The organism is Nitrospirota bacterium, assembly GCA_016214845.1.
Classification (GTDB): domain Bacteria; phylum Nitrospirota; class Thermodesulfovibrionia; order UBA6902; family UBA6902; genus SURF-23.
In genome coordinates this window covers 1-55,713 of record JACRMS010000039.1, presented here as the reverse complement: position 1 = coordinate 55,713, position 55,713 = coordinate 1, and the positions used below count along the sequence as shown (strand labels likewise).

The following is a 55,713-nucleotide window of genomic DNA, read 5'->3' as shown; positions in this document are numbered from 1 at the left end:
AGGCGGCAAGCCCCTGTTCGCAGGCAACGGCTATGCAGGTTTGAGCGAGATGGCCCTCTTCTACATTGGAGGTGTACTGAAACACGCGAAGTCGCTTGCGGCGCTTACCAATCCTACAACAAATTCCTACAAGAGATTGACTCCGGGATTTGAGGCCCCTGTTAATCTCGCATACTCTGCGAGAAACCGCTCCGCATCCGTAAGGATACCGACTTATTCGGCAAGCCCGAAGGCGAAGAGGGTCGAGGTGAGATTCCCTGATCCTTCATGCAATACCTATCTCGCATTCTCTGCTATGTTGATGGCCGGACTGGACGGCATTGAAAACAAGATCCATCCGGGAGAGCCTCTTGATAAGGACATTTACGATCTCGGACCTGAGGAACTGGCAAATGTGCCTACAATGCCCGGAAGCCTCGATGAAGCCCTTGATCATCTGGAAAAAGACCATGAGTACCTGTTGAAGGGCAATGTCTTCACAAAGGACGCCATCGAAAAATGGATAAGCTACAAGAGGACAAATGAGGTTGACGCGCTGAGGTTAAGGCCGCATCCGTACGAGTTTTTCCTGTACTATGATATTTAAGAATCAGAAGGGGGGCGCTGCCCCCCCTTTATTTATTGGGTAAGAGTCCCGATCACTACCTGATCATCGGTCAAAGGAGTGAATCTGTTATTCTCAATACACTTTTTCAGGATATTCCCCGTGCAGCAAGGGTCGCATTCTATGCATTTGACGCATATTTTTTTGATTTCTTCTTTGAGTTCTTGTAAGTTCATAGCCGATTCTCCTGTTAAGATCGCCTGAAGATCCTGGGATCCCCGGGGCTTCAGAAAATAGTGTTTATATAAGTGCAACTATTGTGCCAATGACAGCGCGCCTGATAACTCCTTGAAATTGAACAAACGCTGTGAAAGGCAGCTCAAATTGCGTCATATGAAAACTGAAATGGTGTATGATTTTCCCTGCATATCACGGAAAAATTTTCCTGATATCTCACGCCTGTTAATTGCAGGCAATGGAATTAAGCATTGTCCGCAATTCATTAAAGTTCAACGGCTTAACAAAATAACCGACAGGATCAGCAAGTCTTGCGGCTTCTTTTGTTTCATTGTCTGAATAAGCAGTCGTGAAAATAATGGGGATGCCAAAACGCACTCTTATCTTTGTGGCCGCCTCGATGCCGTCTATCTCCCCGTCCAGATTTATGTCCATTAATACAATGTCCGGTTTTTCTTTTTCAGCTCTTGCGATTGCTTCCTCCCCCGAGGTCACCTGTTCGCATATCTCATAACCCCAGAGCTCCAGTAATTGCCGAAATACCACAGCAGTAAAAAAATCGTCTTCAACAACCAAAATCTTTGCGCTTGCCATTGCAGTAGGTCCTCCTCTCGGACATCCCGTGTAACTTCAAGGGAAGTTATGTGAGTAGATGCACTGCCCTTTTTAATTGCAACTAATATGCCAACGAAGGCAATCTTAATAACTCTTTGAAAGTGTACGCTTGTTATGAGGGGGGGCACTGATTAGTGCATTTAAAAGCAGACAAAGGTGTATGGATTTTCCTGCAAAACAGAATATTATATGGCACCGTCGCCGCTCTCTCCGGTCCTTATCCTGAGCACATCACTGAGATTATAAATAAATATCTTGCCGTCTCCGATCTCTCCCGTCCTTGCGCTTTCGGAAATTGTCTTTATTATCTCATCAGCCCTTTCATCTGAGACCGCGACTTCTATCTTTATCTTCGGCAGAAAATTTACTTCATAAGTTGTTCCCCTGTAGAGCTCCACGTGACCTTTCTGCCTGCCGAAGCCTTTGACATCCGTTACGGTCATGCCCTGAATCCCCGCGTCTGCAAGGGCCTTTTTTACGTCGTCGAGTTTAAACGGCTTAATAACAGCGGCTATCATCTTCATGAATAAGTCCCTCCCTTTAAGTTTATTAACCACAGAGGACACAGAGAAAAAATATATTAGCCGCGGATTACACAGATTTTCACAGATTCTCTGAAAAGGTTTTTACTTCATCTGCGCAATCTGTGAAATCTGCGGATTGTTCTCATAGAAATTTCCCTGTGCTCTCTTTTATATAGTAATTTTACATATAATATCTTAAGTTTATATCATGAGAACACAGAGAAGCAAAAAAATTATTATCTCTGCGCCCTCTGTGGTTTAAATAAATATGATGCCTTCTGAAAAAGAAATACATAAAAATATAACAGATGCCTGCCGGTCCGCTTCCGATCCGAAGAGGGCCGGGACAAACCTGCACAGGCTTATGGAAGCGTCATCGGGGAGAGAACGCTTTCTGCCTTATCTGAAGGATGTCGCGAAACTCTTTGCCGCAAGCCAGTTCCTTTCGAATTACTGCATATCAAATCCTGACGAACTTTTTGCCGCGTTAAAAGAGCTGAAGACGCCTGTTACAAAAAAGTTTCTAAGCGTAAAGGGCAAGACCGGACTCGCATTGGCTGAAGAGCTGGACTTAAGCGATATATTAAAGAGGCTCAGGCTGTTTAAGAAAAGTCAGCTGCTTAGAATTACCTTAAGAGATATCACGGGCGAGACGGACACTCTTTCCTCGATGGATGAGCTTACCTGCCTTGCCGAGTTTGTCATTGATTTCGCGCTTGACTGTTCTTTGAAAATTAATTCCCGGCATTTCGGAGGGCCGTCTGACGATGGGCTTGCGCTTATTGCCCTCGGTAAACTTGGAGGCGAGGAGCTTAATTACAGCTCCGACGTTGATCTTATCGCCGTCTATGCCGGAGAAGAAGGCCAGACTTCAGGCACAGTGAGTCCTTCAGGCGTTCTGATGAACAGGATAAGCAGCAGCGAATTTTATTTTAAGGTCATGGAACTCTTTAACAAGATACTCTCAAGGAATACCGAGGACGGGATCGTTTACAGGGTTGATCTGAGGCTGAGGCCCCAGGGAGAAAAAGGCGAGGTGGCGCTCCCGCTCAGTTCATACAAAACATACTATGAAGCATGGGGGCGCACGTGGGAGCGCATGGCGCTTATAAGGGCGCGTCCCGTGGCGGGAAATATGCGGCTCGGCAAGGCGTTTATGGAAACAATAGGACCGTTCGTCTGGAAGAAGACAATGGATTATTCCGGGATAGAAGAGATAAAGGCCCTTAAGAAAAAAATAGATTCCTCCTTTTCAAGGGATGACATAAAGCGCGGCTACGGGGGGATTAGAGAGGCGGAATTTTTTATTCAGACCTTTCAGCTTATCTATGGCCCTGAACACGGCGGCCTCAGGACGCACAGGTTTTTAAACGCGATACAATCGCTGAGATGGCTTGGGATGGTGCCTGAAGAAGAACTTGTCACGCTCCGTGAAAACTATCTACACCTCAGGCGCGTTGAGCATCTCCTTCAGATGAAAGACGACCTGCAAACGCATTCCCTACCGTCATCAGAAGATGATTTAAAATCCCTCGCGATAAAATCAGGTTTCACCTCCACTGACAGATTTCTTTCTGACTTGCGGATGAGGAGAATGAAGATCAGGAATATGTACAACTCCCTGCTTGGCACGGAGGAAGACGTTCATGCCGAGGCGCTTTCATTGCTTGAAGGAGACCTCAGCGACGATGAGCTTTCGGAATATCTCTCTTTCAGGGGCATTAAAAACCCTCCAGCCGGTTTGATGAATCTCAAGGGAATGCGGGAGCAGTTTGAATTCTTCAAGACACAGCGTGAACGCACGGTGATGAGAAAGGTCATCCCGCTGCTCATTGAAAAGGCGCTGAATTCTGAAAGCCCGGACAGGGCGCTGAAAGGGCTTGTCAGCTTTTTTACGGTAATGGGTATCAAAGAGACGTATCTTACAGGCTTTACCGAGAGGAAGGAATTGCAGGACGGCATCATTAAAATATTTTCCCTGAGCACGAACCTCACGCGAATATTTTTAAGCAACACGCGCTACCTTGACCTGCTCCTTGAGGGGAACATCATAAGAAAGACGCTCAGCAAAACAAGGGAGGAACTGAAAAAAAGCATACCCGGCGAAAATTTCGAGACAGGCATTGCCGAATACAAAAATGTCGAAGAAATCCGCCTCGGCAGTTTCTTCCTCATGCACGTCATGAAGGTTAATCATCTTGTAAGATGCCTGTCTCATCTCGCGGAGGCGGTAATCGGAATTATCGTGGAGAATTGTCAGAAGACAGAAAACAGAAGACAGAAGTCAGAAGGCAGAAGTCAGAAGGCAGGCTTCGCAGTGCTCGGCATGGGAAAGCTCGGCAGCAGGGAGATGACGTTCGGTTCCGACCTCGATATCATTTTTCTCTCTGAAAGCCCCGATGAATTAAAAACAGCTGAAAAGATATTGAAGACTTTAACTGCGTACACGGACAAGGGCATTATCTACAACGTGGACATGAGGCTGAGGCCCGACGGCATCAAAGGCGCGCTTATAAACAACCTGGAAGGTTACAGGAATTACTATCTCAAAAACGCTCACCCGTGGGAGATCCAGGCTCTTCTTAAAGTGAGGCCGATAGCCGGAGACATGGATATTGCAAGATCGTTTGCTGAAATGGCGAAGGAAGTTATTTTGAAAAGAGGAGTGGAGTTGAAGAGAGAAGATATAAAGTCGATGCGCGAGAGGATAATGAAAGAGCTGTCGCACGAGCCGCAGGGAGTGGATGTTAAACTCGGGCCGGGCGGAATAGAGGAGATAGAATTTTTTGTCCAGTGGCTGCAACTCAATAATGCGACTGGGTCTCCGGAAATACTTGTGCAGGATACGGCATCCGCAATAAGACGTCTTGCGAAGAAGGGTATCCTTCGTCCTGAAAACGGTAGGGCCCTCTTAGACGCCTATGAATACCTGAGGACGCTTGAGACCCTTATGAGATTAAATGAAGAACACGTGATTGTCAAAGATTCTGATTTCACGGAACTGGCTGGAATTTTTATGGGGCATAAAAACAAGGAAGAGTTTGTAAAATATCTAAAGGGATTGAGGTCGAATGTTTTGGAGGTAGTAGGGGCGGGGTAGCTTTGCTTCACCATTTTCAAACACTCCTCATGAAAAACTTTCAGTCCTTGAAAAGTTCCTTAATCACCTGCTGTTTTTCTTTTTTAAGATATTCTGCAACAGAAGTGATGATAGAATTCAGAGTGCCAACCTTAAGAGGATTATGCTTCGGAATGGTAACGTGATGTTCTGTGCCTTTGAGTGATGATGTTAGCCGTGCATGACTGCCTGTTTGGCGGGTCTGTTTATAGCCGTATTCAGCCAACCGTTTGATTAACTCATCTCCCCCGATGTTTCGTGGTAGCTTCATACAGTGAGGAGTTCATCTTTGACCATATGCAACCTGATGATTTTCGGCCTCTCGGCTTCTTCAAAGTGACAGATTACTGCGTCCTGGACCATTCGTTTCAGTTCTTCGTAAGTATCTCCTTCCGTGAAAATCGAATGCCCAAGTGCCCTTGCCTCGAATCCGCCTTCAGGCGATTCCTCTACAATAAAGATAATCTCTTTTTCCATCGTCACCTCCTCGATGTGATTTAGATTATTCTATCAAAACAGGAGAATTACTGAAAGCCGGGAATGACGTGATCTTCTGAACTTCTGATTATGGCGCCTAAAAATCTGTTGTGCTTTTGCACCATCGTGGCGTATGATATTTTTTAATTATGACGAGAGAGAGTGGGGTAGTCGGAAAGCAGCGGATGATTGAGTAACAATAAATGAATCCCAATGAATACTCTCAAATAAGTCTTACCCATTAAGTAAGAGAAGATAATATTAAATAAACTGTAAAGAATCATTTAAGGCAAATGACATTATCTGAAATATGGAAAATCATTGCGGAATCACAGTTAAGTACGATTATTACTTTAATAGGAATTGTATCAAGTGTTCTTGTAACTACATTCTATATCGGATTTAGGTTAGCTAAATTTTTCCAAGCTCATTATTTAATTGATTTAAAAACACACATTGCAAAATTGGAACGGGAGAATCACGATCTCAAACTATCGCCAAAAGTGGCTTTGAGTTTAAACGCATCTGAGGAGCCAATTAATCGAATTACTCCCTTTCTTCGAACCTCTTTTAATGCTGAGCCTTTTATTCACCCAAAGATTATAGAACAACTTTCAGGATGGTTGTCAGATTCAGCTTCTGATATCGTTGCTATAGATATCAGTGCAGCAATGAAAAGTAACAAATATAAAGATCCCGTAACAACAAAGATCTTGAATAATGAAAAATGGGTCATTTCAAAAAATGTGGAAGACATGATGATGTTCGGTTATAAATATATTGGTGCTTCTCCTTCTGGAATACAGTCTTTACTAACTATTGAAAATGGTGGTGGAACGGGCACATTCTACAATGTTGTTTTCGTTGTTTTTCAAATCGATTCTTTTGTAGATTTCTCAAATATTTCCGAAAGAAGAGATAGAATTCTTATAAAAGGTATAGGCCAGGTGTCATTAGGTGATAGATATGATGGAGAAATAAGTTTTAAAGATGGAATATTAATTGTAGGTGGTAGAAAAGAATGGTTTCCAGAATACTTCCCTGAAACGAAAGTAATTATTTTAGAGTAACAGTATTGGAAAATAGGGATCCCAATGAATCTCTTTAAACTCTTACCCGTGATACTAAGCTTACTTCTACTTGGCGCGCATTTCTTCAGGGCGCAGAACATTATATTGATCTTGCTTGTCGCGGCGTTTCTTTTTATTTTATTTATACGCCGCTCATGGGTCCCGCGATTAATTCAGACAGCGCTTGTCCTCGGAGGCATCGAGTGGGTCAGGACTCTTATCGCTCTTGTAAATATGCGTCAGGCAGAAGGCGCGCCGTGGATCAGGCTCTCGCTCATTCTCGGAGGGGTGGCGGCATTTACGATCTGTTCAGGGCTTGTGTTCAGATTCAGGTCCTTGCGTGAGCGCTATCTAAATCACAGATAGAGAATGATGCTCTTTAGAGGTTGCCCTTTTGCTTTACCGTGGCGTATGATATTTTATATTTCGATTTAAAAAGGATGATGACATGATACACCTAAGACGGCAGTTGCCTTACAGGCCCACGGAAAGAATGAACGTTGTTAGTTACCCCATAAGAGACATAGTTATGGAGGCCAAGCGCGAAGAGGCAAAGGGCAAGAAGATGATCTACCTCAACATCGGAGATCCGCCTCAGTACGGCTTTCAGCCGTTCAAGGTCATAGCTGACCGTGTGAAAAGCGCGTTAGATGAAAACTGGAAAGGCTACGCGCCTTCCGAAGGTGACGAGGAGTTCAGAAAGACCGTGGCGAAGATCGAGAAGTGCAGGCCTGAGGACGTGTTTGCAGTAGCAGGCCTCACCGAGGGCATAGACTTCTTCTTCCATTCGTTCATAGGGTTCGGGGAGAAGGTGCTCCTGCCCAACCCGGTATACCCGCTCTACTTAAGCAAGGCAAAACAGTTCGAGGGCGACAGCGTCTTCTACAGGCATGACGCGGACGGCCAGATAGACGTAGTAAACCTCGCAAAGAAGATCGAAGGCGCAAAAGCCATGGTGATTATAAATCCTAATAATCCGCTGGGCTCTGTCTATTCCGAAAAGAACCTCGCGGAGGTTGTGAAGCTCTGCGCCGAGTACGACGTCCCCATATTCTATGACGGCTCATATGATCAGCTCATATTAGAGGGCAAACTGATAGACTTCAGAAAGATAGCGAGGGACAAGATACCGTTTATATACGGAAGCTCGCTTTCCAAGGACTTCAGCTATACAGGAGCAAGGATAGGATGGGTAGCCTTCCACGGCGAAAAGTGGTCAGAGGTCAAGAATGCCTTTTTCCTGTTGTGCAACCAGCGCCTCTCCGTGAACTGGGAATACCAGAAGGCTGCTGCCGCGGCAATAGCGGACCCCTCATACCCTCAGTATATCGCTGACATAAAGAAGAAGCTCCTTGAAAGGAGAGACACGTTCGTGAAGATGGCCGGGAAACTGCCGCTCTCATTCCCTGTTCCCAAAGGCGCGTTCTACGCGTTCATAAAAATAGAAACGAAGAAATGGAAGAAGGACATAGAATTCGTGCGCGCCGCGCTTAAAGAAGGAGTCGTCTTCGTCCCCGGTTCAGGCTTCGGCAGGCAGGAGGATGGAGTGTACTTCAGGACCACGTTCCTGCCCGAGCCGGAGATCATAGAAGAGGCCTTCGCCAGGATCAAACGGATACTGTGAACGTTGCTTCCGGATAATCCATAATGACCAACAACGACATATTACGAAGGCTCCGGTATGCTCTGGATATTAACGATTCAGAGATGATCGGGATATTCAAACTGGCCGGGCTTGAAATTGATCAATCCGGTTTGACCGCTCTTCTTAAAAAGGAATTCGACGCAGGTTATGTTGATTGCAGTGATAAGGTCATGGAAAATTTTTTAGACGGGCTGATTATTCATAGAAGAGGCAGGAAAGAAACCGCGCCGGTCCAGGCGAAGAAACCGGACTCACCTTTAACAAACAATGCCATCCTGAAAAAACTGAGGATAGCGCTGGAATTGAAAGAGGACGATATGATCGGGATATTGAAACTGGCCGGGGTCAATATTTCAGGACATGAACTGACCGCGCTGTTCAGGAAGCAGGGGCACAGGAATTACAAGGAATGCGGGGACCAGTTTCTCAGGAATTTTTTAAAAGGCATTACTGTCCGTTATGGAAATTAACAACCCGTCACACACCCGCCTGTAAAACTTATTGAGGCATCATGTCTTATGATGTATAATTACCAACTACAGGGAATGCATAACATCTAATTTTATTATCAACCAAAGGAGCCAAACATGGACAAGCCCAGGGACAAAAAAGATGTGCTGGATATGGTAGAGCAAAATAATGTCAAATTTATCAGGCTGTGGTTTACGGACATTCTCGGACAACTGAAGAGTTTCGCCATTACCAGCGAGGAACTGGAAGGGGCGTTTGATGAGGGGATGGGTTTTGACGGATCATCCATCAAGGGTTACGCGAGGATCGACGAAAGCGACATGATCGCAAAGCCTGACCCTACTACTTTTCAGATCGTCCCGTGGAGGCCGAAGGAACAGGCGGTGGCAAGGATGTTCTGCGATATCCTCAATCCCGACGGGACCCCGTATGACGGAGATCCGCGTTACGCGTTAAAGAGGAATCTTGAAAGACTGAACGAGAACGGTTACACGCTTTACCTCGGGCCGGAGCTTGAGTTCTTCTATTTTAAAAATGATAAAGGCACGGAGGTGCTGGACAATGGCGGATACTTCGACCTCACCACACTTGACGCTGGAAGCGATCTGAGGAGAGAAACGGTCCTCACGCTTGAGGCAATGGGGATAAAGGTTGAGTACTCTCATCATGAGGTGGCCCCTTCACAGCATGAGATCGACCTTAAATACACGGACGCCCTGACAATGGCTGACAATGTGATGACCTACCGGGTAGTGGTAAAGGAAGTGGCGTCAAAATACGGCTGCTACGCTTCATTCATGCCCAAGCCGATCTTCGGACAGAACGGCAGCGGGATGCACACGCACCAGTCGCTTTTTAACGGCGACAAAAATGCGTTCTTTGACGCCAAGGACAAGTATTACCTCTCTGACATTGCCAAAAAATATATCGCTGGACTGTTAAAACACGCCCCTGAGATCACGGCGGTAGCCAACCAGTGGGTCAATTCATACAAGAGGCTCGTCCCCGGATATGAAGCGCCTGTTTATATCGCGTGGGCCAGGAGAAACCGTTCATCGCTTGTTAGAGTGCCGTTGTATAAACCAGGCAAGGAAAAGGCGACAAGGATAGAGCTTCGCTCGCCGGACCCAGCGTGTAATCCGTATCTTGCATTCTCGGTAATGCTTGCATCAGGACTGGAAGGTATTGAGAAAGGCTATGAACTTCCGGAGCCTGTTGAAAAAGATATTTATCATTTAAGCGTGGAGGAAAAGCAGGAATTAGGGATCAACTCGCTGCCGGGTAGTTTGATCGAGGCGATCGAGATAGTTGAAAAGAGCGAGGTGGTGCGCAAGGCCCTCGGCGATCATATATTCAATAATTTCATTGAGAGCAAAAAGATAGAGTGGGACGACTACCGCACAAGGATACATCCCTACGAATTAGAGCGGTACCTGCCGATACTATAATCACAAAGTACGAGTGACCGTAATGAGTAACGGGAAGAGACAATGCTGACCCTTCAGCAAAAATAATTATGATGAGAATTGTCGTTCCATTACTGATAACCCTTTTTTTATTTTCCAACCTGTATGCCGCACAGTCCGTCATCATTGAAGTTGAAGGTAATGCCTGCATGGGCAGGAAGAAGTCCTCGAAGCTGACCAAAAGGGAGGCGCTTGAGGACGCGAAGAAGAAGGCAGTGGAGCAGGCTGCTTCATATATCAGTGATGGGTTAAAAATAAAATATCTGGATTATAAAAAAGATATCACAGGTGCTTTCTCACACTCTGATGTAAATGTTTTAGGCTCAAAAGAACTCGGCTGGCATAGGGAAGGGAGGTCCGGTAAATGCTTAAAAGTTTTGATGAAGGCCGAGGTCGTTCCCGATATCAGGGCAATGATGAGTATCGGCAGAGACAGGCAGTTTGCGGAAGACCCTTCGTCGCCCCTTCAGGTTGAGGCCTGGACAGACAAGCATGATTATAAAAGCGGTGAGAAGATAAAGGTGCTCTTCAAGGGCAACAAACCTTTTTACGCGCGGGTCCATTATAGGGACGTCAAAGGCGGACTGGTGCAATTACTGCCGAACCCCTTCAGGGAAAACAACTATTTCAGCGGCGGCGTGCAATATGAAATACCTTCCGGCAGTGACAGTTACCAGATCGAGATAACGCCTCCGTTAGGCGAGGAAAATATAAGCGTGTACGCGAGCACGTCTCCGCTCGGAGAGATTGATGTTACAGCGCGCGGCGCTTTTTATCTGATAAAGACAAAGACACATGAGATAGGAATCAAGACAAGAGGGGTCAAATTGAAGACAATGTCCGGGGGGGATGAGATCTCAGCGGCGGAATTTTTTGAAGACAGGGTGGCTGTAACTACGGGGAAGTGAGTAAGAGTTGAAGCGGAAACAAATAGCGGCTGAAACTTGAGGGGAAAGGTGATACAATACTCTCAAGAATCTGAGGGCGCGCGAGTTTCAGCAGTTAAGCAACTTGCCGGATTAGAAAGACGTTAGAAACCGGATAATTGACGGCAAGGTCAGAAACAGATATTTTCGGATACCGGAAATTTTTTTAATTCAAAAAGGGCTTTTTGCAAAAACAACAAAAGAAACCATACTGTTTTTATAGAGGGCCGTCTAATCTTAAAATAAATATAAGAGGAGGTGAGAGATCTATATTTCAAACGGCGGCAGGAGCGGATTATTTCCTCAAACAGCAGTCTCCTGATTGTGAATTTTAAAAATGATATGTTTTGTCCGTCAAAATAAAATTACTAAAAGCTAATAGCTGATAGCTGTCAGCTGTCAGCTGATTTAACAAGGAGGAAAGCGAAATGAAAAGATTAATTGCTCCCGGCTTTATCTTATTGGCAGGACTTATTTTAATTGCAGGCTGCGCGGGTAAGGAGAAGGTAACGTCAACAACTCCCCTGCAGGACCTTAAAGCGCCTGAATGGGTAATGAAAGGAAGCGGCGCATTCGGCGGAGACATGGGCAAGGTTTTTTACGGTGTTGCCTCAGCCTCTCAAATGCAGAACACATCTCTTCTCCGTGCTGCTGCCGATAACCGCGCGAGAAACGAAGTGGCAAAGGTTTTCCAGTTTTACACAGCGTCTTTAATGAAGGATTACGCTGCGTCTACAACAGCGGGAGACCCGAATGCAATCTCTGAAGAGCAGCATGTGGAGCAGGCGATAAAGACGGTAACCGCAATGACCCTCTCCGGCGTGGAGATCGTTGACCACTGGCAGAACCCTGCGACAGGAGAGTTTTTTGCGCTTGCAAGACTCGACCTCAACGCGTTTAAAGACAGTCTCGATAAATCAAAGGAGCTTGATTCAAAAGTTAAAGACTATATAAGGCAGAATGCCGAGAAGATGCACGAGCAGCTCGAAAAAGAAGAAGCGAAAATGCAGGCGAAGTAAGGAAGAAGATTGGAAGGTGAGAGGTTGAGAAGACAGGAAACCTCAACTTCTCACCTTCTAAATTTCACAACTTCTTTTTCAAGAAGGGAGTGGTCGATATGAAGAAAGTTCTGTTTATACCAATACTGATAAGTCTGTTTATGCTCAGTAATGCCTTTGCCGGACCGGATACATTGATGCTTGTTACAAAGGAAGAAGGTTCGCTCAGGGAAGCCCCTGCCGGGCTTTATGAAGTGGGCAGGCCTGTAAATAACGGCCCCGACATCAAGGTCGTTTCGCCTGAGCTCAATGATAAGAACAAACCTCCTGTTAAGTTAGCGGTACTCTTTGTTCCGGTGGAGGGCAAGGATGTGGATCTTTCAAAGCTCAAAGTCGAGTATCTCAAGTTTGTCACTATTGATCTTACAAACAGGGTGCTGCCGTACACAACCAAGGAAGGCATAAGGATAGAAAAGGCCGACCTTCCAAGCGGCAAGCACACAATTAAAATAACCGTCGGCGACGTATCAGGCGGAGTGACCGAGCAGATCTTTACGATGAGACTGGAGTGAGTTTAACCACAGAGGACACAGAGACACGGAGTAGAACAAAACAGAACCGGTCCACAGATTACACAGATATAAGCAGATTTTTAGAATTTTTTTATCTGTGCCATCTGCGGAATCTGTGGCTGAAATCTTATTCTTAACGTCTCTGTGGTTTTTGATTAAGGAGCAATTTTTTATGGATAGAAAAACTCTTGCAGGTTGTCTTTTGTTTTTTCTGGTCCTTACAGGCACCGCTGTTTACGCTGAATCACCTTATGCCGGGATTTACAGCGAGTACCCGAAAAATAATTATGTTGTCGGGATAGGGGAGGTGAATAAAAGCGGCAATCCCATGAATGACAACAGAAAGGCCGAGGTGCTTGCAAGGCTTGAAATTGCGAAGCAGATAAAGGTACGGCTCAAGGAAGAGACTATCGATATAATGTGTGAAGCCGGGAAATCTAAACTCTTTAAAGACATGCAGGATTGCAGGAATGAATTTGTAATGGTTGTCGAGGTCACTGTGGATGAGTTTCTGAGCGGATCGAGTATTGCGGACCGCGGACAGAGAGGCGACATTGTTTACGCGGTGGCTGTCCTGCCGAGGGCTGAGACGGCAAATGAACTTGAGAAGAACATGAACGACGCCCTCAGTAAAACCAAAGAAGAGATAGAAAAGGCCAAAAAAGGAGACGCGGATTCAGCTGCAAAGGCTAAAGAAGAATACGTGAAGGCCGTTACATATAATCAAGAGCGGGCGCTGATTGAAAATACAAGAGCACATGCTTCTGAGGCGTTTGATGAGTTGGAAAAGGAATTAGTAAAGTTGAAGGCGCGGGAATAAAAGCGAATGGCTGCGTGATATTGATTAAAGAATTTTTTTATAGATTGAAGGAGAACAACATGAAAGCCTCAATGATATTCATTCTGATTCTAACATTGATCATACCGTCTTATGCCTATTCAGCAAGAGATAATAAAGAAGCTGCGCCTGATGCTCCTGCCGGGGAGCAGACAAAATCCAAGACTCTTAAGGGGCATTCGGAAGAAGTTTTGACAGTAGCATTAAGCCCGGACGGTCAAACATTAGCGTCAGGCGGCGAGGACGAAATTGTAATACTCTGGGGTCTCTCTGCAGGAGAGAAGCTCAAGACCCTCAAGGGACATTCAGATCATGTCACATCCCTTTCCTTCAGTCCCGACGGGCAAACGCTGGCGTCAGGCAGCAAGGATAAGACCATTATTCTCTGGAACGTTGCTTCCGGCGAGAAGGTCAAGACCCTCAAAGGCCACAGGGACAATGTCATGTCTTTGGCATTCAGCCCTGACGGTCAAACACTTGCTTCAGGCAGCGCGGACGAAAAGATAATCTTCTGGAGTCCCGAATCAGGTGAGAAGCTAAAGACACTCAAGGGGCATTCAGATGAAGTTTTTTCCATAGCATTCAGCCCTGACGGTCAAATGCTGGCGTCAGGCAGCAGCGATGAAAACATTATTCTCTGGAATGTTTCCACCGGGGAAAATATCAGGACTCTCAAAGGGCATAAGGACCCTGTTATCACGTTGGCCTTCAGTCCCGACGGCCAAACGCTTGCTTCCGGCAGCTCTGACAAGACGATTGCCCTTTGGAACATTTTTAGCGGGGAGAAGATCAAGACGCTGACCGATGATAAAAATATTGCAGGCTCGGTGGCCTTCAGCCCTGACGGTGAGGTCCTCTTCTCAGGCAGCAATGATAAAACAGTTGCCGTCTGGGATGTACAAACAGGTAAGAAACTTAAAACTCTTACAGGCCATACCGACGTTGTCACGTCTGTTGTGTTAAGCGGCGACGGCAGATTTCTTGTTTCCGGCAGTGAAGACAGGAACATCATTGTCTGGGACATCAGCGGTAAGGGATTCGCAGCTTCGCACGCAGTTGAAGCCAGGCCCGCGCAGCGGCCTTCCGTGAAGGGCCCCGAAATCAAGGCCCCCGTGACCGTGGCCCCGGAGCTTGTTTACGATGTCAAGGTGGAAGACACAAACGGGAACGGGATACTTGAGGGCGGAGAAATAATTTCGGTCAATGTGAATATTGAAAACAAAGGCAAAGGCGCCGCCCAGGGCGTTGAAGTGTTATTGTCCGGCAATAATACTTTGACTTCCTGTCTCGGGAATAAAAATATCGCCGGCAGCATCGAGCCGAACGGCAAAAAGAAAGTCACATTTAAGTGCGCCCTCCCGACACGCATAAAGCATGAGACCGCCCAGTTTTCGGTAGAGCTGGACGAGGAAAGAGGTTATGCCCCTGTTGAGCTGAAGTCGTTTACAGTCGCTGTGAGGCCGGCAGAGATTAAAGAGACGACCCAGGAGCTTTCCAGGTTCATCGACGTGGACATGGTCCCCTCAAAGCTCAGCAGTTATAAAAAGGAGAACTCTTACGCCGTAATAATCGGAATAAGCCGTTACCGTGAGGACATGATCCCGCAGGTAAAGTACGCCGAGTCGGATGCCCAGACAGTGGCAAAATACATTGAAAATATAGGCGGCGTGCCAAAGCAGAACATAAAGGTGCTCACCAATGAGAAAGGCACGCTTGGGGACCTGACAAGTTATTTTGAGGAATGGCTCCCGAGAAGGGTGAACAAGAATTCCGAGATATTCATCTACTACGCGGGTCACGGCGCACCCGACCCTGACAATAACAAGGAGGCGTATATAGTTCCGTATGATGGGCATCCTGATTATAAATCAAAGATGTATCCTCTCAAGAGGATGTACGATGCCTTAAACAAGCTTCCGTCAGAAAAGATAATAGTGATGCTTGATTCATGTTTCTCCGGCGCAGGCGAGAGAAGTGTTGCAAGGGAAGGTTCAAGGCCGATAAGCATCTCCGTTGAGAACCCGGTGCTTGCCGGAGGAAAAGTGGCAGTGCTTGCAGCGGCAAGCGGCACCCAGATAAGTTCGGATTACGACAAAGTAAAGCACGGCCTGTTTACATATTATCTGCTGAAGGGAATGAGGGGGGACGCGGACAGTGATAAAGACGGCAAGGTCTCGCTTGCTGAACTTTACGATTACATAAAAGAGAATGTGTCCAGGACCGCATCTATTGAGTTGAACAGGGACCAGACGCCTGTACTTCTGCCGGAGCAGGACGGGCACAGAAAGATGGATGTTACAAGAGTGAAATGAAAATAGCTTTTGCCACCAAAAAAGGTAGAGACGCCATTAATGACGTCTCTACGCTGATATTGGTCCTTTCATTTTTATCAAGCTGCCAGACGACTCAGGAAACCAGACCTCCGGGTCCTCCCCCTGACTGGGTGGTCAGGACGCCGAATATTGAAGGCATGATCTGCGCGGTCGGGGCAAGCGAGCCGACCTATTTCAGGGAAGACGCGAAAAAATACGCGGCTGAAGGCGCAAGGAAAGAGCTTGCAAGAACGATCAACATCAGCATCAGGACAATAATGGTCGACACGGCAACTGTAAAGGGAAGCCGCGTTGATGAAGCGACCGTAAGCGAGGTCTCATCATGGGCGACATCTGCCGTTGTTGAGAACTCAAAGATAATTGAATACTGGTTTGACGCGGAGGGCCAGGCAGGCAAAAGGGACATAACTTACGCGCTGGGCTGCATGCCCCGGAAGTTTGACAAAAACTCCCTTGAGAAAAAACTGACACGTCCTGACCAGGCAGGCAGGGGCAATCCTGAAGATATAAGCCGCACAGCCGAAGAGATAATAAAATTTCTGGAAGAGGAGAAGCAAAGAGAGAAGATGTGAAGATGAGAAGTTAAGAAGATGAAAAAAAGCCAACTTCTTAGCTTCTCAATTTCTTAACTTCTAAAAGGGGGTAATAATGAAAAAGATATTTATAGCTCTAACATCATTAATCATCCTGACGGGCGTGTCGTTTGCCGAATTCCCCGCGGTTGAGGTGTATAAGAAGACTTCAAAGTCCGTTGTATTGATCATTTCACGAGGTGATGAAAGCGCCAGCATGGTAGGGGCCGGTTCTATTGTATTAAGCCCCGGCATCATAGCTACCAATGCCCATGTGGTAATTGATAAGGCAAAAGCAAAACCGTTTCCGGATATCTTTGTGTATCTGAAGCCTGATAAGGTGACAGGCAATTTCAGGAAAGACCTTGTCGACAGGCATAAGGCAAAAATTATCGCGTATGATACTGACCTTGATCTTGCAGTGTTGAAAATCGAATCTCCGCCAAAGGATGCTGGAACGATCGAGCTTGCAGACCCTGAGGAGATCAAGATTGGAGAAGAAGCTGTTGCAATCGGTCATCCCGAACAGGGCGGACTCTGGACGCTTACGTACGGAAGGATCAGCGGGGAGATCGCAAATCAGAACAATGTAGATGGCAAGGATGTGTTTCAAACCGATGCGAGCGTCAACAGGGGCAACTCAGGCGGCCCGCTGATTGACAAGAGAGGATACATGATTGCGATAAACACAAACATTGCGCGCCTGGGCGCAGGTGATCTGCCGATAACAGGCGTTAACTTTGCCATCAAAGCATCTGTTCTTAAAAAGTGGCTTGACAGGCAGGGGATCATGCTCGCCTACGGCACACGGCCTTTGACTGAGGACAAGAGCGGAGCTGCCGCTGTTTCCTCAACAATTCAGCAGGAGACCCCTCTCAGTCCCCCCTTGCGTATACCTTCAGACAAAAAAATAGAGGAACAAAAGACAGTCCCTTCTGAAATGCAAAAGGCAGAGCCTGCAAAAGAAGAAAAAACTGGACCCGTTGAAGAAGAAAAGAAGGCGCTTCCAGAGAAGGAACAAAAAGCAGTAACCGAAGAAAAGAAAGACGAGGGCGAAAAGGCAAGCCCTGACAAAGAGCCGACAAAGAAAGCTGAAGAAAAGGTCCTGCCGCCGAAAAGGCCGTATGATTACGACGCGCTTCTTAAGTCAGTGGAGGAAGACCTTCAGGACATGATGGAGGATATGAAGAGCAGGATCAGGAGGTGAAATATTTTGTTGAATCTGTTTTGTTGTAAAATATCTGCATGTATATTTGCATTTTCTGGAGGTTAAATTGGCAAAGTCAACGGTAATGCAGTTGAGTAAAAAAATAGATATGGAAGCAGCCGGAAAACTTACACCTTCAAAAAAACTTGAGATTGCTGCTGAACTTTCTGAGCTTTGTTGTGAGCTTAAAAAATCCGCGGAGAAAGCAGGATTGCATGGGATTAGCAGGAAGTCTTAAAGAGATTGCTGTAACGATGAACAGGTTAACCGGGGGCGGGACTATCAAGGGATACGTCCTTATCGGAGGTCTTTCCGTTTCTGTCTGGGGCTTACCGAGAGGGACAAGAGATGTAGATTTGTTAGTATCTCTTGAATCGACAAACAAGATAACCGCTTTTTGCAGGGCCCTGAATGCAGAAGGTTTTACAACAGAGCTTTGTAAAGGCGGCATTGCAGACCCTGTCCCTTATCTGATAAAGGCGCGAAAAAAAGATGTGCCTATTGATATGATTATCGCAACTAAAAAGCTGGAAGAAGAGGCTGTTCTTAACGCAGTCATGCTTGATTTTAAAGGAGTGAAGATATCTGTTATATCTCCTGAATATCTCATAGTTATGAAACTTAAGGCAGGTGGGCCAAGAGACCTTCTTGATGTAAAGGAGCTGCTGCAGATGAAGGCCCTTGATATGGAATCTATCACAAATCTTGCAAAGAGGTTCAGGGCAGACAAAAGGCTTGCAAAAATAAAAACGTCATAATCTTTCATAATATTTTATATTCCCAAAGCGCAGCCAAGGAGAACATATGAAGAAATACATTCTCTCGTCTTTAACTTTTGTTTTAATGTTTGTTTTAACTTTTTCTTACGCACAGGCGCAGAATGAAACAGTTCATCCCAGGGATGATCTAAAAGAAGTCACCGCTGAGGGCATGTCCATCCTCGGCGAGGACACTCCGCCCGCTCAGGGCAGGGCGATGGCGAGAAACAACGCAAGGAGGAACGCGCTTGAACAGGCAGTGGGCGTTGAGATCCACGGCTCCACCGTTCTTTATAACAGCGATTTTGTCAGCGACCTCGTCAAGACCGCAACCAAGGGCCTGATCGTGAAAGAAGAAGTCATTGAGGACGTGCCGAGGATAGTAGGCAATCAGCTCTCTTATTATTGCAAGCTCAAGGCCTATGTCAAACCCATCAACACGGAAAAGAAGGGGAACCTCGCCATTATGAGGGCAAAGGTTTTAAGGCCCGACAAAAAGACGGCCATGGAATCGCCGGTATTTCAGGACAACGACGAGGTCCAGGTGAGAGTCAGCGCGAATGAAGATTCATATATAAACATTTTCAGCGTGGGGCAGGACGGGTCCGTGTCAAAGCTTTACCCCAACCAGCACGTTAAGGTGGAAGTCCTTCCCGCGCGCCAGGAGTTTATTTTCCCTGATGACACATACAGGCTGATCGGCCTGAGGTTCCGGGTGAACACGCCGAAGAAACTCAGCCGTTCGGTGGAATCAGTTTTAATAATAGCGTCAAAGGAAAAAGTTGATTTTCTCTCCGGGGACATTCAGCAGCCCATGATCACAGATCTGATGAAAGAGCTTTCCGAGATCGATCCTTCTTCATGGACAGAGAAGACGATCGGATATGAGGTAAGGAAATGAAAATTTATTTAGCTTCTATAAAGGAGAACCAGTGCATGAAACGGACCGCCGCAATTATTGCTTTTCTGATTTTAGCAACAACGTGTTATAGCGTTTTGCTCCCGCAAACAGCCTCGGCGGAGAATGAATATGATGTTTATTTGAAGGGTGAAAGTTTTGTTTGGAAGGAATTTGATAACAGCGGAACTCAGCTTTTAAAAGAGTCAGGCCCGGTCTTTGGCGTTGGCGGCCTGGCAAAGTTGGATATTAACTCATTGACTTTGAAGATGAAGGGAGAACTGTTCGGAGGGAGAATTGACTATGACGGACAGACACAGGATGGAACTCCTGTTCAAACCGATGTGGATTATTTAGGCGTCAAAATAGAAGGGAATATAGGTTATAAATTTAACTTAAGCGAAAGATTTTCAATTGAACCTTTTGCAGGCCCCGGTTATCGCTACTGGGAGAGGGACATCAAGAGCACGTCTATGGCAACAGGGTATCTTGAGAAATGGAGCACTGTGTATGTTCAGGCCGGGATACACAGCGATATTGCTTTTTACGGCCTCGGAAAAGTCTTTGTTGAGGGCGGAATAAAGTTCCCGGTGCATAATGAAAACGAGGCGGACCTGAACGTGCTCGGCAGCGGGACAGTTAAGCTTGAGCCCGGCAAGAAAGAGTCTTATTTTGCGGAAGCAGGGGTTAAATGGAAGATGCTCAGGACCGCGGTATTTTATGAAGGCCTGAGATTTTCAAAATCCGAGATAGTCGACGGGTGGTACCAGCCTGAATCAAAAGGCGATATATACGGGGTAAACCTCGGGCTGACTTTTTGATCTTAAAAAGACGGTCAGCCGCTGATCTGCGCAGATTGACGCGGATATTTTAAACTTGGTAATTTTCTATCTTGATGCAGAGCCCTTCATTTTTCTATCGGTGATTATCTGCGTTCATCTGTGGCTAATGTTTTACGGATTCGGTAGGTTGTGCCGTAGTTTCAGAACGTCCCATGATGAAGTTGTCTATTGAACGCGCAGCCCTTTTGCCCGCGCCCATCGCGCTGATGACGGTTGCGGCTCCTGTAGTGATATCGCCTCCGGCGAAAATTCCCGGTATATTCGTCCTGCCGTCGTGATCGGCTTTAATGTAACCCTCCCCCCATAGATCCAGACCGTCAATCGAGCGGATGAGTATGGGATTTGATGTCTGCCCGATTGCCATTATCACCTGATCAACATCGAGAATGAATTCCTCGCCGGAACATTCAGGCCTTCTCCTGCCAGATGCATCCGGCTCGCATAACACCATCTTGTCGCACTTGATGCCCTTTACATAACCTCTTTCGTCGCCGAGTATCTCCCTGGGGTTCGTCAAAAAGAAAAACTCTATGCCTTCTTCAGTTGCGTTTTCAACCTCTTCATGCCTGCACGGCATTTCATGTTCAGTCCTTCTGTAAACTATATAGACCTTCTCCGCGCCGAGCCGTAAAGCGGTCCTTGCAGAATCCATCGCAACGTTTCCCCCGCCAACAACCGCCACACGGCGGGCCTTTTTTACCGGCGTATCATATGTCGGGAATTTATACGCCTTCATAAGATTGACTCTTGTAAGAAATTCCGATGCGAAATACACGTTGTTCAGGTTTTCGCCGGGGATGCCGAGATATTTTGGAGAACCCGCGCCAACGCCTATGAATATCGCCTTGAATCCGTCTTCAAAAAGCTCGTTGACTGTCTGCGTCCTTCCGACGACCCAGTTGAGTATGATCTTAACGCCGAGGTTTTTTACAAACTCGATCTCCCGCTGAATGATCTTTTTGGGAAGCCTGAATTCGGGAATGCCGTACGTCAGCACTCCTCCGGGTTCATGAAGCGCTTCAAAGACAGTGATGTCGTAGCCTATTTTCGCGAGGTCTGCCGCCACTGTCAAACCCGCTGGCCCTGAGCCGACCACCGCAACTTTGTGACCGTTGAGCGGGTTTATTTCCGGCAGTTCCATCTGTTCTGACGATAACTCATAGTCAGCAACAAAGCGCTCCAGCGCGCCGATCGAGACCGGACGTTTCTTTTTTCCAAGTACGCAGCCGCCCTGGCACTGGTGTTCCTGCGGACAGACCCTTCCGCAAATGGCAGGCAGCATATTGAATTCCCTTATCTTCCTTAGCCCGCCCAAGAAGTCTTTTTCTTTGACAAACGAAATAAACTTCGGAATGTCCACCTCAACGGGACAGCCGGCAATACAGTGGGGCTTTTTACACTGAAGGCACCTGTTGGCCTCGGCTACAGCCTGTCTTTCAGTCAGACCGAGCGCGACTTCCTTGAAATCATTTTTTCTTTTGTCAGGTTTTCTGAATCGCATTTATGCTAATTTCATTCCTTTGCGTTTTGTCTTTCTGATAAATAAATGCAGCGCCTGCCCTTCTTCATCTTTATAAAAATTCAGGCGGTTCTCAAGTTCATGAAAATCAACTTCATGCCCGTCAAACTCAGGCCCGTCAGCGCATGCGAACCTTGTCTTTCCGGCAATGTTCACCCTGCACGCCCCGCACATGCCCGTGCCTTCAACCATTACGGGATTAAGGCTTACGATGGTTTTTATCTTATAAGGCCTCGTCAGTTCCGAGACCGCTTTCATCATCCTTATCGGCCCGACCGCGATTACAAGGTCAACCTGTTCTCTCTCAATTACCTCTTTCAATACTTCAGTGACCAGGCCCTTCCTGCCTGAACTCCCGTCATCGGTTGTGGGCAGCATTTCACTTGCGCTCTCTCTGAATTTATCTTCCCACACAAGGAGCTCTTTTGTGCGCGCCCCGAGGATTACCGTTGTTTTGTTCTCCGCGTCTTGCAATGCTTTCAAAATTGGATACAGGGTGGCTGATCCTATTCCTCCGCCGACAAGAACACAGTGGCCGTATTTAGTGACCGGCGTTGCATGTCCCAATGGCCCGGCAATATCTTTGATGGAGTCACCGGGTTTTAGCATCCCCAGCTCAACTGTTGTCTTTCCGATCTTCTGGAAAAGAAGGGTAATGGTGCCCTCCTGCCTGTCAGCATCGGCAATGGTCAGGGGGATCCGTTCGCCCTTTTCATGGATCCTCAGCACGACAAAATTCCCGGCCTTCGCGTGTCCGGCAATATACGGCGCGCTGATCGTCAGCTCGTCAACCAGAGGGGCTATTTTCTTCTTTTGCAATATTTCAAACATAGTTTATTTTACTTTTAACCACACTTCTCATCTCCTATTCATTTCCGTGGTTGTCTGCCTTAATCCATCACTCCGTGGGCAAGCGTGATGGCATAAATATTTTTCGCGCCTGCTTTTTTTAAAACCTTCGAACACTCACGCACGGTGGCGCCTGTTGTGACCACGTCATCCACAAGCATGATGTTCTTCCCGTTGATGAGTTCTCTCTGTTTTATATCAAAAGCCTTACTCAGGTTTTTTCTTCTCTCCTGCGAACTGAGTCCCACCTGCGGCCTCGTGTCCCTTATCTTGACAAGACAGTTGACTACGACATCTGTTCCCAAACTTTCTGCCAGATATTTTGCAAGGAGGGCGGACTGGTTGAACTCCCTCTGCCTCAGGCGTTTTTCATGAAGCGGAACCGGAATTACCGCGTCAACATGCGGCAATTTAATTTGGGTTATTATATCAGATAGAGGTTTTGAAAGTCTTTTTATCCCGTAGAATTTCAGGAGGTTTATCGCCTTCTTCAACGCTCCTTCGTAAAGCCCGAAACTCCTTGCGTAAACAAACGCCGGTTCATCCTGAATACATTCTCCGCATGTAGCGGACTCTCCGGAAACAAGCGGCTTCCCGCATCTCCGGCAAAGGGGGCCTTTGTACGGAGACACCTCCTGCCAGCAATCCGAACATATCGGCGCTGTTACATGGTCTTGTGCCCGATTCTGACAGACCGGGCAGGTCTCCGGGAAAAGGGTGTTGAGAAAGTTGTTAAGCATATTGTTCCACACCCTTTGCAAGATATGGAGCAAGCTCTGTGTATGATTTAATGCCGAGACTGGATTCTATGTAACGTGTGGTTGAAGAGTATTCTTCAGGCTCTTCAGATACTCTTTCAGCATCTTGAGGCTTACCGGCTCGCCTTCGAACGCCATGGAGGCGCTTACCTGTTCGGGGATGCTTTTCAGATACAACTTTTTTCGCTCCTCCGGCGTCAACTCTGTCCGCCAGTGGTCCACGATGTTTTTTTGCGTCTTTTTTCTTTTCATCAGATTCTCTCTGTGAGGTTGTCTTACTTAACTTTACCATATAATTTTCAAGCAGGGCAATTCTGTCGACAAATTATCGACGGTTCAAATCCATCTTTTCCTCTACAATCGCAATGTCGGTTATGTCTTTCATCTTACTTCCGTTTCTTCTTTTTTCTTTGTGTTGTGTTTGAGGCTCTGTGAAAGCCGGGGATTCGTTGTCTTAAAGCCGACAAACGAGTGCGGTCTTCTAATGTCTTTGGGATATCCATATCAACCCTCAGTTTTTTGTGATGTACTATTATACATAATCGTTATAAAGGGGAAACTGAAAAGTGTGGGAGGTCATCTCTTGCGGTGTGAGGATTTGAGGCAATTTAGAGCCTCTTATAAATTTCCTTGCGGTGACCGACTCTCAATATAACAATATCTTTACCTTCAATATCAATAATGACTCTGTAATCACCTATGCGAAAACGGTAGGCCCCAATTTTAGGATCTGTCAGTTTTTCAGAGTGTTCAAAAGGATTGTTCTGCAATTTCAGGAGGGCTTTGCCTATCTGGTGTTTTATGGAAGGATCAAGTTTCTTGATGTCTTTTTCCGCCCTGCGGGTATAGACAAGTTTGTAACTTATTCTCCGAAAAGCTCTTTATGCGACTTTGTCCTGCCTGCTTTATACTCGGCCCGTGCTTCCTTGACGCTTTTGAGATAATCAGGAGAAGTCATAGCAAGTAAGTCTTCGATAAAAGATTCTCTTTCATGCTTTTTCATTTTTTTAACGGCTTCAATGATTTCATCAGATGATATGGGAATTTTTACTTCTATCATTTTTTGCACCTCCTCATGATTTCTATTCTAACATTCGTTTCTTCCCCTCCACAATCGCAATCTATGTTGACGATCATTACTTCTCTATCAAACTCTTCCCCGTCATCTCTTCCGGTTGTTTGATCCCCATCAGTTCAAGGAGGGTGGGCGCGACATCTGCGAGGATTCCTTTGTCACGCAGTTTGATGCCTTTTTTCAGAAGAATAAAGGGGACCAGATTTGTTGTGTGGGCTGTGAAGGGGCCGTTATTTTCAAACATCAATTCGCAATTGCCGTGGTCAGCGGTAATGAGCAGCAGTCCGCCGGCTTTATCAATCTCTTCTGAAATTCTCTTCAGACATTTATCAATGGCCTCGCACGCCTTGACTGCTGCCTCCATTATTCCCGTGTGGCCTACCATATCTGGATTGGCGAAGTTCAAAAGAATGAAATCATAACTCTGCTGCTGTATCCTTTTCACGACCTCGTCGGTGACGAGATACGCGCTCATTTCGGGTTTTAGATCATAAGTCGCCACATCGCGCGGAGACGGGATGAGGCTCCGGTCTTCGCCGTCAAAAGATCTCTCTTCTCCCCCGTTAAAGAAATAAGTTACGTGCGCGTATTTTTCCGTCTCGGCGATCCTCAACTGTTTTAGATTGTGTCCGCTTAAGACCTCGGCGAATATATTGTTCAATTGCATCGGCGGGAACGCTGCCGGGAATGAAAAGGTCTCATCATAGAGAGTCATTGTCACGTATGAGCTCAGCGCAGGAGGATTGCCTCTTTCAAAGGAAGTAAATTCTTTATCGGTCAAGGCTCTTGTCAGTTCCCGCGCCCTGTCCGCCCTGAAATTAAAAAATATCACCGAGTCTCCATCACGTATATTCCCGACCGGCCCAGAGTCGTTACATATTACAGAGGGCTTTATAAATTCGTCATTCTCATGGAGCTTGTAACTTTGCTCAACTGCTTCTTCCGCTGAACTGGCTTTTTTCCCCTCGCCGAGCACAAGTGCTTTGTACGCCTGTTCCACCCTGTCCCATCGTTTGTCCCTGTCCATGGCCCAGTACCTGCCGGTCACCGTAGCGATTTTTACTGAGGGCTTGTCCTTTATGTACGCCTCAAGCTCTTTGATGTAATTAATTCCTGATGCTGGTGGCGTGTCCCTTCCGTCCATAAACGCGTGGATGAATGTCTTCTTCACTCCCTGGACCACTGCCATATCGATCAACGCGTAGAGATGCCTGATGTGGCTGTGCACACCGCCGTCCGATACAAGACCGAGAAAATGGACCGCGCTGTTATTTGTGACAGCGGCATTCATTGCGTCAATCAGGGCAGGGTTTTTTTGAAAAGCGCCGTCGCGGATGGCTTTATTTATCTTTGCGTAATCCTGGTATACAATTCTTCCCGCGCCCAGGTTCAGATGCCCCACTTCGGAATTTCCCATCTGTCCTTCAGGCAGGCCGACAGCTTCGCCGGAGCATGCAAGCGCGGTGTGCGGATATTCTTTTATGATGCTTTTATAAAAAGGGATGTTCGACTTTTCAGTGGCGTCGGCTTCGGGATTGTGCCCGATCCCCCAGCCGTCAAGGACAATGAGCATGACCGGTTTCATTTACTTCACCAGCATCTCAAGAAGGGCCTTTTGTGTGTGCAGCCTGTTTTCCGCCTGGTCAATGACTACGCTCTGCGGAGAATCGATGACGTCATCAGTTATCTCCTCGCCCCTGTGCGCGGGCAGGCAGTGCATTACGATTGCGTCCGGTTTCGCGAGAGACAACAATTTTCTGTTTATCTGATAACCCTCGAACTTCTTTTTCTTCCTCTCGACTTCTTTCTCCTGGCCCATGCTTATCCAAACATCAGTGTAAAGCACGTCAGCGCCCTTTGCTGCTTCCTCGGGATTTGCCAGGACAGTTACCTTTGCGCCTTTTGAGCGCGCATCTTCAGTAATCGATCTATCAGGCTCATAACCGCGCGGACATGCAATCACAAGGTCTATCCCCGTCAGCAAGGCGGCTTCAATCAATGAGTTTGCAACGTTGTTGCCGTCGCCGACGTAAACCATGCGCACATCTTTCAGCCGTCCCTTTTTTTCCTGAATGGTCAGCGCGTCAGCAAGGGCCTGACAGGGATGGTGCAGGTCGGTCAGACCGTTGATTATGGGGATCGTGGAATTCTTTGCAAGTGTTTCAATAGTGTCGTGCTCATAGGTCCTGATCACTATCCCGTGTAAATATCTCGAAAGGACCTTTGCGGTGTCCTCAATCGTCTCTCCCCTGCCAAGCTGCAGGTCGTTTGTGTTTATGTAAATTGCCTGAGCGCCAAGCTGGTATATGCCTGTCTGAAATGATATCCTCGTGCGGGTTGAGGTTTTGTTAAACAGAAGCCCGATGCTCTTGCCTATGAGGGGACATGCTGAAATGTCCTTCCCCGATTTAAATTCAACGGCCCTTTTCAATAGGGCCTGTAAATCTTCCGGCGTCAAATCCAGTAATGTAAGAAGGTCTTTTTTCATGTTCCATGTCTCCCTTAATTAATTATTGTCTTGCAAAGATATCTTCAAGGGTATCAATCAGGTGGTCGATTTCCTTTTCATTGACAATGAGCGGAGGTGTAAAGCGCAGGACATTGCCGCTTGTGCAGTTTATGAGCAATCCTCTTCCCATGCAGGTGTCGACAATAGGCCCTCCGGCCCTTGTCATTTCCATTCCGATCAAAAGTCCCAGCCCTCTGATATCAGCTATGTATGAGGGGAAGTCTTTTTTTAATCTTTCAAGGCTGTCTTTGAAATATTTCCCGATCCGCCTGCAGTGGTCAAACATAAAACCGTCCTCAAGCAGGGTTTCCATCGTGACCACCCCTGCCGCGCAGGCCAGAGGATTTCCGCCGAAGGTCGAGGCGTGAGTGCCCGGCTGAAACGCGGCGGCGACATTTTCTTTTGCAAGGACGGCCCCTATAGCGACTCCGCCGCCGAGCCCTTTTGCAAGCGTCATGATATCAGGTTGTATGCCGTAGTGCTCGTACGCGAAGAGTTTACCTGTCCGTCCCATCCCGGTTTGAATTTCATCGAGGACCAGCAGTAACTTGTTCTCATCGCATATCTGCCGGACCTGTTTCAAGTAATCTTCCGAAGGGAACCTTACCCCGCCTTCGCCCTGTATAGGTTCAAGGAGAACAGCGCACGTGTTTGCAGATATCGCATTTTTCAGGGCGTCAACATCATTGAACGGAACGTGCTTAAAGCCCGGCATTAAAGGTTCAAATCCCTTCTGAAATTTTTCCTGCCCGGTCGCGCTAAGGGCCGCGAGCGTCCTCCCGTGAAATGAACCGAGCGCGGCAATGATCTCATATTTATTGCCTGCAACAGGGTCTTTTGAATATTTTCTCGCAAGCTTGATTGCGCCTTCGATCGCCTCCGCTCCTGAATTGCAGAAGAAGACTTTGTCGGCAAACGAGTTATCAATAAGTAATTTTGCAAGCCTGATCTGCGGCTCAATGTGGTACAGGTTTGAGACATGAATGAGCCTCTGAGCCTGCTTTTGTATCGCAATTACAACCTTGGGATGGCAGTGCCCGAGACAGTTTACGGCGACACCTCCGACAAAATCGATGTATTCCTTTCCCGTGGAGTCCCACACCTTCATCCCCCGTCCTTTTCTCAGGACGATAGGGGCGCGGTTGTAAGTGTTCATTAAATACTTTTTTGATTCATCAATAAGCTTCTTGTCCATCGCCCTAAAAATATAACATAAATCATTGGATATACAAAAGGGACGGGGAGGCAGAAGACAGTAGTCAGAAGTCAGAAGACAGAAGTCAGAAGACAGAAGCAAGAAGACAGAAGCAAGAAGACAGAAGCAAGAAGACAGAAGCAAGAAGACAGAAGCAAGATTGGGGGGTTCGGGTTCTCATAACAAATTACATCATGTATAATTTATTCATGCAAAAAATGGAGGGTATCATGCGGAAAACTTTTCTGCCGGCAGGACTATGTATAGTGTTCCTGTTTTTATTCGCTTCGGTGGCATGTGCAATTCCGGAATATGCGGAGAAGACAAGGCAGGGCTGCAAGATCTGCCACCTGTCAGAGGAGGGCGGCGACCTTTCCAGTAAGGGGATTGAATATTCGGCTTCAGGGTATGTGTGGCCTCCCTCGGGCGGTTTCCGTGTGCTTGGCCCCATAAAAAAATCAGTGAGGTTCTTCATTGGCGCGTTCCATATCATTGCCGCCTTTCTATGGTTTGGGACCATACTTTATGTGCATATCATCTTGCGGCCCGGATACGCAGCGAGGGGATTGCCTAAAGGAGAAGTCGCGCTCGGATTAGTTTCCATGGCTGTTACAGGCATCACCGGGCTCCTGCTTACAGTGTCCAGGATCAGAGGCCTCGATGTGCTTTGGAAAAGCCTGTGGGGGATGACGCTTTCAATTAAAATTATTTTATACATAATAATGGTTGCGACAGCCATTTTCGTAGTGCTGTTTGTGGGGCCGAAACTTAAAAAAGGGACCAGGAGGAAGGAATTCCCGAAAGAAGGGATATTCGGTCCAGTTACGCTTTCTTCTTTTGACGGAAAAGAAGGTGCCTCTTCATTCATTGCATACAAAGGAAATGTTTATGATGTTACCGGATTGAAGCTCTGGAAGAACGGGGTCCACATGAAACACCTCGCGGGCAGCGATCTTACGAGCTTTCTTCCAAAGGCGCCGCACGGAGAGGAAAAACTTTCAGGACTCAAAATAACCGGAACATATGACGCTGCCCGCCAGCCGTCGAGGAGTTTTGCGCAAAAGGCCTTCTATTTTGTAGCATATATGAACTTGACGATCGTATTTCTGGTATTATTTGTAATTGCTTACTGGCGGTGGGGGCTTTAAAAAGTTTAAGAGTTATTCCATTAAGTGTTTAAGTTGTCATTCCCGCAAGCGGAGCGCGTCGGGAATCCTTCTGAAAACAAAGAAAGATTCTGGACAAGCCGGAATGACAAAGGTGTCATCTTGATTGCAAAGTAGAATTAGAACTAATTATAAAACAGGAGGTCAGTGATGGCTGTGATTGAATTAAAGATAGAAGGTATGAGTTGTCAGCATTGCGTCATGGCAGTGAAAAAGGCTGTCAGCGGAATCAAGGGGGTAACCTCGGCGGATGTATCTGTCGGCGCTGCTAAGATTGTATACGATGAGTCAAAAACAAATAAGGACGAGATCGCAAAGGCCGTTGTGAATGCCGGATATATAGTTAAGGCAGAGGGATGAAGGCGGAAAGCTGAATTTAGAGACAGAAATCGGGTGAGGGGTTGTTCAAGAAAAAAAATAACCGTTATAATATTTTAAACACGAAATCATCAAAGGAGAGAAGATCCATGAGCATTGCATATTCAGTAAGCCCTGACGGCGAGAAGTTCCCGTTGCCTTCGCAGAACGAATACAAAAAAGAATTTAATCGTCTGAAAAAGGAAGTTGAAAAGCAGAAAAAGCTGGACCGGGAGATCGTCGTGGTCATGGGGGTCGGCTTTGTTGGAGTTGCAATGGCCGCTGTTATCGCAGACACCGTAAATAAAAAAGGCCGGCCCGGCAAGTTTGTAATCGGGATGCAGAGGCCGAGCCCGAGAAGCTACTGGAAAATACCGGTGCTCAATAAAGGGATCTCTCCGGTTGTGTCCGAAGATCTGGAGCTTGAGCCGATGATCAGGAGATGCGTGCGTGACAAGAAAACCCTTACCGCCACATTCGTGTACGACGTGCTCTCTTTAGCTGATGTAGTTGTGCTTGATATACAATGCGACTATATTAAAGACGCCGTCGGAAACGTGCGTGAAGGCCGCGCCGACATGTCGCCTCTTGAAGAGTCTCTCGCAATTGTGGCTGAACACATTTCCCCTGAGGCCCTTGTCATCATTGAGACCACGGTAGCGCCGGGCACAACCGAGCAGATCGCCTACCCGATAATGAAAAAGGTTTTTCAAAAGCGCGGGATTAAAAAAGACCCTCTGCTGGCCCACAGCTTTGAGAGGGTAATGCCGGGAAGGAATTATGTATCGAGCATCCGGGATTTCTGGCGCGTGTGCAGCGGCATAAATAAACCGGCGAGGGAGAAGGTCGTAAAATTTCTCAATGAGATACTTAATACCAAAGATTATCCTCTCACCGTTCTCGATAAGCCCATTGAATCAGAGACGGCAAAGATAATTGAAAACAGCTATCGCGCAACGATCCTCGCATTTCTTGATGAATGGAGTCTCTTTGCTGAGCGCAACGGAGTAGATCTTGTAAAAGTCATCAAGGCCATAAAGGTCCGGCCTACGCACAACAATATTATCTTTCCGGGGCCGGGCATCGGCGGTTACTGTCTGCCGAAAGACGGAGGCCTCGGGGTCTGGGCTTATAAACATATACACGGATTTGAAGACGACATTTTTAAAATAACCCCCATTGCCATCAATATCAACGATACGCGTTCCCTCCATGTGGCGCAGCTTACAAGAGACGCTTTAAGGAACATGAGCAGGCCCATCGCGGCTGCGGATATACTTGTGTTAGGCGCATCGTACAGGGAGGACGTCGGCGATACCAGGTACAGCGGCTCGGAACTTATGGTAAGAAGGTTGACGGAGATGGGCGCTGAAATGAAGGTCCATGACCCGTACCTGTCTCACTGGTGGGAATTTGAAAGCCAGGACACCTATCCGGGGAAGGGACACAGCCTCGCAAGGTTTTTCCGCAACCAGGAAAAACTCAAGAACATGAAAATGGAAAAAGACATGAAGGACGCCTTGAAAGGCGCGGACGCTGTGATCTTCGCGGTACGTCACAAACAGTATATGGACCTTGATCCCGACAAAGTAGTAAAAATGATCGGCGGCCCCGCAGCGATCATAGACTGTTTCGGCATTCTTGACGATGATAAAATACGCAGGTATTTTGAATTAGGCTGCGAGGTGAAAGGTCTGGGAAGAGGGCATGTCAAACGGATCAAGGATGAAGTGAAGGCGCAGAAGAAATAATAAACTTTCTGGTTGTCATTAAGATATGACAAAGGGAGACTGGCAAAGAATTTCTATAATCGACAATTTATTTAAATGCGGACAAAGCGCCATTCCCATTCCTGCTTTTCTTTATTTAGAGCGTTTTACTGCAAACTTTTATCTCTTTTTTAAAGGTGTCGCATAGAAATTATTTGCCAGTCTCCCTTTGTCTGCCATTGCCGCTGTTCGTTTTCAATAAACTCATTCCCCAATTATTCACTTAAGTTATAATTTCACTATGGATATCAAGAAGAAACTGGAGCAGGTCCCCATCTCGCCCGGGATCTACATCATGAAGGGCGCTAAGGAGAAGACCCTTTACATAGGCAAGGCGAAGAACCTCCGCAACAGGGTGAGGTCGTATTTTCAGGATTCAGCCGCGCTTGATGATCGCAAGACAAAGATGATGCAGGAGGTCAGGGACTTTGATTATATCGTGGCGAACAATGAACTCGAGGCGCTTGTGCTTGAGGCGAATTTTATAAAGAGGGTGAAACCTCCATACAACATAATCCTCAGAGACGATAAAAACTACCCGTACCTGAAGCTGACGGTCAACGAAGAGTGGCCGAGGCTTGAAGTGGTGCGCAGGATTGAAAAGGACGGCGCGCTTTACTTCGGACCCTATGTCCCTGCCGGTGCCATGTGGGAGATGCTGAAATTCATTCGGCGCAATTTCCCCATAAGGATCTGCAGGTACAACCTTGAGAAGCCGTTCCGCCCCTGCGTTCAGTATCAGATGGGAAGATGTATCGCGCCTTGCGCGGAAGACAGGAGGACGCCGATAGATCATGACAGGTATATGGAGATAGTTGATGAAGTAAGGGCGTTCATCCAGGGCGAAAAAAAAGAGCTCCTCAGCAGTCTTCAAAGCAGGATGCAACGGCTTTCGGACGCTCTTGAATTTGAAGAGGCGGCGAAGATCAGGGACAGGCTTAACTCTATCGAGAAGGCGTGGGAAGCGCAGAGCGCTGTTGCGCCGGAGCTTGGCGATATTGACGTCATCGGGCTGTACAGGGAAGCGGAGGAAGCTTCCATGTTTTTGCTCTTTATAAGAAACGGCATGGTCATCGGGCAGAAAGATTTCTTCCTGAAAAAAACAGGCGGCATTGAAAATGAAGAGCTTGTCGCGAGTTTTGTCGAGCAGTTTTATTCAAAAGAAATGCTGCTGCCTCCGCGGATAATCATTCCTTTGAAATTGCAACTGACGACACAGCAGAGATGGCTGAGCGAAAAGAGAGGGAAGCCCGTCAGGCTTTCTTACGCAGTGAATAAAGGCGAAGCAAAGGTGCTGAAGATGGCGGATGATAACGCGCTTTATTCATTTAACGTCCATAAAGAAACAAAGGTGGACGAAACGCTTTTGAAAATAAAAGAGCTGCTCGGTCTGCGGGTCGTGCCGAGGCGTATCGGCGCCATCGACGTATCGAATATTTCAGGATCGGAGGCTGTCGGCGCATTGATCGTCTACGAAGACGGGAAGTTCATGAAAGACGGCTACAGGCTTTTTAAAATCAAAACAGTTGAAGGCATTGATGATTTTGCAATGATAGGCGAAGTGGCCGGCAGATACCTGAAGAATGTCTCAAACGATGAGGGCAGGCTGCCGCAATTGATAATAATCGACGGGGGCAGGGGGCAGCTTGAATCAGCGCTGAAGGCGATGAGACCTTTCGATCTGCCGGTTGAAGCGGTTGGGATGGCAAAGGCGAAATATGACGGCAGAGAACAAAAGCTGTCAGGTGTCCGCACAGAGTTTGAAAGGGTCTATCTCCCCGGCAGGCGCCAGCCTGTTTACCTTGGGCCGCTTGAGGCGTCAACGCACCTGCTCCAGAAGATACGCGATGAGGTCCACCGCTTTGCCGTCAGCTATCACAAAAAGCTCCGCGCTAAGAGGACGCTCGAATCCCCGCTTGAAAAGATCAAGGGCATTGCCAAAACAAGAAGACTTGCGCTGCTGAAACATTTCGGAAGCCTTGACGCAATCAGAAAGGCCACTGTTGACGAGATAGCATCAGTGAAAGGCATGAACAAAAAGATAGCGGAACTTGTGAAGGGATCTATTTAAACTCCGGCTTCAAGCCCGCTTTTTCCTGGTTGGCAACAACAACAAGGACAAAGTTATCAGGGTCGAGGTATTTCTTCGCCACGCGCAGGACTTCATCTTTTGTCACGCTGTTTATATAGGAAGGATATTTATCAATATAGTCCAGCCCAAGCCCGTAGAATTCAACCGCTATGAGAAAGTTGGCTATGCGCGCGCCTGTTTCAAACCTCAGGGGGAAGCTTCCGGTGAGGAATGACTTTGCGTCTGCAAGCTCTGTGTCCGATACGGGAGTATTTCGTATCCTGTTTATCTCTTTTAATATCTCCTCAACCGCTGTATTTGCGGACTCGTTCTTTGTCTGCACGCCTACCTGAAAAGTCCCGCTGTACTTATTGGGGGCGAAAAAGCTGTGAATGTCATAGGCAAGCCCCTTTTCCTCCCTGACATTCTGCATGAGGCGTGATTCAAAGCCGCCCCCGCCGAGTATGTAATTCATGACCGACACCGCGTAATAATCGGGATTGTCCCTGCTGATGCCGGCATGTCCCAGGATAATATTTGCCTGAGTAAGGTCTTTGTCTATAGTGATGGTCTTCCTCTCTTTAACTTCAGTTGGCTTCAGGAGAGATGCAGATTTAATTTCCTTTGAATGCCATTCAGGGAAAAATTGCTTAAGCAGGGCCTTGACCTCCTCAGGAGTTATGTCGCCGACAACGGACATTATCGCGTTGTTAGGGACATAGTAAGCAGAGTGGAAATTAACAACGTCATCCCTTTTGATCGCGTCGAGCGTTTCAGGCGTGCCCTGGACCAGACGGCCGTAGGGATGCGCGCCGAATACCGCCTTTCTGAACTCCCTTGACGCGACAAAATCAGGCTGGTCTTCCTGGGATTTCAGACTGCCTTTAATGCGGACCCTCTTTTTATTAAGTTCATCTTCGGGGAAAGACGGATTTATGATTATGTCAGAAAGCAGGTCGAAGCCGAGGTCCATGTCTTTTTTCAAAACAGAGAGCGACACTGTAGCGAAATCTTCGTCTGCGGAGGCCCCGACGGCGCCGCCTACAAATTCAATTTCTTCGCTGATCTGCTGCGCAGTCATTTTTTGGGTGCCGGACGTGAGGAGAGAAGCGGTGATGCTTGCAAGTCCGGCCTTTTCTTCAGGCTCCAAAATGCTTCCTGCCTTGATGCCGACGGAGACCTTTACAACGGGAAGGTTGTGCCTTTCAACAATTAAGAGTGTCAGTCCGTTGTCGAGTACGGTCCTTTTGACGTCGAGGGCGTAAGCGTCAGTGAACATTGAACAGAAAACATTGAACAGAATAAAGACAGTGACGAGTAACGGGTAACGGGTAACGGGATTTGTGACTTCTGTCTTCTGTCTTCTGTCTTCTGTCTTCTGTTTTTTCAATTCCCACTCTCAACTTTCTTCAGTGGCACCAATACTCCCACGGTCTTTTTATCTTCGACAAGATATTTCTGCGCTGCGCGCTGGACGTCCTGCGGGGTGACCTTTCTTATACCTTCAAAATATTTGTCCTTGAGTTTCCTGTCGCCGAGCATTTCAAACATTGCCACAACCTCAGCCTGAAAGAAGATGGAATCCTGCCCCATGATAAAGCCCGCCTCTACCTGGTTCTTTGCCTTCTGGACTTCCTTCTCGTCTGGGGCTTCCTTCTTTATCTTTTCGACTTCCTCATACAAGGCCTTTTCAACTTCGTCGATGGATTTCCCGGGCAGGGGCGCAGCGTCAAGGAAAAAGAGGGAAGGATATTTATCGAGGCTGCTGTAGGAGGCGTCCGCGGAAAGCGCAAGCCTCTTTTCATCGATCAGGCTTTTGTAGATCCTCGAACTCTTTCCCCCTGAGAGGACCCCTGCTAACACCTCAAGGGCGTAACCGTCATCGTTCAGGAAGTTCGGGGTCTTATATCCGATTAGCACGTAAGGAAGCTCCGCCTCTTTTTTTACATACAGCCTTTTTTCGCCGGACTGTTCAGGCTCTGCTATGTCGGGATTTTCAATTCTCCCGCCTTTAGGAATGCCGCCGAACTCGCTTCTGATCTTCGTCATCACCGCGTCGACGTCAATGTTCCCGGCGACAATTATCATGGCGTTATTTGGCGCGTAATGCTCTTTGTAATATTTATAGAGGTCGTCCCGCGTGATCCTCTTCAGGTCCTCCATCCATCCGATGACCGGCCACCTGTAAGGGATATTTTTAAACGCGGTCGCCATGACTTCTTCATATACAATGTTCTGCGGGTCGTCATCGTAGCGCATCCTCCGCTCTTCCATGACAACGTCCCTTTCCGAGAGGGTCTCTTTCGGGTCCATGACCAGGTTGCTCATCCTGTCGGCTTCAAGCTCGATGGAGAGATAAAGTTTGTCGGGCGCGAGCTTCTGATGATAATAAACATAGTCCCTCGACGTTCCGGCATTGTCAACTCCGCCTGCCCTGCTTATGATCTTTGAAAATTCCTTGGGCCCGTATTTAGGCGTGCCCTTAAACATCAGGTGTTCAAGCAGATGGCTCAGCCCTGTCTTTCCAACCTGCTCGTGTATCGAGCCCGCGTTGTACCATATCTGAAAAACAGCCAGCGGGGCATTGGGGTCTTTCAGGGCAAAGACCTTCAAACCGTTGGGAAGGACCTCTTCATAAAGAAGGCCGTCATAGCGGCCCGCCTGGCGTGCCGAGGTATGAGCGCACGCGGCAAGAGACAGCAAAAGCAGAAGCAATATAATACTGAAAATCTTTTTCATTATCCCATCAATGCTAACAGAAATAAGAAAAGCGGTCAATCATTCCGCGCCTAAAAAAAATGCAGCCAGGACACCCTGGCTGCTCTAAGTTGGAGGGGGGGTAAAAGAACCATTAATGTCATATTATTTATCTTTAATCATATCCGTACTTAATTTGTATGATTTAGCTTAATAAAAAGTTTTGAAGGGAAAATGAATAAATTGTGAAAAATTTGTGAAGGTGTTTTTTAAACGGGATAATTGATATACTAATCATATTAATTTTTTGAAAGGACGGCTTGTTTAATAAATATGAAGGCTGAAAGAAAACATCTTAATGTGGCCGCAATTATCATAATTCTCATATCATGTTTACTTTCCTGTACAAAAGAGCAGGGCAAGGAACCGTCCAAGACAGCCTCCGCAACTGATGTAGTAGCTAAAACTGATGTAGCATCCAATGCCAGGGTCGCTGAATTAATGCAGGCCATGAACATGAACCCATTCGCAAAACCCGTTATGGCCGAGGATTTCGAATTGACTTCCGTGAAAGGTGAAAAGGTGCGCCTCAGCCAATACCGAGGTAAAGTAGTCCTCCTCAGTTTCTGGACAACGTGGTGACCATGGTGCAGGAAGGAGTTGCCTTCCCTCGAAAGCCTTTACCGGAGCTTCAAAGGAGAACCTTTTGAGCTTTTAAGCGTTGATATAGAAGAGAACAGGGACACAGTTTCCAAATTTTTAGAGGAGAACAACATCTCCTTTGATGTCCTTCTTGATGAAGTCGGAGCGGTCAGCTCTCAGTATGGCGTGCGTTCGACCCCGATGAAGGTCCTGATAGACGCCAAAGGAAACCTGGCTGGTGTGTCTCTGGGCTACAGGGAATGGGACTCCGATGAAATGAGAACGCTGATCAAATTATTAGCGGGATCAAAGTAGACTATTCAGCAGTCCTGCCGGCTATTTTCTCTTTGACCTTACCCAGATATTCCTTGAACTTGGCGTTGGCGAATTCGAGCGCGTATTTGTTGTTTTCATTTATCTCCGCCTTTTCCCATCCTCCGCCTTCCCTGAAGGTTTTTATCTTTACGAAATTCAGTTCTCCGTCGCAGTCTTTGTCGAAATACTCAAAGCGCCTGAATTCAAGAGGCATATTGTCCTGAATAACGACAAGAATTTCTTCAACCTTTTGTTCTTTCCCGGACCTAAAATACGCCACTTTCTTATCTCCTATTTCCCCCTCCCATATCTTTAAGACTGAGGAAGCGGCAAAATCAGCGGGCGGTCCAATAGTGGCGCTTTCAGGCAGGCTGTCATCAGCAAATGATTTCACCTGCAGGATAAGCAATAACGCCGATAATATCAGGATTGTTTTATTGCTCATGGTCATACCCCCTTCAGATAGCTCCCTGCATCATGCGTGATACAGGGAACTTTTTCATTTAAGGATGTTCCGGGTTAATTCTATCAAAAAACAGGCGGGTGTAAAAATAAATATTTCTGATGCGGATATTTTTAATAGATGGACCTCATCCTGCCGGTAAGCCGGTCGAAGATGATGACATCCACCACTCTGCCTTTGTCGATAATTTTTGCCCTTATAAATCTTCCGGGCCCGGGGTCGTTGATCATGACACCGAACCCCTTCTTAACAAAATAATTATCTAAAGCCTTTTGCGCCTCGTGAAAAGACATCATGGATTTGCAGGTACCGTATTTACTGCACTGCTCGCAATAATCGCCGTAAGGCGTTACAGGTTTTTCATGGAATGCAAAGGCCTCTGGACAGGGCACGATCAGCGAGGCGGCGATCAATGTTAAGACAGCTAATTGTTTCATGGTTGATCCATATTCAATATTCCAAATTAACATTTAAAAATGAAGAAAATATGAACGTTAAAATATGACCGTAAACCGCGAGCCTTTACCGGGCGCGCTTTGGACTTCGACCTTTCCGCCTATTACTTCCGTAAGCTCCTTGACTATAGCAAGCCCCAGCCCCTGTCCGCCTGAGTCATCTCCCTTATAAAACCGCTCAAATATCCTTGGAATGTTTTCCGGTCCAACGCCTTTTCCAGTGTCTTCAACGGAGATATAAAAGCCTTCGGCATTCTGCCTGTCCCATTTTATTGTAATTCCGCCGCCGCTTGTGTATTTGAAGGCATTTGTCAGCAGGTTCTTCAGGATGATATGGAGCTTATCGGGATAAGTCCTGACAACGACCGGGGGCCCGGCGGTTTTCAGGTAGAGCCCCTTATCTTCAATAAGCTTTTTCATGCCTCCGGCAACAGACCCGACAAAATCAATGAGGTTGATCTCTTCCATGTCTCCACGCTTAAAGAAGCTTGCCTCGGCCCTTGTAATGTCCTCAATGCCCTCGACGAGGGAGATCATCCTGTGAACTTCTGATCTCATGGTCCTTAAAACCTCATTCGGGTCGGAAATTACCCCGTCTTCGACCGCTTCGAGATTGCCCTTTATGATCGTTAAAGGCGTTCTCAGCTCATGGGTGATATTCGATGTCAGATGCTTTCTTAAAAGGTCCTCTTTTTTCAGGGCCTCAGCCATGTAGGTAAAGGTTTCAGAAAGCTTGTCGATCTCGTCTTTATATTTACGGTGCACCTTGAGCTTTTGAATGGAAAATTCCCCTTTGGCAATCTTCTCCGCCGCAACTGTTAAGCGCCTGACGGGCCTGGAAAGAAACATTGTGAACAGGACAGACAGGAGCAAAGCCCCTCCGCCCGCGATCAGGAAAGATATAATAAGGAATTCTCTCCCCCTCTTTCTGAATATCTCTTCTTTTAACGGGATCTCTCCGAGCCTTTCAAGAGGCCGGAGATGCAGCTTTCCTATCTCTTTACCTTCAACATACAGCGGATACCAGGTAAAGGCCCCTTTGCCCGCGGGCAGCTTCAAAAACTCCTTCATCCTGCCCAGCATGTAAGAATCCATGTTAAAAACAACATCGGTGGATGTCAGTATGTTATTGCCTGCCGCGTCCTCCAATATGCTTTCAAAACCGAGCATCAGACCCCAGTGCAGCGACTCATGAAGCGATTGATGGTCCCATGCGTTGCTTTTATAGCTTCCTTCAACAGACGCTAATATCCAGTAGATCTGGTCTTCCTTTGTGCCTTCCATGAACTCATCAAAGTCCCTCATGATGAGCCGTTCAAACATTATATTTGACAGCAGGGCGAAGAGGACAAGGAATATGAATGCGATGAATAGTTTAGTCCTCATCAGGCTGGCCGATAAACCTGTAACCTACCCCGTAGACTGTTTTGATATAAGAGGGGTTTCTGGGGTCTTCTTCGATCTTGTGGCGGATGTTCTTGATGTGGGCGTCAATGGTCCTGTCGTATCCTTCAAAATCATAACCGAGTATTACATTTACAAGCTGGAGCCTTGAAAAGATCTGTCCGGGACGTTCCGCGAGGCATTGCAGGAGCTTGAATTCCGTGGGGGTAAGCACCAAAGGCACATTGTTCTTTATTATCTCAAAACGGGAAGAGTCAATAACAAGGTCCCCCTTGTTGAAACTGATGCTCCCCTTTGCGCCTTTGGACCTTCTTAAAAGCGCGTTGACTCTTGCAACAAGCTCTCTCGGACTGAAAGGCTTGACTACATAATCATCCGCGCCTATGCCGAGCCCTTTTATCCTGTCCTCTTCTTCCACTTTGGCGGTCAGCATGATGATCGGCACGTCAGAGTCCGCGCGGATGGTCCGGCATATGTCTTCCCCGTCCATGTCAGGAAGCATGAGGTCGAGTATTATCAGATCAAATCCGTCTTTCAGCGCTGATATGGCCTTTTGTCCGGTGCTTGCTACCGTGACCCTGAAGCCTTCTTTTTCAAGATATGCCTTTACGATTGCAGCGATTTTGGATTCATCTTCAACGACGAGTATACCGCCCTTGTTCATGGTAAAATGATAACACAAAAAGGACTGTTTTTATTTACGAAAACCTTAGTGAAGAGAAAGAAAATTGACAGTAATAATCCGCAGATTTCGCAGATTACACAGATCAGGAAGGAGCTTTTATTAAATCTGTGTACATCTGAGTAATCTGTGGATAATTCTCAGGTTGTAAATAAAAAAACAAAAATGTTAGTCTGTTAGACAATGGGGATTTCGGAGAATCTCACAGCAATTCAGCAAAGGATCAATGACTCCGCTGCAAGAGCAGGCAGGTCCCCGAAGGACATAAAACTCATTGCCGTTACGAAGACAGTTGAATTGCAGGAAATTATCGAAGCGGTAAAAGCTGGAGTTTCAATTTTAGGAGAGAACAGGGTACAGGAAGCGAAAGAAAAGATCACAGAACACAGAGCACAGAGCACAGACTTAAGAATACAATGGCATTTGATCGGTCATCTGCAGACAAACAAGGCCAAGGCCGCAGTTCAGATATTCGACCTGATCCAGACTATTGACTCTTTTGAGCTTGCTACAGAAGTTAACAAACAGGCCGGGAAAATGAATAAAGCGCAGAGGGTGCTTGTGCAGATAAAACTCTCTGATGAAGCGACAAAGCATGGAGTTTCAGAAAAAGACATGACAGGACTGCTTGAAGAAGTCTCAAAGATGCAGCATCTCAAACTTGAAGGCCTCATGACAATACCGCCTTACTTTGATGACCCTGAATCGGTACGGCCTTACTTCAGGAGATTGCGGGAGATCAGGGACGGGGCATCGGCAAAAGGCTTCAGCCTGCCCGAATTGTCAATGGGCATGTCCAATGATTTTGAAGTCGCTATCGAGGAAGGCGCTACAATGGTCAGGATCGGTACCGCGATATTCGGGGAGAGGGAATAATGATCGGTTTTATCGGCGGCGGCAACATGGCGGAAGCCATTATTAAAGGAATCAGAAGGCAGAGGTCAGAAGACAGAAGACAGATCTTTGTGGCAGAACCGAGGGAGGAAAGAAGGCAGTATTTAGAAAAGACCTACGGTATCAAAACAACATCGTCCAATAAAGAGGTTGCAGCCGCGTGCGATATAATCATCCTTGCGGTGAAGCCGCAGAATATGGAGACGGCCCTTGATGAGATCAGTCCTGATATTTCTGAAGAGAAGACCGTAGTTTCGATTGCAGCGGGCATTACGCTTTCGTATCTATCATCCAAATTGAAGACAAAGAAACTCATCCGTGTCATGCCGAATACGCCTGCTTTGGTACAGGAGGGGATGTCGGTCATGTCCCTGTGCGAGTGTTTTTCAGACAAGGACATTTCAGTTGTCAGGGAGATATTAATGTCTATCGGCAAGGTCATAACTTTACCTGAAAAATACATGGATGCCGTGACCGCGGTCTCAGGCAGCGGCCCGGCCTTCATAGCACTTTTTGTAGAGGCGATGACAGGGGCCGGGGTAAAATTAGGACTGAGCGAAGACGATGCGTCTGTGCTTGCTGTTCAAACTGCTATCGGCACTGCAAGGCTCCTGGAATCCGGAATGCCGCCTTCAAAGCTCAGAGAGATGGTGACTTCGCCGGGAGGCACGACAGCGGCAGGGTTGAAGGTCTTTAATGAGAAGGGATTAAGAGATTTAGTGCTTGATGCCCTTGAGGCCGCAAAGAAAAGAGCAGAAGAGTTGGGGAAAGGGAGGTAACAAATGTTTTTATTCGGCAATCTTTTTAGCGCGGTTGGACATATCCTTGATACTATCCTGACAATATATATGTGGATGATAATAATCTCCGCTCTTCTGAGCTGGGTGAATCCCGACCCTTACAATCCTATCGTGCGCTTCCTGCACGCGGTAACAGATCCTGTGTTAAGACCTATCAGAAGACGGATCGGGATATCAATGGGCATTGATATATCGCCCATGCTGGTAATTCTTGCGATCATGTTCCTGAAATACTTTGTGGTTGCGTCATTATTTGATATGGGCGCGAGGATGAAGTGAGAAGGGCTTTGATTTTTATTAATCGTTGCTTTATAGTTAGTTTCAATAAAATAAAGACATAAATTTTTCGTTCATACAGGAGGTACTATGAGAATAACGCCGCTTGATATTCAGCAGAAACAATTCGCCACAAGGTTCAGGGGTTTTGATATGGAAGAGGTGGATTCCTTTCTCGAACTGATCAGGGAGGAGATGGAAGAGCTCCTGAGGGAAAACGCCAACCTGAGGGAAGAGTCCAAGAGATTCGAGAAGCAGTTAAAGGAGTATAAAAATATCGAGACCACTCTGAAAGACACCCTTATCAGCACACAACAAATGGTGGAAGAATTCAGGGGCACAGCCAAGAAAGACGCCGAGCTCATGATAAAAGAAGCGGAGTTGAAGGCGGAAGACATGATGAGAGAGGCCCAGGAAAAGATCGTGAAGATCCATGAAGACATAACCGACCTCAAAGGCATAAGGAGACATTTCAAAGAAGAGCTGAAGAGATTGATTGAGAGCCACCTCAGGATGATGGAATTCGACAAGGAACGCGAGGCTGAAATACCGAATGAAACACAAAACGCTTAAGGGCTTTCAGGACATCCTGCCGCCTGAGATCTCCGTCTGGCAGCACATTGAGAAGATCTCTCGGGACGTTTTCAGGACTTACGGCTACCAGGAAATCAGGCTCCCCGTACTCGAATCAACCGACATATTTACCAGAAGCATCGGAGAGACCTCCGATATTGTGGAAAAAGAGATGTACACCTTTACCGACAAGGGCGACCGCAGCGTGACCCTGCGGCCGGAGGGCACGGCGTCTTTTGTAAGGGCTTACGTTGAGCACCACTTATACAACAATCCAGCGCCGCAAAAATTTTATTACATGGGCCCGATGTTCCGGTATGAAAGGCCGCAGGCGTACAGGTACAGGCAGTTTTACCAGATAGGCGCGGAGGCCCTGGGCATTGAAGACCCGAAACTCGACGCTGAGATAATCTCCATGCTTTCAAAGATATTAAACAGCATAGGCCTTGAGGGGGTCAATTTTGAGATAACCTCGATCGGATGTAAAAACTGCCGTCCCGCATACAGGGATGCCCTGAAAAATTTCCTTCGGGACAGATTGAACAGTTTCTGCGGCGATTGTCAAAGGCGGTTTGATCTGAACCCCTTGAGAATACTGGACTGCAAGGTCCCGGGCTGTATCGAATCCAGACAGGGCGCTCCGGCCGTGCTTGATCATCTCTGCGATGATTGCAAACAGCATTTTGACAATTTGAAGCGCAACCTCGAAACACTCAACGTCAGGCATTCCATCAACCCTAATCTCGTCAGAGGTCTCGACTATTACACAAAGACAGCCTTTGAAGTGACAAGCGAATCTCTTGGAAGCCAGAAGGCAGTTGCGGCAGGCGGGAGATACGACGGACTTGTAGACGAGTTCGGCGGGCCGCCGACCCCCGGCATCGGTTTCGCCATTGGTATGGAAAGGATCATCCCTCTGATAAAGGGGTCCATAAGCAAGGCTGAAACTCCCGACGTTCTTATTTGTCCGCTTGGACAGGAAGCACCTGAAAAGGGCCTGCTGCTGGCCGAACAATTACGCTCATCAGGGATGTGGGCCGAGGTTAATTATGAACCGTCATCTCTTAAGAGCCAGATGCGCAAGGCAAACCGCCTCGGCGCAAAAAATGTCATTGTCCTCGGCGAAGACGAATTGAAAAAAGGCGAGGTCGTGGTCAAAGACATGGTCAGCGGGACTGAGACAAAAGCGGTCCTTGAAGTTCAGGAATTAGTGAAAATAATTAAAGGCTAAAACGTCATTCCCGCGAAGGCGGGAATTCAGGAAATACAAACTGGATCCCGGCTTAATGACTGCCGGAATGACAGACAAAATGAATAATCTTATACATAATTGCACGGGCGTAATCCTCGCAGGCGGAGAGAACAAACGCATGCCTGTGCTGAAGGCATTCATCGAGGTTGAGGGGAAGAAGACCGTCGAGAGGAATCTCAAGATCATGAAGCGGCTTTTCCGGGAAACCTACATCATCACCAACCAGCCGGAGCTTTATTCATATCTCGGAGTGCCGCTGTTTGGCGACGTTTATGACGTGAGAGGCCCGATGACGGGAATCTTTACCGCGCTTCTGAATTCATCCAGCCAGTGGGTTTTTGTTTCCGCGTGCGACATGCCCTTCATAAATCCGGCCCTGATCAGGTTTATGGCGGATGAAAGATATAATCCGGCATGTCTCTCTATGATGAGCGGCGAGGAGAGAGGGAATTTCGACCCTGCGCAAGAAGCCGACATTTATGATGTTGTGGTCCCGGTTGTCAACCACCGGGCTGAGCCTCTCTTTGCCTTTTATTCAAAAAAAGCCTTGTCCACTTTGGAGCAGTTTATACTTTCAGGGAAGAAGGGGATAAAAGATTTTTTACTTAATCGCAGTAAAAGAGTAAAATATATTACAACCGAAGAGATAAAGGGCATCGACCCGGAGGCGAAGTCGTTCATTAACCTTAACACTCCCGAAGATGTCGAGCTTTATCTGCAACCTCAAGACAGGTTGAAATTTAAAAATAGCGTAATGAGGAGGAAGAAATGTTTGGACTTGGGACATCAGAGCTGATAATAATTCTGGTCATCGTTGTGATCCTTTTCGGGGCGTCGAGACTGCCTCAGATCGGCAAGGGCATAGGAGAGGCGATAAAGAATTTCAAGAAGGCGTCTTCCGGGCCGGATGAGATCGACGTTACACCAAAAAATAAAACGGAAGGCAATGAGTCGGGCAAGGAAAGCAAGTCTTAAATCTTAATGCTGAGAGCCTTCGCAGAAATCGATCTTAAAGCCCTCTCGCACAACCTCAGGGTCGCCAAAAAGAAAACAGGCAATAAAAATATTCTCGCCGTTGTGAAGGCCAACGCCTACGGACACGGCGCAGCAGAGATTTCAAAGTACCTCATAAAACAAGGCATCACTTATCTCGGAACAGCGTTTACCGCCGAAGCCATTGCGCTCAGGGAGGCCGGGATAACGGCCCCCATACTGGTTTTTTTTGACAGGGACCACATTGACGAATGCTTCAGATTTAATCTCACCCCCTTAATCCTCGATTTAAACACCGCTAAGAAATTTTCTAAAGAGGCTGTGAGGCGCAAGCGCAGGATCGCGGTGCATATCAAGGTAGACACCGGCATGGGGCGTGTGGGGTTTACTATCGACAGGGCCTTAACGGACATCCCCAAGGCAGCGCGCCTGAAAAACATTGAACTCGAAGGGCTCATGAGCCATTTCTCCGAGGCGGACCTCTGTGATAAAGAGTTTGCCGGTCTGCAGTTGAAGAGGTTCCTTGCGATAAAAAATGAATGGTCACGGAACAAGATCACTTTTAAATATCTTCACATTGCCAACAGCGCCGCTACACTAAGCATGAAAAACGCCCACCTCAATATGGTAAGGCCCGGAATTATGCTTTACGGCTACGGGTCTGATGATCTCAAGCCGGTGTTAAGCCTGAAAAGTAAGATCCTTCTCCTTAAAAAAGTCCCGGCCGGCATTCCGATAAGCTACGGCAGGACCTTCATCACAAAGAGGAAAAGCACCATCGCAACAATTCCTGTCGGCTATGCTGACGGATACAACAGGAAACTCTCCAACCAGGGAGAGGTGCTTATCAATGGAAAGCGCGCGCCTATTGCCGGAAGGGTCTGCATGGACACGATCATGGTTGATGTTACGGACATACCGGACGCAGGCCTGGATTCAGAAGTAGTTTTAATCGGAAATCAGGGGAAAGAGAAAATTACCGCCGCTGACATCGCGGACAAGATCGGCACCATTCCCTATGAAGTCCTCACATCTATCGGCCAGCGGGTTGAAAGGGTGTACAAATAAATATTAACTGAGGCTCCTGCAAAAGTCTTTATTCGTCATCCCCGAGGTCTTTATCGGGAATCCAGTATATTATAAACCAAAGACTTCTGGATACCCGCCTTTGCGGGTATGACGGCAAACGTGATTTCCTCTAAACATTTGCAAGAGGCTCAACTATTTTGCCGGTTTTTCAGGCGCCGGCAGTTTGCCTGTATTTTCCTGAATGGAAAGCAGTTCCACTTCAAAAATAAGCGTCGCGTTGGGTCCGATTTCACGTCCCGCGCCGCGCTCTCCATAAGCAAGATTGGACGGCACATACAACTGCCACTTTGAACCGGCTTTCATAAGCTGCAGCGCCTCGGTCCAGCCGGGGATCACACCGCCGACTTTGAACGTTGCAGGCTGGCCGCGCTTCATGGAACTGTCGAATTCAGCGCCGTCTATAAAGGTCCCTTTATAATGCACGCTCACTGTATCCGTTGCTTTCGGTTTTGCCCCGGTCCCTTCTTTAATGACTTTATACTGTAAGCCGCTCGGCAGAGTTACGACGCCTTCTTTTTTCTTGTTCTCCGCGAGAAAGGCGTCCCCTTCCTTCTTGTTCTTCTCGGCTGACTCTTTCATTTGCGCCATCTGCTTGGCCATCATCTCATTACGGAAAGTGGAAATAGTATCGCGCATTTCCTCATCCGTCATCAAAGACTTGTCACCTGAGAACGCGTCCTTAATTCCTTTGGCGAGGATATCAGGATCAACATCTATGGACTGGCTTTTGAAATCTTTTCCCATGGTTGTGCCGATACTGTAACTCAACTTGTCTCTCTGGGTCTTTAACTCGATGTTCTCTTCCGCATAAGCTATGTTTTGCAGAAGGATAATGCCTAAGACTGCTGCTAAAACTTTCATAAAACCTCCGGTTAAAATCTGTAATTAACCCCAATCCCAATTACAGGATAATATTTATAAGCGTTAAGATCATCTTGCATGTTATCTTCTTCTTTTGCCAACTCGCTCAGAAATGTGGGATCGTTGGATTTTGTTCCGCCGCTGGCGGAAAGATCAACCTTGGGAGACCCTGAGAAAACCACTCCTAAGTCCATAATAAACCCCCAGGCATTGTCCCTTCCGAATGAAGTATCCCATCCCAGCCCGGCATATGGCGCTGTATCATTGAAGGTAATTTTCCCTTTAAGTTTTCCAATCTCCGATCCATCAAAATCCTGGTCTCCGATTGTATATGTTGTGCCAGGTGCAATCTCTGCATCTGCATCAACCTTATTACGGTTGATAAGCACGCCGCCGGTAAGTCTGAAACTGCCCTTGAATGGATGTATGTCCAATAAGACTGGAACAGAGTTCAATTTCAGTTTAAATTTATAATCGATATCGTCTTTTGTTCCATCGTAATTATATTTCCAGTAATTAAATCCCCCTCTGATACCTAAAAAATCCAGAAACGACACCTCAACTTCAGGCCCTACCCCTAATGTGCTGGCCTTTACGCCTAACGAAAGAGTTTTTGCATAAAGACTTGTGGAACATAAAACCAGAAAAACCAGTGACAGCACTACTGTTTTAACCTTCATATTGCCCTCCCCTTTATGATATTGAAATTTTGGAATGAAAAATTATACAACATCATTAATTAGATATTCCACAGAATTTTTTCTTTCGGGCTCCCGCAAGAATTCCATGTAGGCGGCTACGAGGCCTTCAGCCTCTTTTTGGTCCATTCGATCAACCCCCCCGCGGAGATAAGCTCCTGCATGAACGGAGGGATCGGTTTCGCGGTGTATTCTTCGCCCTTTGTTATGTTCCTGATCGTCCCTTTGTCCGCGTCTATCTCTATCTCGTCGCCCCCGCTGATCTTGTCCGGCGCGTCATCCGACTCAAAGATAGGAAGCCCGATGTTGAACGCGTTTCTGTAAAAGATCCTCGCAAAGCTTTTTGCAACGACCGCCTGAATGCCCGCCGCCTTTATCGCGATAGGGGCGTGCTCCCTTGAAGAGCCGCAGCCGAAATTGGCCTTTCCAATTATCAGGTCCCCTGCCGCAACCTTTGACGGAAAATCCTTGTCCGCGTCTTCCATCACGTGCTTTGCAAGCTCCTTGGGGTCTGATGTGTTTAAATAACGCGCTGGAATGATCGCGTCGGTGTCGATGTTGTCTCCGAACTTCCAGACCTTACCTTTAAGAATCATGATATCCTCCTGAAAAGTAATCCACAGATGACACAGATTTCACAGATTTTTTTAAAGAATTTTTTCTTTATCTGTGCAATCTGCGAAATCTGTGGATAAATATTTTGTGATTATACAACTTCATCCGGTACGGCGATCCTCCCTTTGATCGCCGAAGCGGCGGCGACTGCCGGGTTTGAGAGATAGACTTCGCTCTCAGGGTGTCCCATCCTGCCGACAAAATTCCTGTTCGTTGTCGCAATGGCCCTTTCGCCCTTTGCAAGAATTCCCATGTGTCCGCCGAGACACGGGCCGCATGTCGGTGTGGAAAAAACCGCTTCCGCGTTCACGAATATCTCTGCCAGCCCTTCTTTGACCGCCTGCAAATAGATCTGCTGGGTCGCGGGGATGACGATCATCCTGACTTCGGGATGGACCTTTTTCCCTTTTATAATTTCAGCGGCCTCTCTCAGGTCTTCGATCCTTCCGTTTGTGCAGGAGCCGACGACCACCTGGTCTATTGTGACGGATGAAAGCTCCGCAGCGGGTTTCGTGTTTGACGGCAGGTGAGGGCAGGACACAGTCAAAGGGATTTTCGAGCAATCGTATTCCTTCACCTCGACATATTTAGAGGCTTTGTCGGATGAATAAAATTTGTATTCCCTTTTCGCCCTTCCTTTAACATACTGTTCAGTAATTTCATCAGGGGTTATGATCCCGTTCTTTCCCCCGGCCTCTATTGCCATGTTGCACATTGTCAGCCGCGAGTACATCGGCAGTGAACTGATGGTCTCGCCCGTGAATTCCATGGCTCTGTATAATGCGCCGTCAACGCCGATGTCGCCGATTGTGTGAAGGATCAAGTCCTTCCCGCCGGCCCACTTGTTCAGTTTCCCGTAATAAACAAACTTCATGGACTCAGGCACCTTGAACCAGCATTCGCCGGTTGCCATTGCGGACGCCACGTCTGTTGATCCCACACCGGTGGCGAACGCGCCCAGCCCGCCGTATGTGCAGGTGTGACTGTCAGCGCCGATGATCAGGTCGCCGGGCACCACAAGCCCCTGCTCCGGCAGAAGCGCGTGTTCCACGCCCATTCTGCCGACCTCAAAATAGAGCCCGAGGTCATAACTTCTTGAAAAGTCCCTGAGCATCTTGCACTGTTCAGCGGCCTTGATGTCTTTTTGCGGGGCGAAGTGGTCGGGGATGAACACGACCCTGTCTTTGTCAAACACGCCTTTTGCGCCGATCTTTTTAAACTCGGTGATCGCGATGGGCGCGGTTATATCATTGGCAAGGATCAGGTCCACCTTCGCGTTGATCAACTCTCCGGGTGCGACCTCTTTTTTGCCGCAGTGGGCTGCAAAAATCTTTTCCGTAATCGTCACTGTTCCTCCAAAAATTAATAATTATGATTAGGAATTTTCCTGAAAGAAGATATACAAAAATACTACAAGATGGTGCGGCTATTAGTCAATTCGTCGATGTTAACTTTCAAAATTCAATTAAATCTGATATTATTTTTGAGTTCATCGGCAATAGCGACGTTAACTTTCAATATGACAGCAATTAATTTTTAGGAGGGTATCATGAAAATTTATTACGATAAAGATGTTAAGAAAGGAGCATTAAAGGGCAAGACTGTCTGCATTATGGGATACGGCAGCCAGGGACATGCTCACGCGAACAATTTAAAAGAGAGCGGCGTGGATGTAATCATAGGGATCAGGAAAGGCGCGAGCATGGACAAGGCGCAAAAGGCGGGCTTTAAGGCAATGCCTCCCGCGGAGGCCGCAAAGAAAGCCGACATTATCATGATACTGCTTCCTGATGAATACCAGGCGGACGTATACAAGAATGAGATCGCGCCGAATATGAAGAAGGGCGCTTACCTCGCTTTTGCCCACGGGTTCAATATCCACTTCAACCAGATAGTCCCGTCCCCTGAAACGAACGTCTTTATGGCCGCGCCGAAAGGGCCCGGTCATCTCGTCAGATCTGAATACACGAAGGGAAGCGGCGTCCCCTGTTTGATAGCTGTCCATCAGGACCCCTCGAGGGACACAAAGGAGATCGCCCTTGCTTATGCTTCCGCAATCGGAGGAGGCAGGGCAGGCATCATTGAGACGTCCTTCAGGGAGGAGACTGAAACAGACCTCTTTGGCGAGCAGGTTGTGCTGTGCGGCGGACTTACATCTCTTATCATGGCAGGTTACGAGACTCTCGTTGAAGCTGGCTACGCGCCGGAAATGGCATATTTTGAATGCCTCCATGAAGTGAAATTGATAGTGGACCTGATCTATGAAGGCGGGATATCGAACATGAGATATTCAATAAGCAACACCGCGCAATACGGCGACTTAACAAGAGGCCCCCGCGTCGTGACCGGTGAGACGAAAAAGGAAATGAAAAAGATCCTCAACGAGATACAGTCGGGCGAGTTCGCAAGAGACTGGATGCTCGAATGCAAGGCGAACAAACCCGTGTTTACCGCCCTTACCAGAAAAGGCGAACAGCATTCCATTGAAGAAGTCGGCGCCAAGCTCAGAGATATGATGCCGTGGCTGAAAAAAGGCAAACTCGTGGACAAGTCAAAGGCGTGAGAAAGGACAGACAACAGAAGACAGACAGCAGAAGACAGACAACAGACTTAGAAAAACTAAGAAGATTTATTTCGTCTGACCTCTGGCTTCTGTCTTCCGGCTTCTGATAAAAATGTTCCAATTCGCCAAAGAAGGTTATCCGTTCATCCTGGTTTTTATCTCTCTTACCGCCGTCTCTGCGCTTCTCAGGGTCCACTGGCTGACAGCGGTATTTCTGATACTCACGCTTTTCATGTTCTATTTCTTCAGAGACCCCGACAGGGTAACGGTCCCTGACAGGGACGCGTTTTACTCCCCGGCGGACGGAAAGATAATTGTAATTACAGAAGCTGTGGAGGATGAGCTATTGCATGAGAAGGCGCTGAAGATCAGCATCTTTATGTCGCCTCTGAATGTGCATGTGAACAGGGCGCCCTGCGACGGAGTTGTAAAGGACGTCAGGCATTATCCGGGGAAGTTTTTATCAGCGTTTAAAGATGAAGCCTCAACAGCTAACGAACATATAACCATGCTTCTTGAAGGCCAGCACGGAAAGATCGTGGTAAAGCAGATAGCAGGTTATGTCGCGCGCCGCGCAGTCTGCCGGGTAAAGCCGGGGGAGACACTTGCGCAGGGGCAGAGATACGGTATAATTAAATTCAGTTCGAGGCTTGATGTCTTCTTGCCATTAAATACCAAAGTTAAGGTAAAATTAGGCGACAAGGTGAAAGCGGGGGAAACGATATTAGCAAAGAGAGGTGAGAAGTGAGAAATCAGAAGTGGGAAGTTATTATATGCAATGTTCTCGGTTTTTTACTTCCTACTTCCTACTTCTTACTTCCTACTTAACATTATGAAAAAAGGGATCTACATATTACCCAATTCGTTGACGCTGTGCGGGATGTTCTGCGGGTTCTACGCAATTCTCACGTCATTTAAGGGCAACTTTGTTTATGCGGCGTGGGCGATATTGATAGCAAACATCTTTGACGGGCTTGACGGCTGGGTCGCGCGGCTGACAAACAGCACGACAAAATTCGGCGTGGAGCTTGATTCCCTTTCCGACCTCGTCGCGTTCGGTGTCGCGCCCGCTGTAGTGATCTACAGTTGGGGCGATCTGCATTCTTTCGGCAGGCTTGGGTGGGGAGCGGCTTTTATCTATGTGATCTGCGGGGCCCTGAGGCTTGCAAGGTACAACGTGCAAATGGGTACCACCGAGAGCAAGGCGTTCACAGGCCTTCCGATCCCCGGGGCAGGCACAGTGGTGGCGTCACTCGTTTTGTTTTATAATGAATTATTAGGTACGCCGGGAAGTAAGAACTATCTAATTCTCTTTCTGCCGTTCCTGCTTGCGGCGCTGATGGTAAGCACCCTGCGGTTTCACGGATTGAAGGAGATAAACTTTAAAGAGAGGAAACCGTTCTGGCTCCTTGTAGTTATAGTGTCGGCCTTTGTGCTGATATTTATGTACCCTGAGATTGTGATATTTGTTTTCGCGATTATTTATGTGATATGGGGCATCATCGAAGGAACGTATTTGCTTAGCAAGAAGAGAAAAACGAAACTTAAAGAACCACAGAGATGATTAGTCCACAGATTGCACAGATCGACACAGATATTAAATAAAGGTTCTTTATCTGCGAAATCTGCGGATAATAATTTCGGAGAATTATCATGAGGACAATAAAGATATTCGATACGACATTAAGGGACGGCGAGCAGTCCCCCGGCGCGTCAATGAACGTGGGCGAAAAGCTGCAAGTGGCAAAACAGCTTGCAAGGCTCGGCGTGGACATTATCGAGGCGGGATTTGCGATCGCGTCCCCCGGTGATTTTGAGGCAATAAAGAGGATCGGCGGCGAGGTGGAAGGCCCGGTCATTTGCAGTCTTGCAAGGGCCAGAGAAGAGGACATCAAGCGCGCGTGGGAGGCGCTGAAGGACACGCCTAAAAGGCGTATCCATACATTCCATTCCACTTCTGATATCCATCTGAAACATCAGTTCCGCGTCAGCCGCGAAGAGGCCTTGAAACGTTCTGTGGAGATGGTGAAGCTCGCAAAGAGTTTTACAGATGACGTTGAATTCTCCCCGATGGACGCGACGCGCACTGAAATAAATTATCTGTGCGAAGTTGTCGAAGCGGTCATTGCGGCAGGAGCGTTGACCGTGAATATCCCGGACACAGTGGGGTACAGCATCCCAAGCGAATTCGGTGCGATGATAAAGACGCTTTTTGACAAGGTGAAGAATATTGACAAGGCCGTGATCGCGGTCCATTGTCATAACGACCTCGGGCTTGCAACTTCCAATTCCCTCGCAGCGGTTTTAAACGGCGCGGGTCAGATCGAATGCACCATTAACGGTATCGGCGAGCGCGCAGGCAACTGTTCAATGGAAGAAGTGGTGATGGCGTTAAGGACGCGTCGCGATATATTCAATGCCGATACCAATATCAAAACAGAAGAGATTATGCGGAGCAGCAGGCTCGTAACAAAGATCACCGGTATGTATGTTCAGCCCAATAAGGCCATTGTCGGGGCGAACGCGTTCGCGCATGAATCCGGGATACACCAGGACGGCCTGCTGAAAGAAAAATCCACTTACGAAATTATCAGGCCGGAGACCATCGGCCTTCACAAAACAAAGTTCGTCCTGGGAAAGCATTCGGGCAGGCACGCCTTCAGGACGAGACTGAACGAGTTAGGCTATGCACTTAGCGACGAGGAAGTGAACAGCGCGTTTGAGCGTTTCAAGAGACTCGCTGACCAGAAAAAGGAGATATACGATGAAGACCTTGAAATCCTCGTGACCGAAGAATCCACGACCGTGCCTGAAATATACAGCCTTGTCGATCTCAATGCTTCAGCGGGCATTCATCAGAGACCGACCGCCGTTATCAAGCTTAAGGTCAATGAAGAGCTGATCGAAAAGACAGAGCACGGCGACGGCCCTGTTGACGCCGCGTTCAAGGCGATTGCATCTATCACAGGCACAAAGAGCAAGCTTCTTAAATATGAGGTGAAGGCGATCACGGGCGGCACTGACGCGCTCGGCGAGGTTGTGGTCTCGCTTGAGGAAGACGGCAAGTCAGTCACCGGCCACGGCAGCGACACAGATATCATCATAGCCTCCGCAAAGGCATACATCAACGCGCTTAACAAACTGGCAGCAAGGAAGAAATAGCAAGCAGGGGCACGATACGCCGCCCCCTGCTTTTTGGATCTCTGCTTATGAAGACCGTTAAAAATTTCTATAAATTTTTACCCCTGATCATTTTCTTTATATTCACGATCTCATGCGCTCCGAAGGAGGGAATAAAACCTCCACTGAGGCCCGCGAAGATCGCGGTGGTGCTTGGCGCGGGCGCGTCAAAGGGTTTTGCGCACATAGGTGTTTTGAAAGTCCTTGAAGCGCATAACGTGCCGGTCAACATGATAGTCGGCACAAGCGCGGGGAGTTTTGTCGGCAGCCTTTACGCCTACGGTTACAACGCCTTCAAGCTCCAGGAAATATCTTTTGCGATAGAAAGAGGCGACATCATTGATTTCGGCATCCCCGACAAAGGCTTTATCAAAGGCGACGCTTTGGAGGAATTTATAAACGCGAAGGTTAAAAATACCAAGGTAGAAAATTTAAAGATCCCTTTCTACGCTGTTGCTACAGATATTCAGAGCGGCGAGGAAATGATCTTCAGCAGCGGCAGCACAGGCACTGCGGTAAGAGCAAGCTGTTCAATCCCCGGGGTGTTCAGGCCCACGAAGATCGGGGACGGGCTTTACGCTGACGGCGGCATTGTCAGCCCTGTTGCCGTTGACGCCGCAAGACGCTTCGGCGCTGATATAGTCATTGCCGTGGACATCTCCGCTGATGTTGACAATACGCTGCCGGAGGACACCATTGACATGATCCTCAAGTCAGTAAGCATCATGCATTCCAAGATCGCCGTGACCCAGCTTGAAAAGGCTGACGTTGTGATAAAACCGAAAGTCGGATATATCGGCTCCAGCGATTTCACCAAAAGACACGAAGCCGTGCTTGAAGGCGAAAAGGCCGCTACCGACGCTATGCCCGAGATCCAGAACATCATCAACAAACTCAGGCAGGAAGGAAGGCTGCCCCCTTAACTTAAGGGGAAAAGATGTTATAATAAATTGACGGGGGCGACAGGCCTCGACGGTGGTTACGAGGTCTAAGTTGCATGTCGTGGCTCTGCCACCACGTTAAAAGGCAGAACAAACACAAAAGCCAACACAAATCTGGCACTTGCTGCTTAATTAAGCGGCACGCTTCTCCGGGAATGCCTGTTACCTGGAAGAGGCGTCATTAAGCAGGCTGGCCTGAAAAATCCGCCCTTGTTTTTCAGGTAAGACACAAAGGGATAGGATCCGGAAACGCCCTCTTGCCGGCAGTTCCGTATCCGAGATTAAATCGGCAAGATACACATGTAGACGCTTGGATGCAGTACTTCCGGACCCGGGTTCGATTCCCGGCGCCTCCACCATTAAGTAAGGTTGTATATTAGTAGGTAAAAAAATGGGCTCATTTTTTTACGTCATCAAACCGTCATTCCCGCAGTTTGTTGAGCGGGAATCCAGTCTTCTTAATAATAAGCTTCGAATGACTTCGGGCCATAACGAAAATTAAATAATGGCAGTTTATACACAGACTCTAAATAGTTCTTGTCTTTAACAGGCACAGCGTATTATCATTATTAAACCTTTTTGAGTGGGGGGGACTAAATTGAAAGTGATAGCGAAAGCTGTTAATGTGATAAACTTTCTGGAGGGGCTGAAGCAGTTCATTATTCCCATCTATACAGTGCACCTACAGTTGGACTCAGAAAGAATGCTGGCGGCTCTGGAACCGGGGGCATTGGGTTGACTGAGATATACGGCCTGCCTGGAACAAAACCTGACCCTGCGGTGCTATTTTGAAATAAAAAATCACTACTGTCCGGTTAAGAATCGAATAGATTCAACTGGTTTTGATTTTCGGTTATATTGAAACCATAATTGGAATACTGAACTATTTGTTGTAAAGGCATTTTTTCGAAAAGAGTAACTGACAGAATCTGTAATAAAGT

61 protein-coding genes and 1 other RNA gene (1 of these 62 only partly in view) are annotated in these 55,713 nt (G+C 47.3%); 38 read left to right on the top strand and 24 right to left on the bottom strand.

The window, feature by feature from the left end; translation table 11 throughout:
- Positions 1-586: the 3' portion of a type I glutamate--ammonia ligase gene (gene glnA, locus HZB61_15625; GenBank protein ID MBI5058039.1), read on the top strand. 827 nt of this gene lie to the left of the window's left edge; only the last 586 of its 1,413 coding nucleotides appear in the window; its start codon lies beyond the left edge, outside the window; it ends in the stop codon at positions 584-586.
- 32 nt (positions 587-618) lie between these two features.
- Here glnA and HZB61_15620 read toward each other — a convergent pair whose 3' ends face one another.
- The 3 genes from HZB61_15620 to HZB61_15610 all read right to left on the bottom strand — a co-directional run bounded on the left by HZB61_15620 (position 619) and on the right by HZB61_15610 (position 1,920).
- Entirely contained in the window at positions 619-780 is a 162-nt protein-coding gene (locus HZB61_15620; protein ID MBI5058038.1) for a hypothetical protein, read from the bottom strand.
- A 226-nt stretch (positions 781-1,006) separates the two neighbouring features.
- Positions 1,007-1,375: a response regulator gene (locus HZB61_15615; GenBank protein ID MBI5058037.1), complete on the bottom strand. Its 369-nt coding sequence runs from the start codon at positions 1,373-1,375 to the stop codon at positions 1,007-1,009.
- A gap of 206 nt (positions 1,376-1,581) precedes the next feature.
- Positions 1,582-1,920: a P-II family nitrogen regulator gene (locus HZB61_15610; GenBank protein MBI5058036.1), complete on the bottom strand. Its 339-nt coding sequence runs from the start codon at positions 1,918-1,920 to the stop codon at positions 1,582-1,584.
- Between the two features lie 268 nt (positions 1,921-2,188).
- Between HZB61_15610 and glnE the strand changes: the two genes are divergently transcribed.
- Positions 2,189-5,020 (top strand): bifunctional [glutamate--ammonia ligase]-adenylyl-L-tyrosine phosphorylase/[glutamate--ammonia-ligase] adenylyltransferase, encoded by a 2,832-nt coding sequence (gene glnE / locus HZB61_15605; protein MBI5058035.1) that lies wholly within the window; start codon positions 2,189-2,191, stop codon positions 5,018-5,020.
- A 40-nt stretch (positions 5,021-5,060) separates the two neighbouring features.
- Here glnE and HZB61_15600 read toward each other — a convergent pair whose 3' ends face one another.
- Complete coding sequence (locus HZB61_15600) at positions 5,061-5,309, bottom strand: type II toxin-antitoxin system HicA family toxin (GenBank protein ID MBI5058034.1); 249 nt, start codon at positions 5,307-5,309, stop codon at positions 5,061-5,063.
- The gene (locus HZB61_15595) at positions 5,306-5,515 is read right to left on the bottom strand and encodes a 2-oxoisovalerate dehydrogenase (protein MBI5058033.1); all 210 of its coding nucleotides are present in this window, start codon (positions 5,513-5,515) and stop codon (positions 5,306-5,308) included. Before HZB61_15595 ends, HZB61_15600 begins: the two co-directional genes overlap by 4 nt.
- Positions 5,516-5,808: 293 nt before the next feature.
- Here HZB61_15595 and HZB61_15590 point away from each other — a divergent pair, with 293 nt between their 5' ends.
- The 16 genes from HZB61_15590 (at position 5,809) to HZB61_15515 (ending at position 20,090) form a co-directional block, all read left to right on the top strand.
- The gene (locus tag HZB61_15590) at positions 5,809-6,585 is read left to right on the top strand and encodes a hypothetical protein (GenBank protein ID MBI5058032.1); all 777 of its coding nucleotides are present in this window, start codon (positions 5,809-5,811) and stop codon (positions 6,583-6,585) included.
- 24 nt (positions 6,586-6,609) lie between these two features.
- A complete protein-coding gene (locus tag HZB61_15585; protein ID MBI5058031.1) occupies positions 6,610-6,951 on the top strand; it encodes a hypothetical protein in 342 nt (113 codons plus the stop codon).
- 82 nt (positions 6,952-7,033) lie between these two features.
- Positions 7,034-8,209 carry an aminotransferase class I/II-fold pyridoxal phosphate-dependent enzyme gene (locus HZB61_15580; protein MBI5058030.1) on the top strand — a complete coding sequence of 392 codons (1,176 nt, stop codon included), beginning with the start codon at positions 7,034-7,036 and terminating at the stop codon, positions 8,207-8,209.
- A 23-nt stretch (positions 8,210-8,232) separates the two neighbouring features.
- Positions 8,233-8,700 (top strand): DUF1456 family protein, encoded by a 468-nt coding sequence (locus tag HZB61_15575; GenBank protein MBI5058029.1) that lies wholly within the window; start codon positions 8,233-8,235, stop codon positions 8,698-8,700.
- 117 nt (positions 8,701-8,817) lie between these two features.
- Positions 8,818-10,149: a glutamine synthetase gene (locus tag HZB61_15570; GenBank protein ID MBI5058028.1), complete on the top strand. Its 1,332-nt coding sequence runs from the start codon at positions 8,818-8,820 to the stop codon at positions 10,147-10,149.
- Between the two features lie 68 nt (positions 10,150-10,217).
- Entirely contained in the window at positions 10,218-11,075 is an 858-nt protein-coding gene (locus tag HZB61_15565) for a DUF4384 domain-containing protein (GenBank protein MBI5058027.1), read from the top strand.
- A gap of 446 nt (positions 11,076-11,521) precedes the next feature.
- Positions 11,522-12,112, top strand: coding sequence for an LPP20 family lipoprotein (locus HZB61_15560; GenBank protein ID MBI5058026.1), 591 nt, complete (start codon positions 11,522-11,524; stop codon positions 12,110-12,112).
- 98 nt (positions 12,113-12,210) lie between these two features.
- Positions 12,211-12,663: a hypothetical protein gene (locus tag HZB61_15555; protein MBI5058025.1), complete on the top strand. Its 453-nt coding sequence runs from the start codon at positions 12,211-12,213 to the stop codon at positions 12,661-12,663.
- Positions 12,664-12,835: 172 nt separating this feature from the next.
- Entirely contained in the window at positions 12,836-13,483 is a 648-nt protein-coding gene (locus tag HZB61_15550; protein ID MBI5058024.1) for a hypothetical protein, read from the top strand.
- A 59-nt stretch (positions 13,484-13,542) separates the two neighbouring features.
- The gene (locus HZB61_15545) at positions 13,543-15,813 is read left to right on the top strand and encodes a caspase family protein (GenBank protein MBI5058023.1); all 2,271 of its coding nucleotides are present in this window, start codon (positions 13,543-13,545) and stop codon (positions 15,811-15,813) included.
- Complete coding sequence (locus HZB61_15540; protein MBI5058022.1) at positions 15,810-16,406, top strand: LPP20 family lipoprotein; 597 nt, start codon at positions 15,810-15,812, stop codon at positions 16,404-16,406. The genes HZB61_15545 and HZB61_15540 overlap by 4 nt, the downstream gene beginning before the upstream one ends.
- A 76-nt stretch (positions 16,407-16,482) precedes the next feature.
- Positions 16,483-17,613 (top strand): trypsin-like peptidase domain-containing protein, encoded by a 1,131-nt coding sequence (locus tag HZB61_15535; GenBank protein ID MBI5058021.1) that lies wholly within the window; start codon positions 16,483-16,485, stop codon positions 17,611-17,613.
- A 67-nt stretch (positions 17,614-17,680) separates the two neighbouring features.
- Positions 17,681-17,851, top strand: a complete 171-nt coding sequence (locus tag HZB61_15530; GenBank protein MBI5058020.1) for a hypothetical protein — start codon at positions 17,681-17,683, stop codon at positions 17,849-17,851.
- Between the two features lie 16 nt (positions 17,852-17,867).
- Complete coding sequence (locus HZB61_15525) at positions 17,868-18,371, top strand: nucleotidyltransferase (protein ID MBI5058019.1); 504 nt, start codon at positions 17,868-17,870, stop codon at positions 18,369-18,371.
- Between the two features lie 46 nt (positions 18,372-18,417).
- Positions 18,418-19,272, top strand: coding sequence for a DUF4384 domain-containing protein (locus tag HZB61_15520; protein MBI5058018.1), 855 nt, complete (start codon positions 18,418-18,420; stop codon positions 19,270-19,272).
- Complete coding sequence (locus HZB61_15515; protein MBI5058017.1) at positions 19,269-20,090, top strand: autotransporter domain-containing protein; 822 nt, start codon at positions 19,269-19,271, stop codon at positions 20,088-20,090. The genes HZB61_15520 and HZB61_15515 overlap by 4 nt, the downstream gene beginning before the upstream one ends.
- Positions 20,091-20,214: 124 nt before the next feature.
- Here the strand turns inward: HZB61_15515 and gltA are convergent, their stop codons facing one another.
- From gltA to HZB61_15470, 9 genes are all read right to left on the bottom strand, one after another.
- On the bottom strand, positions 20,215-21,612 hold the full coding sequence (gene gltA, locus HZB61_15510) for an NADPH-dependent glutamate synthase (protein ID MBI5058016.1): 1,398 nt from the start codon (positions 21,610-21,612) through the stop codon (positions 20,215-20,217).
- A complete protein-coding gene (locus HZB61_15505; GenBank protein ID MBI5058015.1) occupies positions 21,613-22,461 on the bottom strand; it encodes a sulfide/dihydroorotate dehydrogenase-like FAD/NAD-binding protein in 849 nt (282 codons plus the stop codon). It lies immediately after the preceding gene.
- A 59-nt stretch (positions 22,462-22,520) separates the two neighbouring features.
- Positions 22,521-23,219: a ComF family protein gene (locus HZB61_15500; GenBank protein ID MBI5058014.1), complete on the bottom strand. Its 699-nt coding sequence runs from the start codon at positions 23,217-23,219 to the stop codon at positions 22,521-22,523.
- 66 nt (positions 23,220-23,285) lie between these two features.
- Entirely contained in the window at positions 23,286-23,489 is a 204-nt protein-coding gene (locus tag HZB61_15495) for a hypothetical protein (GenBank protein MBI5058013.1), read from the bottom strand.
- A 356-nt stretch (positions 23,490-23,845) separates the two neighbouring features.
- Positions 23,846-24,103, bottom strand: a complete 258-nt coding sequence (locus HZB61_15490) for a type II toxin-antitoxin system RelE/ParE family toxin (GenBank protein MBI5058012.1) — start codon at positions 24,101-24,103, stop codon at positions 23,846-23,848.
- Complete coding sequence (locus HZB61_15485; GenBank protein ID MBI5058011.1) at positions 24,100-24,297, bottom strand: hypothetical protein; 198 nt, start codon at positions 24,295-24,297, stop codon at positions 24,100-24,102. Before HZB61_15485 ends, HZB61_15490 begins: the two co-directional genes overlap by 4 nt.
- Positions 24,298-24,373: 76 nt before the next feature.
- A complete protein-coding gene (locus HZB61_15480; protein MBI5058010.1) occupies positions 24,374-25,897 on the bottom strand; it encodes a 2,3-bisphosphoglycerate-independent phosphoglycerate mutase in 1,524 nt (507 codons plus the stop codon).
- Positions 25,898-26,800: an ornithine carbamoyltransferase gene (argF, locus tag HZB61_15475; GenBank protein MBI5058009.1), complete on the bottom strand. Its 903-nt coding sequence runs from the start codon at positions 26,798-26,800 to the stop codon at positions 25,898-25,900.
- A gap of 22 nt (positions 26,801-26,822) precedes the next feature.
- Entirely contained in the window at positions 26,823-28,016 is a 1,194-nt protein-coding gene (locus HZB61_15470) for an acetylornithine transaminase (protein MBI5058008.1), read from the bottom strand.
- Positions 28,017-28,246: 230 nt separating this feature from the next.
- On the opposite strand from HZB61_15470, the gene HZB61_15465 reads away from it, so the two are divergent.
- The 4 genes from HZB61_15465 to uvrC all read left to right on the top strand — a co-directional run bounded on the left by HZB61_15465 (position 28,247) and on the right by uvrC (position 33,379).
- The gene (locus HZB61_15465; GenBank protein MBI5058007.1) at positions 28,247-29,164 is read left to right on the top strand and encodes a cytochrome B5; all 918 of its coding nucleotides are present in this window, start codon (positions 28,247-28,249) and stop codon (positions 29,162-29,164) included.
- Between the two features lie 168 nt (positions 29,165-29,332).
- Positions 29,333-29,542 carry a heavy-metal-associated domain-containing protein gene (locus HZB61_15460; protein ID MBI5058006.1) on the top strand — a complete coding sequence of 70 codons (210 nt, stop codon included), beginning with the start codon at positions 29,333-29,335 and terminating at the stop codon, positions 29,540-29,542.
- A 107-nt stretch (positions 29,543-29,649) separates the two neighbouring features.
- Positions 29,650-31,290: a nucleotide sugar dehydrogenase gene (locus HZB61_15455; protein MBI5058005.1), complete on the top strand. Its 1,641-nt coding sequence runs from the start codon at positions 29,650-29,652 to the stop codon at positions 31,288-31,290.
- A gap of 259 nt (positions 31,291-31,549) precedes the next feature.
- Positions 31,550-33,379 (top strand): excinuclease ABC subunit UvrC, encoded by a 1,830-nt coding sequence (gene uvrC, locus HZB61_15450; GenBank protein MBI5058004.1) that lies wholly within the window; start codon positions 31,550-31,552, stop codon positions 33,377-33,379.
- Here uvrC and HZB61_15445 read toward each other — a convergent pair.
- Together HZB61_15445 and HZB61_15440 are read right to left on the bottom strand one after the other, a co-directional pair.
- Positions 33,372-34,769, bottom strand: a complete 1,398-nt coding sequence (locus HZB61_15445) for an insulinase family protein (GenBank protein ID MBI5058003.1) — start codon at positions 34,767-34,769, stop codon at positions 33,372-33,374. The two genes, uvrC and HZB61_15445, sit on opposite strands and share 8 nt — an antisense overlap.
- Positions 34,766-36,118, bottom strand: coding sequence for an insulinase family protein (locus HZB61_15440; protein MBI5058002.1), 1,353 nt, complete (start codon positions 36,116-36,118; stop codon positions 34,766-34,768). The genes HZB61_15445 and HZB61_15440 overlap by 4 nt, the downstream gene beginning before the upstream one ends.
- A 459-nt stretch (positions 36,119-36,577) precedes the next feature.
- On the opposite strand from HZB61_15440, the gene HZB61_15435 reads away from it, so the two are divergent.
- Positions 36,578-36,718, top strand: a complete 141-nt coding sequence (locus HZB61_15435; GenBank protein MBI5058001.1) for a redoxin domain-containing protein — start codon at positions 36,578-36,580, stop codon at positions 36,716-36,718.
- A gap of 18 nt (positions 36,719-36,736) precedes the next feature.
- Positions 36,737-37,033 (top strand): TlpA family protein disulfide reductase, encoded by a 297-nt coding sequence (locus tag HZB61_15430; protein MBI5058000.1) that lies wholly within the window; start codon positions 36,737-36,739, stop codon positions 37,031-37,033.
- 1 nt (position 37,034) lies between these two features.
- Here HZB61_15430 and HZB61_15425 read toward each other — a convergent pair whose 3' ends face one another.
- The 4 genes from HZB61_15425 to HZB61_15410 form a co-directional block, all read right to left on the bottom strand.
- Positions 37,035-37,478 carry a hypothetical protein gene (locus tag HZB61_15425; protein ID MBI5057999.1) on the bottom strand — a complete coding sequence of 148 codons (444 nt, stop codon included), beginning with the start codon at positions 37,476-37,478 and terminating at the stop codon, positions 37,035-37,037.
- Positions 37,479-37,609: 131 nt separating this feature from the next.
- Positions 37,610-37,933, bottom strand: a complete 324-nt coding sequence (locus HZB61_15420) for a hypothetical protein (GenBank protein ID MBI5057998.1) — start codon at positions 37,931-37,933, stop codon at positions 37,610-37,612.
- Positions 37,934-37,990: 57 nt separating this feature from the next.
- Positions 37,991-39,337: a HAMP domain-containing histidine kinase gene (locus HZB61_15415; protein ID MBI5057997.1), complete on the bottom strand. Its 1,347-nt coding sequence runs from the start codon at positions 39,335-39,337 to the stop codon at positions 37,991-37,993.
- Positions 39,327-40,019, bottom strand: coding sequence for a response regulator transcription factor (locus HZB61_15410; GenBank protein MBI5057996.1), 693 nt, complete (start codon positions 40,017-40,019; stop codon positions 39,327-39,329). Before HZB61_15410 ends, HZB61_15415 begins: the two co-directional genes overlap by 11 nt.
- A 201-nt stretch (positions 40,020-40,220) precedes the next feature.
- Here HZB61_15410 and HZB61_15405 point away from each other — a divergent pair, with 201 nt between their 5' ends.
- From HZB61_15405 to alr, 8 genes are all read left to right on the top strand, one after another.
- Positions 40,221-40,913 carry a YggS family pyridoxal phosphate-dependent enzyme gene (locus HZB61_15405; GenBank protein ID MBI5057995.1) on the top strand — a complete coding sequence of 231 codons (693 nt, stop codon included), beginning with the start codon at positions 40,221-40,223 and terminating at the stop codon, positions 40,911-40,913.
- Positions 40,913-41,710, top strand: a complete 798-nt coding sequence (gene proC, locus HZB61_15400) for a pyrroline-5-carboxylate reductase (protein ID MBI5057994.1) — start codon at positions 40,913-40,915, stop codon at positions 41,708-41,710. The genes HZB61_15405 and proC overlap by 1 nt, the downstream gene beginning before the upstream one ends.
- A gap of 3 nt (positions 41,711-41,713) precedes the next feature.
- Positions 41,714-42,010 (top strand): YggT family protein, encoded by a 297-nt coding sequence (locus HZB61_15395; protein ID MBI5057993.1) that lies wholly within the window; start codon positions 41,714-41,716, stop codon positions 42,008-42,010.
- An 87-nt stretch (positions 42,011-42,097) separates the two neighbouring features.
- Positions 42,098-42,580, top strand: coding sequence for a DivIVA domain-containing protein (locus HZB61_15390; protein MBI5057992.1), 483 nt, complete (start codon positions 42,098-42,100; stop codon positions 42,578-42,580).
- Entirely contained in the window at positions 42,561-43,811 is a 1,251-nt protein-coding gene (locus HZB61_15385) for a histidine--tRNA ligase (GenBank protein MBI5057991.1), read from the top strand. The genes HZB61_15390 and HZB61_15385 overlap by 20 nt, the downstream gene beginning before the upstream one ends.
- 79 nt (positions 43,812-43,890) lie before the next feature.
- Positions 43,891-44,628 carry a molybdenum cofactor guanylyltransferase gene (locus tag HZB61_15380; GenBank protein MBI5057990.1) on the top strand — a complete coding sequence of 246 codons (738 nt, stop codon included), beginning with the start codon at positions 43,891-43,893 and terminating at the stop codon, positions 44,626-44,628.
- Positions 44,601-44,807, top strand: coding sequence for a twin-arginine translocase TatA/TatE family subunit (locus HZB61_15375; protein ID MBI5057989.1), 207 nt, complete (start codon positions 44,601-44,603; stop codon positions 44,805-44,807). Before HZB61_15380 ends, HZB61_15375 begins: the two co-directional genes overlap by 28 nt.
- A gap of 6 nt (positions 44,808-44,813) precedes the next feature.
- Positions 44,814-45,893, top strand: a complete 1,080-nt coding sequence (gene alr, locus HZB61_15370) for an alanine racemase (GenBank protein MBI5057988.1) — start codon at positions 44,814-44,816, stop codon at positions 45,891-45,893.
- A gap of 153 nt (positions 45,894-46,046) precedes the next feature.
- Here the strand turns inward: alr and HZB61_15365 are convergent, their stop codons facing one another.
- The 4 genes from HZB61_15365 to leuC form a co-directional block, all read right to left on the bottom strand.
- Positions 46,047-46,775: an FKBP-type peptidyl-prolyl cis-trans isomerase gene (locus tag HZB61_15365; protein ID MBI5057987.1), complete on the bottom strand. Its 729-nt coding sequence runs from the start codon at positions 46,773-46,775 to the stop codon at positions 46,047-46,049.
- A gap of 11 nt (positions 46,776-46,786) precedes the next feature.
- Positions 46,787-47,455 (bottom strand): hypothetical protein, encoded by a 669-nt coding sequence (locus tag HZB61_15360; protein MBI5057986.1) that lies wholly within the window; start codon positions 47,453-47,455, stop codon positions 46,787-46,789.
- Positions 47,456-47,571: 116 nt separating this feature from the next.
- Positions 47,572-48,069: a 3-isopropylmalate dehydratase small subunit gene (gene leuD / locus HZB61_15355; GenBank protein MBI5057985.1), complete on the bottom strand. Its 498-nt coding sequence runs from the start codon at positions 48,067-48,069 to the stop codon at positions 47,572-47,574.
- Between the two features lie 110 nt (positions 48,070-48,179).
- The gene (gene leuC / locus HZB61_15350; GenBank protein ID MBI5057984.1) at positions 48,180-49,436 is read right to left on the bottom strand and encodes a 3-isopropylmalate dehydratase large subunit; all 1,257 of its coding nucleotides are present in this window, start codon (positions 49,434-49,436) and stop codon (positions 48,180-48,182) included.
- Positions 49,437-49,637: 201 nt separating this feature from the next.
- Between leuC and ilvC the strand changes: the two genes are divergently transcribed.
- From ilvC to ssrA, 6 genes are all read left to right on the top strand, one after another.
- Positions 49,638-50,651: a ketol-acid reductoisomerase gene (gene ilvC, locus HZB61_15345; GenBank protein MBI5057983.1), complete on the top strand. Its 1,014-nt coding sequence runs from the start codon at positions 49,638-49,640 to the stop codon at positions 50,649-50,651.
- A 112-nt stretch (positions 50,652-50,763) separates the two neighbouring features.
- Entirely contained in the window at positions 50,764-51,399 is a 636-nt protein-coding gene (locus tag HZB61_15340) for a phosphatidylserine decarboxylase family protein (protein MBI5057982.1), read from the top strand.
- Between the two features lie 84 nt (positions 51,400-51,483).
- Positions 51,484-52,215 carry a CDP-diacylglycerol--serine O-phosphatidyltransferase gene (gene pssA, locus HZB61_15335; GenBank protein ID MBI5057981.1) on the top strand — a complete coding sequence of 244 codons (732 nt, stop codon included), beginning with the start codon at positions 51,484-51,486 and terminating at the stop codon, positions 52,213-52,215.
- A gap of 89 nt (positions 52,216-52,304) precedes the next feature.
- On the top strand, positions 52,305-53,813 hold the full coding sequence (locus HZB61_15330) for a 2-isopropylmalate synthase (protein MBI5057980.1): 1,509 nt from the start codon (positions 52,305-52,307) through the stop codon (positions 53,811-53,813).
- Positions 53,814-53,860: 47 nt separating this feature from the next.
- Positions 53,861-54,754, top strand: a complete 894-nt coding sequence (locus HZB61_15325; protein MBI5057979.1) for a patatin-like phospholipase family protein — start codon at positions 53,861-53,863, stop codon at positions 54,752-54,754.
- A gap of 32 nt (positions 54,755-54,786) precedes the next feature.
- Positions 54,787-55,131: a transfer-messenger RNA gene (ssrA, locus tag HZB61_15320) on the top strand.
- Positions 55,132-55,713: the final 582 nt, after the last annotated feature.

What these genes read in the sequence shown, in the direction of transcription:
- glnE (MBI5058035.1), top strand. Translation starts at nt 2,189, where the DNA reads ATGATGCCTTCTGAAAAAGAAATACATAAAAATATAACAGATGCCTGC.
- HZB61_15375 (MBI5057989.1), top strand. Translation starts at nt 44,601, where the DNA reads ATGTTTGGACTTGGGACATCAGAGCTGATAATAATTCTGGTCATCGTT.
- HZB61_15365 (MBI5057987.1), bottom strand. Translation starts at nt 46,775, where the DNA reads ATGAAAGTTTTAGCAGCAGTCTTAGGCATTATCCTTCTGCAAAACATA.
- HZB61_15465 (MBI5058007.1), top strand. Translation starts at nt 28,247, where the DNA reads ATGCGGAAAACTTTTCTGCCGGCAGGACTATGTATAGTGTTCCTGTTT.
- HZB61_15485 (MBI5058011.1), bottom strand. Translation starts at nt 24,297, where the DNA reads ATGATAGAAGTAAAAATTCCCATATCATCTGATGAAATCATTGAAGCC.
- HZB61_15440 (MBI5058002.1), bottom strand. Translation starts at nt 36,118, where the DNA reads ATGAAAAAGATTTTCAGTATTATATTGCTTCTGCTTTTGCTGTCTCTT.
- HZB61_15575 (MBI5058029.1), top strand. Translation starts at nt 8,233, where the DNA reads ATGACCAACAACGACATATTACGAAGGCTCCGGTATGCTCTGGATATT.
- HZB61_15565 (MBI5058027.1), top strand. Translation starts at nt 10,218, where the DNA reads ATGATGAGAATTGTCGTTCCATTACTGATAACCCTTTTTTTATTTTCC.
- gltA (MBI5058016.1), bottom strand. Translation starts at nt 21,612, where the DNA reads ATGCGATTCAGAAAACCTGACAAAAGAAAAAATGATTTCAAGGAAGTC.
- HZB61_15405 (MBI5057995.1), top strand. Translation starts at nt 40,221, where the DNA reads ATGGGGATTTCGGAGAATCTCACAGCAATTCAGCAAAGGATCAATGAC.
- HZB61_15550 (MBI5058024.1), top strand. Translation starts at nt 12,836, where the DNA reads ATGGATAGAAAAACTCTTGCAGGTTGTCTTTTGTTTTTTCTGGTCCTT.
- uvrC (MBI5058004.1), top strand. Translation starts at nt 31,550, where the DNA reads ATGGATATCAAGAAGAAACTGGAGCAGGTCCCCATCTCGCCCGGGATC.
- argF (MBI5058009.1), bottom strand. Translation starts at nt 26,800, where the DNA reads ATGAAAAAAGACCTTCTTACATTACTGGATTTGACGCCGGAAGATTTA.
- ilvC (MBI5057983.1), top strand. Translation starts at nt 49,638, where the DNA reads ATGAAAATTTATTACGATAAAGATGTTAAGAAAGGAGCATTAAAGGGC.
- HZB61_15460 (MBI5058006.1), top strand. Translation starts at nt 29,333, where the DNA reads ATGGCTGTGATTGAATTAAAGATAGAAGGTATGAGTTGTCAGCATTGC.
- HZB61_15570 (MBI5058028.1), top strand. Translation starts at nt 8,818, where the DNA reads ATGGACAAGCCCAGGGACAAAAAAGATGTGCTGGATATGGTAGAGCAA.
- HZB61_15395 (MBI5057993.1), top strand. Translation starts at nt 41,714, where the DNA reads ATGTTTTTATTCGGCAATCTTTTTAGCGCGGTTGGACATATCCTTGAT.
- HZB61_15515 (MBI5058017.1), top strand. Translation starts at nt 19,269, where the DNA reads ATGAAAATTTATTTAGCTTCTATAAAGGAGAACCAGTGCATGAAACGG.
- HZB61_15505 (MBI5058015.1), bottom strand. Translation starts at nt 22,461, where the DNA reads ATGTTTGAAATATTGCAAAAGAAGAAAATAGCCCCTCTGGTTGACGAG.
- HZB61_15325 (MBI5057979.1), top strand. Translation starts at nt 53,861, where the DNA reads ATGAAGACCGTTAAAAATTTCTATAAATTTTTACCCCTGATCATTTTC.
- HZB61_15420 (MBI5057998.1), bottom strand. Translation starts at nt 37,933, where the DNA reads ATGAAACAATTAGCTGTCTTAACATTGATCGCCGCCTCGCTGATCGTG.
- HZB61_15620 (MBI5058038.1), bottom strand. Translation starts at nt 780, where the DNA reads ATGAACTTACAAGAACTCAAAGAAGAAATCAAAAAAATATGCGTCAAA.
- HZB61_15520 (MBI5058018.1), top strand. Translation starts at nt 18,418, where the DNA reads ATGAAGAAATACATTCTCTCGTCTTTAACTTTTGTTTTAATGTTTGTT.
- HZB61_15610 (MBI5058036.1), bottom strand. Translation starts at nt 1,920, where the DNA reads ATGAAGATGATAGCCGCTGTTATTAAGCCGTTTAAACTCGACGACGTA.
- HZB61_15595 (MBI5058033.1), bottom strand. Translation starts at nt 5,515, where the DNA reads ATGGAAAAAGAGATTATCTTTATTGTAGAGGAATCGCCTGAAGGCGGA.
- HZB61_15415 (MBI5057997.1), bottom strand. Translation starts at nt 39,337, where the DNA reads ATGAGGACTAAACTATTCATCGCATTCATATTCCTTGTCCTCTTCGCC.
- leuD (MBI5057985.1), bottom strand. Translation starts at nt 48,069, where the DNA reads ATGATTCTTAAAGGTAAGGTCTGGAAGTTCGGAGACAACATCGACACC.
- HZB61_15535 (MBI5058021.1), top strand. Translation starts at nt 16,483, where the DNA reads ATGAAAAAGATATTTATAGCTCTAACATCATTAATCATCCTGACGGGC.
- HZB61_15585 (MBI5058031.1), top strand. Translation starts at nt 6,610, where the DNA reads ATGAATCTCTTTAAACTCTTACCCGTGATACTAAGCTTACTTCTACTT.
- pssA (MBI5057981.1), top strand. Translation starts at nt 51,484, where the DNA reads ATGAAAAAAGGGATCTACATATTACCCAATTCGTTGACGCTGTGCGGG.
- HZB61_15615 (MBI5058037.1), bottom strand. Translation starts at nt 1,375, where the DNA reads ATGGCAAGCGCAAAGATTTTGGTTGTTGAAGACGATTTTTTTACTGCT.
- HZB61_15555 (MBI5058025.1), top strand. Translation starts at nt 12,211, where the DNA reads ATGAAGAAAGTTCTGTTTATACCAATACTGATAAGTCTGTTTATGCTC.
- HZB61_15495 (MBI5058013.1), bottom strand. Translation starts at nt 23,489, where the DNA reads ATGAAAAGAAAAAAGACGCAAAAAAACATCGTGGACCACTGGCGGACA.
- HZB61_15340 (MBI5057982.1), top strand. Translation starts at nt 50,764, where the DNA reads ATGTTCCAATTCGCCAAAGAAGGTTATCCGTTCATCCTGGTTTTTATC.
- HZB61_15470 (MBI5058008.1), bottom strand. Translation starts at nt 28,016, where the DNA reads ATGGACAAGAAGCTTATTGATGAATCAAAAAAGTATTTAATGAACACT.
- HZB61_15545 (MBI5058023.1), top strand. Translation starts at nt 13,543, where the DNA reads ATGAAAGCCTCAATGATATTCATTCTGATTCTAACATTGATCATACCG.
- HZB61_15330 (MBI5057980.1), top strand. Translation starts at nt 52,305, where the DNA reads ATGAGGACAATAAAGATATTCGATACGACATTAAGGGACGGCGAGCAG.
- HZB61_15455 (MBI5058005.1), top strand. Translation starts at nt 29,650, where the DNA reads ATGAGCATTGCATATTCAGTAAGCCCTGACGGCGAGAAGTTCCCGTTG.
- HZB61_15425 (MBI5057999.1), bottom strand. Translation starts at nt 37,478, where the DNA reads ATGAGCAATAAAACAATCCTGATATTATCGGCGTTATTGCTTATCCTG.
- alr (MBI5057988.1), top strand. Translation starts at nt 44,814, where the DNA reads ATGCTGAGAGCCTTCGCAGAAATCGATCTTAAAGCCCTCTCGCACAAC.
- HZB61_15380 (MBI5057990.1), top strand. Translation starts at nt 43,891, where the DNA reads ATGAATAATCTTATACATAATTGCACGGGCGTAATCCTCGCAGGCGGA.
- HZB61_15500 (MBI5058014.1), bottom strand. Translation starts at nt 23,219, where the DNA reads ATGCTTAACAACTTTCTCAACACCCTTTTCCCGGAGACCTGCCCGGTC.
- HZB61_15525 (MBI5058019.1), top strand. Translation starts at nt 17,868, where the DNA reads ATGAACAGGTTAACCGGGGGCGGGACTATCAAGGGATACGTCCTTATC.
- HZB61_15540 (MBI5058022.1), top strand. Translation starts at nt 15,810, where the DNA reads ATGAAAATAGCTTTTGCCACCAAAAAAGGTAGAGACGCCATTAATGAC.
- HZB61_15580 (MBI5058030.1), top strand. Translation starts at nt 7,034, where the DNA reads ATGATACACCTAAGACGGCAGTTGCCTTACAGGCCCACGGAAAGAATG.
- HZB61_15390 (MBI5057992.1), top strand. Translation starts at nt 42,098, where the DNA reads ATGAGAATAACGCCGCTTGATATTCAGCAGAAACAATTCGCCACAAGG.
- HZB61_15600 (MBI5058034.1), bottom strand. Translation starts at nt 5,309, where the DNA reads ATGAAGCTACCACGAAACATCGGGGGAGATGAGTTAATCAAACGGTTG.
- HZB61_15435 (MBI5058001.1), top strand. Translation starts at nt 36,578, where the DNA reads ATGCAGGCCATGAACATGAACCCATTCGCAAAACCCGTTATGGCCGAG.
- HZB61_15480 (MBI5058010.1), bottom strand. Translation starts at nt 25,897, where the DNA reads ATGAAACCGGTCATGCTCATTGTCCTTGACGGCTGGGGGATCGGGCAC.
- HZB61_15560 (MBI5058026.1), top strand. Translation starts at nt 11,522, where the DNA reads ATGAAAAGATTAATTGCTCCCGGCTTTATCTTATTGGCAGGACTTATT.
- HZB61_15385 (MBI5057991.1), top strand. Translation starts at nt 42,561, where the DNA reads ATGAAACACAAAACGCTTAAGGGCTTTCAGGACATCCTGCCGCCTGAG.
- proC (MBI5057994.1), top strand. Translation starts at nt 40,913, where the DNA reads ATGATCGGTTTTATCGGCGGCGGCAACATGGCGGAAGCCATTATTAAA.
- HZB61_15590 (MBI5058032.1), top strand. Translation starts at nt 5,809, where the DNA reads ATGACATTATCTGAAATATGGAAAATCATTGCGGAATCACAGTTAAGT.
- HZB61_15410 (MBI5057996.1), bottom strand. Translation starts at nt 40,019, where the DNA reads ATGAACAAGGGCGGTATACTCGTCGTTGAAGATGAATCCAAAATCGCT.
- HZB61_15360 (MBI5057986.1), bottom strand. Translation starts at nt 47,455, where the DNA reads ATGAAGGTTAAAACAGTAGTGCTGTCACTGGTTTTTCTGGTTTTATGT.